General features: G+C 56.7%; 50 protein-coding genes, 4 tRNA genes, 1 pseudogene and 1 riboswitch (1 of these 56 only partly in view). Of the genes and pseudogenes, 37 read left to right on the top strand and 18 right to left on the bottom strand.

Annotated elements, in window-relative coordinates; genetic code table 11:
• A protein-coding gene (locus PMI31_RS26845; protein WP_008022812.1) for an MBL fold metallo-hydrolase crosses the window boundary here: on the top strand, positions 1–987 show its 3' portion. 72 nt of this gene lie to the left of the window's left edge; the window shows 987 of its 1,059 coding nt (coding positions 73–1,059); its start codon lies off the left edge, out of view; its stop codon occupies positions 985–987.
• 144 nt (positions 988–1,131) lie between these two features.
• Here PMI31_RS26845 and PMI31_RS26840 read toward each other — a convergent pair whose 3' ends face one another.
• Entirely contained in the window at positions 1,132–1,449 is a 318-nt protein-coding gene (locus tag PMI31_RS26840; protein WP_008022810.1) for a helix-turn-helix transcriptional regulator, read from the bottom strand.
• Positions 1,450–1,569: 120 nt separating this feature from the next.
• Positions 1,570–2,535 carry a hypothetical protein gene (locus tag PMI31_RS26835; RefSeq protein ID WP_008022808.1) on the bottom strand — a complete coding sequence of 322 codons (966 nt, stop codon included), beginning with the start codon at positions 2,533–2,535 and terminating at the stop codon, positions 1,570–1,572.
• A gap of 119 nt (positions 2,536–2,654) precedes the next feature.
• Between PMI31_RS26835 and PMI31_RS26830 the strand changes: the two genes are divergently transcribed.
• The 3 genes and pseudogenes from PMI31_RS26830 to PMI31_RS26820 all read left to right on the top strand — a co-directional run bounded on the left by PMI31_RS26830 (position 2,655) and on the right by PMI31_RS26820 (position 9,121).
• Complete coding sequence (locus PMI31_RS26830; RefSeq protein ID WP_008022805.1) at positions 2,655–4,421, top strand: SulP family inorganic anion transporter; 1,767 nt, start codon at positions 2,655–2,657, stop codon at positions 4,419–4,421.
• Between the two features lie 173 nt (positions 4,422–4,594).
• Entirely contained in the window at positions 4,595–8,098 is a 3,504-nt protein-coding gene (locus PMI31_RS26825) for an alkaline phosphatase family protein (protein WP_008022803.1), read from the top strand.
• A gap of 217 nt (positions 8,099–8,315) precedes the next feature.
• Positions 8,316–9,121 (top strand): annotated as a pseudogene (locus tag PMI31_RS26820) (HNH endonuclease).
• A gap of 123 nt (positions 9,122–9,244) precedes the next feature.
• Here PMI31_RS26820 and PMI31_RS26815 read toward each other — a convergent pair.
• The 3 genes from PMI31_RS26815 to PMI31_RS26805 all read right to left on the bottom strand — a co-directional run bounded on the left by PMI31_RS26815 (position 9,245) and on the right by PMI31_RS26805 (position 11,748).
• Positions 9,245–10,492 carry a ribonucleotide-diphosphate reductase subunit beta gene (locus PMI31_RS26815; RefSeq protein WP_008022799.1) on the bottom strand — a complete coding sequence of 416 codons (1,248 nt, stop codon included), beginning with the start codon at positions 10,490–10,492 and terminating at the stop codon, positions 9,245–9,247.
• Between the two features lie 528 nt (positions 10,493–11,020).
• Positions 11,021–11,296: a hypothetical protein gene (locus PMI31_RS26810; RefSeq protein ID WP_008022798.1), complete on the bottom strand. Its 276-nt coding sequence runs from the start codon at positions 11,294–11,296 to the stop codon at positions 11,021–11,023.
• Positions 11,297–11,484: 188 nt separating this feature from the next.
• On the bottom strand, positions 11,485–11,748 hold the full coding sequence (locus tag PMI31_RS26805; protein WP_008022797.1) for a DUF2790 domain-containing protein: 264 nt from the start codon (positions 11,746–11,748) through the stop codon (positions 11,485–11,487).
• A gap of 471 nt (positions 11,749–12,219) precedes the next feature.
• Between PMI31_RS26805 and acs the strand changes: the two genes are divergently transcribed.
• From acs to astE, 14 genes are all read left to right on the top strand, one after another.
• A complete protein-coding gene (gene acs, locus PMI31_RS26800; RefSeq protein WP_008022795.1) occupies positions 12,220–14,175 on the top strand; it encodes an acetate--CoA ligase in 1,956 nt (651 codons plus the stop codon).
• Positions 14,176–14,876: 701 nt separating this feature from the next.
• Positions 14,877–15,653, top strand: coding sequence for an ABC transporter substrate-binding protein (locus PMI31_RS26795; protein ID WP_008022793.1), 777 nt, complete (start codon positions 14,877–14,879; stop codon positions 15,651–15,653).
• A 91-nt stretch (positions 15,654–15,744) separates the two neighbouring features.
• Positions 15,745–16,434 carry an ABC transporter permease gene (locus tag PMI31_RS26790; protein WP_008022791.1) on the top strand — a complete coding sequence of 230 codons (690 nt, stop codon included), beginning with the start codon at positions 15,745–15,747 and terminating at the stop codon, positions 16,432–16,434.
• On the top strand, positions 16,431–17,129 hold the full coding sequence (locus tag PMI31_RS26785; RefSeq protein ID WP_008022790.1) for an ABC transporter permease: 699 nt from the start codon (positions 16,431–16,433) through the stop codon (positions 17,127–17,129). The genes PMI31_RS26790 and PMI31_RS26785 overlap by 4 nt, the downstream gene beginning before the upstream one ends.
• Before the next feature lies 1 nt (position 17,130).
• Entirely contained in the window at positions 17,131–18,243 is a 1,113-nt protein-coding gene (locus PMI31_RS26780; protein ID WP_008022788.1) for a M14 family metallopeptidase, read from the top strand.
• A 27-nt stretch (positions 18,244–18,270) separates the two neighbouring features.
• Positions 18,271–19,035, top strand: a complete 765-nt coding sequence (locus PMI31_RS26775) for an ABC transporter ATP-binding protein (protein ID WP_008022787.1) — start codon at positions 18,271–18,273, stop codon at positions 19,033–19,035.
• Positions 19,036–19,279: 244 nt separating this feature from the next.
• The gene (argR, locus tag PMI31_RS26770) at positions 19,280–20,260 is read left to right on the top strand and encodes a transcriptional regulator ArgR (protein WP_008022785.1); all 981 of its coding nucleotides are present in this window, start codon (positions 19,280–19,282) and stop codon (positions 20,258–20,260) included.
• Between the two features lie 387 nt (positions 20,261–20,647).
• Positions 20,648–21,868, top strand: a complete 1,221-nt coding sequence (locus tag PMI31_RS26765; protein WP_008022782.1) for an aspartate aminotransferase family protein — start codon at positions 20,648–20,650, stop codon at positions 21,866–21,868.
• A 255-nt stretch (positions 21,869–22,123) separates the two neighbouring features.
• Positions 22,124–23,143 carry an arginine/ornithine succinyltransferase subunit alpha gene (aruF, locus tag PMI31_RS26760; protein ID WP_008022780.1) on the top strand — a complete coding sequence of 340 codons (1,020 nt, stop codon included), beginning with the start codon at positions 22,124–22,126 and terminating at the stop codon, positions 23,141–23,143.
• Positions 23,144–23,227: 84 nt separating this feature from the next.
• On the top strand, positions 23,228–24,253 hold the full coding sequence (gene astA, locus PMI31_RS26755; protein WP_008022778.1) for an arginine N-succinyltransferase: 1,026 nt from the start codon (positions 23,228–23,230) through the stop codon (positions 24,251–24,253).
• Positions 24,250–25,719, top strand: coding sequence for a succinylglutamate-semialdehyde dehydrogenase (astD, locus tag PMI31_RS26750; protein WP_177323583.1), 1,470 nt, complete (start codon positions 24,250–24,252; stop codon positions 25,717–25,719). The genes astA and astD overlap by 4 nt, the downstream gene beginning before the upstream one ends.
• A 155-nt stretch (positions 25,720–25,874) precedes the next feature.
• Complete coding sequence (gene astB / locus PMI31_RS26745; RefSeq protein ID WP_008022774.1) at positions 25,875–27,221, top strand: N-succinylarginine dihydrolase; 1,347 nt, start codon at positions 25,875–25,877, stop codon at positions 27,219–27,221.
• Positions 27,222–27,282: 61 nt separating this feature from the next.
• Positions 27,283–27,573 (top strand): hypothetical protein, encoded by a 291-nt coding sequence (locus tag PMI31_RS26740; protein ID WP_008022771.1) that lies wholly within the window; start codon positions 27,283–27,285, stop codon positions 27,571–27,573.
• Between the two features lie 12 nt (positions 27,574–27,585).
• Entirely contained in the window at positions 27,586–28,596 is a 1,011-nt protein-coding gene (gene astE / locus PMI31_RS26735; RefSeq protein ID WP_008022770.1) for a succinylglutamate desuccinylase, read from the top strand.
• Positions 28,597–28,727: 131 nt separating this feature from the next.
• On the opposite strand, the gene PMI31_RS26730 is transcribed toward astE, so the two are convergent.
• Positions 28,728–29,237, bottom strand: a complete 510-nt coding sequence (locus PMI31_RS26730) for a 6,7-dimethyl-8-ribityllumazine synthase (RefSeq protein ID WP_008022768.1) — start codon at positions 29,235–29,237, stop codon at positions 28,728–28,730.
• Between the two features lie 103 nt (positions 29,238–29,340).
• Positions 29,341–29,511, bottom strand: a riboswitch (FMN riboswitch).
• A gap of 196 nt (positions 29,512–29,707) precedes the next feature.
• Between PMI31_RS26730 and ltaE the strand changes: the two genes are divergently transcribed.
• The 7 genes from ltaE to PMI31_RS26695 all read left to right on the top strand — a co-directional run bounded on the left by ltaE (position 29,708) and on the right by PMI31_RS26695 (position 35,677).
• A complete protein-coding gene (gene ltaE, locus PMI31_RS26725) occupies positions 29,708–30,712 on the top strand; it encodes a low-specificity L-threonine aldolase (RefSeq protein WP_008022766.1) in 1,005 nt (334 codons plus the stop codon).
• Positions 30,713–30,858: 146 nt separating this feature from the next.
• Positions 30,859–33,480 carry an alanine--tRNA ligase gene (alaS, locus tag PMI31_RS26720; protein WP_008022763.1) on the top strand — a complete coding sequence of 874 codons (2,622 nt, stop codon included), beginning with the start codon at positions 30,859–30,861 and terminating at the stop codon, positions 33,478–33,480.
• A 91-nt stretch (positions 33,481–33,571) separates the two neighbouring features.
• Positions 33,572–34,813: an aspartate kinase gene (locus tag PMI31_RS26715; protein ID WP_007971040.1), complete on the top strand. Its 1,242-nt coding sequence runs from the start codon at positions 33,572–33,574 to the stop codon at positions 34,811–34,813.
• A gap of 189 nt (positions 34,814–35,002) precedes the next feature.
• Positions 35,003–35,191: a carbon storage regulator CsrA gene (gene csrA / locus PMI31_RS26710; protein ID WP_002554426.1), complete on the top strand. Its 189-nt coding sequence runs from the start codon at positions 35,003–35,005 to the stop codon at positions 35,189–35,191.
• A gap of 62 nt (positions 35,192–35,253) precedes the next feature.
• Positions 35,254–35,344 (top strand) — tRNA-Ser (locus PMI31_RS26705).
• Positions 35,345–35,451: 107 nt separating this feature from the next.
• A tRNA-Arg gene (locus tag PMI31_RS26700) sits at positions 35,452–35,528 on the top strand.
• A 72-nt stretch (positions 35,529–35,600) separates the two neighbouring features.
• Positions 35,601–35,677 (top strand) — tRNA-Arg (locus tag PMI31_RS26695).
• A gap of 20 nt (positions 35,678–35,697) precedes the next feature.
• Here PMI31_RS26695 and PMI31_RS26690 read toward each other — a convergent pair.
• Positions 35,698–36,216 carry a hypothetical protein gene (locus tag PMI31_RS26690; protein ID WP_008022761.1) on the bottom strand — a complete coding sequence of 173 codons (519 nt, stop codon included), beginning with the start codon at positions 36,214–36,216 and terminating at the stop codon, positions 35,698–35,700.
• A gap of 321 nt (positions 36,217–36,537) precedes the next feature.
• Here PMI31_RS26690 and mgtE point away from each other — a divergent pair, with 321 nt between their 5' ends.
• A complete protein-coding gene (gene mgtE, locus PMI31_RS26685; RefSeq protein ID WP_008022760.1) occupies positions 36,538–37,980 on the top strand; it encodes a magnesium transporter in 1,443 nt (480 codons plus the stop codon).
• Positions 37,981–38,204: 224 nt separating this feature from the next.
• Here mgtE and PMI31_RS26680 read toward each other — a convergent pair whose 3' ends face one another.
• Positions 38,205–38,531, bottom strand: coding sequence for an Arc family DNA-binding protein (locus tag PMI31_RS26680; RefSeq protein ID WP_003178899.1), 327 nt, complete (start codon positions 38,529–38,531; stop codon positions 38,205–38,207).
• Between the two features lie 110 nt (positions 38,532–38,641).
• Here PMI31_RS26680 and PMI31_RS31130 point away from each other — a divergent pair, with 110 nt between their 5' ends.
• Positions 38,642–38,788 carry a hypothetical protein gene (locus PMI31_RS31130; RefSeq protein ID WP_008022758.1) on the top strand — a complete coding sequence of 49 codons (147 nt, stop codon included), beginning with the start codon at positions 38,642–38,644 and terminating at the stop codon, positions 38,786–38,788.
• Between the two features lie 155 nt (positions 38,789–38,943).
• Here PMI31_RS31130 and PMI31_RS26675 read toward each other — a convergent pair whose 3' ends face one another.
• Together PMI31_RS26675 and PMI31_RS30420 are read right to left on the bottom strand one after the other, a co-directional pair.
• Positions 38,944–39,123, bottom strand: a complete 180-nt coding sequence (locus PMI31_RS26675; RefSeq protein ID WP_008022757.1) for a PA3371 family protein — start codon at positions 39,121–39,123, stop codon at positions 38,944–38,946.
• Between the two features lie 21 nt (positions 39,124–39,144).
• Positions 39,145–39,378: a hypothetical protein gene (locus PMI31_RS30420; RefSeq protein WP_008022755.1), complete on the bottom strand. Its 234-nt coding sequence runs from the start codon at positions 39,376–39,378 to the stop codon at positions 39,145–39,147.
• A 498-nt stretch (positions 39,379–39,876) separates the two neighbouring features.
• Between PMI31_RS30420 and PMI31_RS26665 the strand changes: the two genes are divergently transcribed.
• Positions 39,877–39,948, top strand: a tRNA-Arg gene (locus PMI31_RS26665).
• A 314-nt stretch (positions 39,949–40,262) separates the two neighbouring features.
• On the opposite strand, the gene PMI31_RS26660 is transcribed toward PMI31_RS26665, so the two are convergent.
• Positions 40,263–40,733 carry a helix-turn-helix domain-containing protein gene (locus tag PMI31_RS26660; protein WP_008022751.1) on the bottom strand — a complete coding sequence of 157 codons (471 nt, stop codon included), beginning with the start codon at positions 40,731–40,733 and terminating at the stop codon, positions 40,263–40,265.
• Between the two features lie 295 nt (positions 40,734–41,028).
• On the opposite strand from PMI31_RS26660, the gene PMI31_RS26655 reads away from it, so the two are divergent.
• From PMI31_RS26655 to PMI31_RS30415, 4 genes are all read left to right on the top strand, one after another.
• Entirely contained in the window at positions 41,029–41,496 is a 468-nt protein-coding gene (locus PMI31_RS26655; protein WP_052037670.1) for a hypothetical protein, read from the top strand.
• A gap of 18 nt (positions 41,497–41,514) precedes the next feature.
• Complete coding sequence (locus PMI31_RS26650; protein ID WP_008022749.1) at positions 41,515–42,243, top strand: metallophosphoesterase family protein; 729 nt, start codon at positions 41,515–41,517, stop codon at positions 42,241–42,243.
• Between the two features lie 66 nt (positions 42,244–42,309).
• A complete protein-coding gene (locus PMI31_RS26645) occupies positions 42,310–42,714 on the top strand; it encodes a DUF6957 family protein (RefSeq protein WP_008022748.1) in 405 nt (134 codons plus the stop codon).
• A gap of 49 nt (positions 42,715–42,763) precedes the next feature.
• Complete coding sequence (locus tag PMI31_RS30415) at positions 42,764–43,120, top strand: hypothetical protein (RefSeq protein WP_081500358.1); 357 nt, start codon at positions 42,764–42,766, stop codon at positions 43,118–43,120.
• Between the two features lie 532 nt (positions 43,121–43,652).
• Here PMI31_RS30415 and PMI31_RS31520 read toward each other — a convergent pair.
• Entirely contained in the window at positions 43,653–43,922 is a 270-nt protein-coding gene (locus tag PMI31_RS31520) for a type II toxin-antitoxin system CcdA family antitoxin (RefSeq protein WP_008022744.1), read from the bottom strand.
• A gap of 303 nt (positions 43,923–44,225) precedes the next feature.
• On the opposite strand from PMI31_RS31520, the gene PMI31_RS26630 reads away from it, so the two are divergent.
• The gene (locus PMI31_RS26630; RefSeq protein ID WP_008022740.1) at positions 44,226–44,828 is read left to right on the top strand and encodes a hypothetical protein; all 603 of its coding nucleotides are present in this window, start codon (positions 44,226–44,228) and stop codon (positions 44,826–44,828) included.
• A gap of 258 nt (positions 44,829–45,086) precedes the next feature.
• On the top strand, positions 45,087–45,452 hold the full coding sequence (locus PMI31_RS26625) for a histone-like nucleoid-structuring protein, MvaT/MvaU family (RefSeq protein ID WP_008022738.1): 366 nt from the start codon (positions 45,087–45,089) through the stop codon (positions 45,450–45,452).
• Positions 45,453–45,606: 154 nt separating this feature from the next.
• Here PMI31_RS26625 and PMI31_RS26620 read toward each other — a convergent pair whose 3' ends face one another.
• From PMI31_RS26620 to PMI31_RS26600, 5 genes are all read right to left on the bottom strand, one after another.
• Positions 45,607–45,999, bottom strand: coding sequence for an ACT domain-containing protein (locus tag PMI31_RS26620; RefSeq protein WP_008022736.1), 393 nt, complete (start codon positions 45,997–45,999; stop codon positions 45,607–45,609).
• Positions 46,000–46,074: 75 nt separating this feature from the next.
• Positions 46,075–46,905: a DMT family transporter gene (locus tag PMI31_RS26615; RefSeq protein ID WP_443217038.1), complete on the bottom strand. Its 831-nt coding sequence runs from the start codon at positions 46,903–46,905 to the stop codon at positions 46,075–46,077.
• A gap of 410 nt (positions 46,906–47,315) precedes the next feature.
• Positions 47,316–48,140 (bottom strand): sulfite exporter TauE/SafE family protein, encoded by an 825-nt coding sequence (locus tag PMI31_RS26610; protein WP_008022733.1) that lies wholly within the window; start codon positions 48,138–48,140, stop codon positions 47,316–47,318.
• Between the two features lie 3 nt (positions 48,141–48,143).
• Positions 48,144–49,820, bottom strand: coding sequence for a bifunctional protein tyrosine phosphatase family protein/NAD(P)/FAD-dependent oxidoreductase (locus tag PMI31_RS26605; protein ID WP_008022730.1), 1,677 nt, complete (start codon positions 49,818–49,820; stop codon positions 48,144–48,146).
• A 36-nt stretch (positions 49,821–49,856) separates the two neighbouring features.
• Positions 49,857–50,741 carry an MBL fold metallo-hydrolase gene (locus PMI31_RS26600; RefSeq protein WP_008022727.1) on the bottom strand — a complete coding sequence of 295 codons (885 nt, stop codon included), beginning with the start codon at positions 50,739–50,741 and terminating at the stop codon, positions 49,857–49,859.
• Positions 50,742–50,948: 207 nt separating this feature from the next.
• On the opposite strand from PMI31_RS26600, the gene PMI31_RS26595 reads away from it, so the two are divergent.
• Complete coding sequence (locus PMI31_RS26595; protein WP_008022726.1) at positions 50,949–52,262, top strand: sigma-54 interaction domain-containing protein; 1,314 nt, start codon at positions 50,949–50,951, stop codon at positions 52,260–52,262.
• A gap of 110 nt (positions 52,263–52,372) precedes the next feature.
• Here PMI31_RS26595 and metC read toward each other — a convergent pair whose 3' ends face one another.
• Complete coding sequence (metC, locus tag PMI31_RS26590; protein WP_008022724.1) at positions 52,373–53,542, bottom strand: cystathionine beta-lyase; 1,170 nt, start codon at positions 53,540–53,542, stop codon at positions 52,373–52,375.
• A 391-nt stretch (positions 53,543–53,933) separates the two neighbouring features.
• Here metC and PMI31_RS26585 point away from each other — a divergent pair, with 391 nt between their 5' ends.
• Positions 53,934–55,418 (top strand): amino acid permease, encoded by a 1,485-nt coding sequence (locus PMI31_RS26585; RefSeq protein WP_008022723.1) that lies wholly within the window; start codon positions 53,934–53,936, stop codon positions 55,416–55,418.
• Between the two features lie 106 nt (positions 55,419–55,524).
• Positions 55,525–56,088, top strand: coding sequence for a TetR/AcrR family transcriptional regulator (locus PMI31_RS26580; protein ID WP_008022721.1), 564 nt, complete (start codon positions 55,525–55,527; stop codon positions 56,086–56,088).
• The last annotated feature ends 612 nt before the right edge of the window (positions 56,089–56,700 follow it).

Here is a 56,700-nt window from a genome sequence, read left to right as displayed (position 1 = left end):
CAAAACTTCACGCCGATTCAACGTTTAAGCTTTGGCAAAACCATGGGCATCCTGTGGAACGCGCTGTTCCACAAACCGCAAAACACCCGCCCGAGCGCGCCCGTCCCGGTGCAAGCCCTGACTCAAGCCGCGCTGATCGCAGCGCCCAACCACAGCGTCTATCGCCTGGGCCACTCCACCGTGTTGCTCAAGTTGCGCGACAAGTTCTGGATCACCGACCCGGTCTTCGCCGAGCGGGCCTCGCCCGTGCAATGGGCCGGCCCCAAGCGTTTTCACCAGCCACCCATCAGCCTGGAACAATTGCCACCGATTGAAGCGGTGATCCTGTCCCACGACCACTATGACCACCTGGATCACGCGGCTGTGTTGAAGCTCGCGGACAAGACCAAACACTTCCTGACCCCGCTGGGCGTAGGCGACACCCTGATCAAGTGGGGCATCGACGCCAGCAAAGTCCGCCAACTGGATTGGTGGCAAGGCACGGAAGTCGATGGCATCCAGTTCATCGCCACCCCATCGCAGCATTTCTCCGGCCGTGGCCTGTTCGACAGCAACAGCACCCTCTGGGCTTCGTGGGTGATGATCGACGGCGACACACGCCTCTTCTTCAGCGGCGACAGCGGCTACTTCGACGGCTTCAAACGCATCGGCGAACAGTACGGCCCATTCGACCTGACCCTGATGGAAACCGGCGCCTACAACGTCGACTGGCCGCACGTGCACATGCAACCCGAACAAACCCTGCAAGCCCACATCGACCTCAAGGGCCGCTGGCTACTGCCGATCCACAACGGCACGTTCGACCTGTCGATGCACGCCTGGTACGAACCCTTCGACCGCATCCTGGCCCTGGCCTGGGAGCGCAACGTATCGATCACCACACCGCAGATGGGAGAAGCGTTCAACCTGATGCATCCGCAGCGCGGTGGGGCGTGGTGGCTGGCGGTGGAAGGGGAGAGTGATCGGGTGGTGGCGCAGAACGCGTAGAGTGATGGGCCCTGTAGGAGCGAGCTTGCTCGCGAAAAACATCTGGACAACGCGATCATTCAGACAGCACGCGTTATCGTTAACGTCCATCGCGAGCATGCTCGCTCCTACAGGGGGGCATTTATCGTCAGTCAAAGAGTTGTCTCACTCAACCATCGCAAAATCCGCCCGCCCAACCGGATTCGGCGTAGTCCCTTTCACATTCATCCCTCGTCCCGGCGCAAACCCCGGGAAGAACACCAACCCTTCGGCTTCAAGCCGATAGGCCAGCGCCAGGCGCGTGACATCCAGCACTTCCTGGCGCGCCTCGAAGCGTTGAATGGCATCCACCGAGACTCGGGACTCCCGCGACAGCTCTTCCACACTCCAGCCCAGCATCGCTCGGGCCTGGGCGCAGTGGGCCGGGGTGAATTGGAAGAGGGCGATACGTTCCAGGGTGATTTTCATCGCTTGAGAGGCCATGGTGTTCTCCGGGCTCGAGAGTGTTGGTTCAAAATATACTGTGTTTTTGTACAGTTGTTTTGAGCCCGGATCAAACGCATTTTTTGATTTGTCTTTTCAGGCAGACGAACGGCGCTGCGCTTACTTGTCCGCCAACCCCGGCGCTTCCCGCACGATAAAGTGATCCAGATTCTCGATGTTGGCGCTGAACACTCCGAACGTCTGCTCGGGATTTTTCTTGCTCGGCACCTGCTTCAATTCCGGCGTCACCCCATAAAAGAAGCAGTACAACTCCCGCCCGCTCTCAATGGCGTGCTTGATCTCCTCCAGGAACGCCTTGCGCTTGCGGTAGCTGTCGATCAGCTTTTTGCTCAGGTAGACATTGACCGAGTAAGGCTTCTTCTCGAACCAGACCTTCTTCTCGAAATCGATGCGAAAACTCTGGGTGTAGTCCTTGATCTCCTTGACCTTGCCCCAGTAGATCAGCCCCTTGTTGTCTTGCAGGTACTCGATCTTCTTGAAAAACGACCCGTAGGGCGCGGTGTGCTCGCCAATCTTCAGCGGCACACGCTTGAGCAAATCCTTGTCGTCGAAGTTCGACACAAAGCACTCCACCGGGTGGGCGAAGATGCTGGTCTTGTCCGGTGCTGACTCTCTGCCCGGTTGCTCGACGTTGCTTGGCGCCGAAGGCGTCAACGACTCATCCCGCACCCCGTCCGCTGCGACCTTCGGACTGGACGGCTTGCGCACATACTCGCGCCTGGTCAGTAACAATTCCGACGGGAAATGCTCCTCGCGACTGTCATCCGTTTCTGCATCCTCCACACCCGATGCTGGTGTCTTCAGGCTTGCATAGGGACACCCCTCGACATGCCGCGTACTCGGCAGGTTCTTGAAGTGCGGTGTGCGCACGTAATTCACATTCCTGGCGTTGAAGGTGCCCAGCTCATTGGTCGCATCGAACGCCAAACGACAGGCATCGTTGGGGCACTGGAAATGCTCCTTGGCCGAATCGAACGCCATCGTCTCGTCAAAATTCAGATCCCGAACGTCATAGATCGACAACTTGTCGTTGAGGCTGAGGCAGTAGGCGAGGTCGAATTTCATGTCGGGTTCCAAATCCTTTATGCGAACAGCTTCCAGTGATGGCGCATTCGAAGCAATAGCTACACTGAGATCACTTCGATATCGCCGGGTCTGCACAGTCCATCAATGAGGGCGGTTTCATGAGCCATTCAGATGCATCGCCCCCCCTCCCGGAGCCGGGCCGGATAGCACGTCGGGATGAACCGACCGGTTGGCGCCGCTGGCTGCCAGGGCTGGGCATGCTGCGCGACTACCAATCGGCATGGTTGCGTTACGATATCGTGGCCGGCCTGGTGCTGACCACGATGCTGGTGCCGGTCGGTATTGCTTATGCGGTGGCCTCGGGCGTGCCCGGCATTTATGGCCTGTACGCGACTATCGTTCCGCTGCTGTTCTATGCCGTGTTCGGCCCCAGCCGGATTCTGGTGATGGGACCGGATTCGTCCCTGGTGGCTGTCATCCTTGCGGTCATCATTCCTCTCTCCGGCGGCGATCCGCAGCGAGCCGTCGCCCTGGCGGGGATGATGGCGATCGTCTCGGGAGCGGTGTGTATCCTGGCCGGTCTCGCGCGCCTGGGTTTTGTGACCGAGCTGCTGTCCACGCCGATCCGCTACGGCTACATGAACGGCATCGCACTGACCGTATTGATCAGCCAACTGCCCAAGCTGTTCGGCTTTTCGATTGAGTCTGGCGGTCCATTGAGAAACCTGGGGGCCATCGCCTCAGCGGTGATGGAGGGAAAGGTCAACTGGACCACATTCATGGTCGGCGGGCTCACCCTGGCAGTGATCCTGTTGCTCAAAAGAAGACCGCAATGGCCGGGCATCCTGATCGCCGTGGCAGGCGCGACGGTCGCCGTAGGTGTATTCGACCTTGCGACACGCGCCGGTGTGTCGGTCCTCGGTTCGCTCCCGCAAGGTTTGCCCGGCTTCGCCATCCCCTGGATCACCAGCGCCGACATCGTCCCGGTTCTGATCGGTGGTTGCGCCGTCGCACTCGTCTCGTTCGCCGACACCAGCGTGCTCTCCCGTGTCTACGCGGCGCGAACCCGTACTTACGTCAACCCGAACCAGGAAATGGTGGGCCTCGGTATCGCCAACCTGGCGGCCGGTTTTTTCCAGGGTTTCCCGATCAGCAGCAGCTCGTCACGGACTCCCGTGGCCGAGGCCGCCGGAGCCAAAACCCAACTGACCGGCGTCGTCGGCGCGCTGGCGGTGGCCTTGCTGCTGGTGGTGGCACCGGACCTGCTGCAACATTTACCGTCCAGCGCACTGGCGGCGGTCGTAATCGCCTCGGCCATTGGCCTGATCGAGATCAGCGACCTGCGACGGATCTATCGCATCCAGCGCTGGGAATGCTGGCTATCGATTGTCTGTACGGTCGGCGTGGCCGTGTTCGGCGCGATCGAGGGCATCGGCCTGGCCATCGTGATTGCGATCATTGAATTCCTCTGGGATGCCTGGCGCCCTTACTCCGCGGTATTGGGGCGCGCCGACGGGGTCAAGGGCTACCACGACATCAAACGCTACCCCGACGCGCGCCTGATACCCGGCCTGGTCCTGTTTCGCTGGGATGCGCCTTTGTTTTTTGCCAACGCCGAGCTGTTCCATGACCGCGTGCTGGACGCCGTGGCGGCATCGCCCACCCCCGTGCGCTGGCTGGTGGTTGCCGCAGAGCCGGTCACCAGCGTCGACGTGACCTCCGCCGACATGCTGGCCGAACTGGACGACACCCTGCACGCGACGGGTATCGAGTTGTGCATTGCCGAAATGAAAGACCCGGTCAAGGACAAGCTCAAGCGCTTCGGGTTGTTTGCGCGGTTGGGGGAGACGGCGTTTTTTCCGACGGTTGGGGCGGCTGTGGATAGCTATGTGGCGACGTATTCGGTGGATTGGGTGAAAGGATAGGTGCTCCCGCCATTGGACAAGCCCCTATCGCCTGACTAGCGTTGTCTGGCAGATCGAATCGCCGCCTGCCTCATGCTCAAGCGCCGGGCCAGGCGGATTGACCAGCCATCCTGGCCTTGATTGCCGTGAAACCCGAGAGGCCGAAATCGAGACTTCACATCAGGGAGCGCTCCATGCCCAATAACTGGCCCGCCGGAATTGAGCACGTCGTCGTGCTGATGATGGAAAACCGTTCGTTCGACCATTTGCTGGGGGATTACACAAGCATCAATGCCGCGTGTGACGGTATCAACCGCAAGGCGCCCAGCACCAACCCGCTGAAGCTGGCCAATGGCAATTCGACGGTGATCACCCAGGCATCGGAGTTCCCGGAAAACTACAGCTTGTGGGCGCCGCCGCCCCCTCTGCCTCCGGCACTACCGCCGAGCAACAGCGAGGGTTTCGACCTCGGCCACGAGTTCGTCAACGTGGAAAAACAACTGGGCGTCTCCTTCAAGACCAGCCCGGCCAACCCTACGCTCGCCGGGTTTGCCCAGGACGCCTACGACAAGGCCCGCAGCGACCTGAAAGTGTACAAGACCTGGTCGCAGTCCATGGCCCAACGGGCGATGAACTACATCCCGTTCGGCGCCACGCCAGCGAAGGATACGTTGCCGGCCATCCACGGACTGGCGCGCAATTTCACCGTGTGTGATCGCTGGTTTTCCTCAGTTCCGGGCCCCACCTGGCCGAACCGTTTTTTTGCCATGCTCGGCAGTTGCAATGGTCACTTGCTGATGCCTTCCACTGGCACAGTGCTGGCCGGTATCAAAAGCCTGATCGCACAGTTCGGTGGCGAGAGTATTTTTTCGCTGCTGCGCAACAACGGCCACGACGCGCGGATTTATTCCGATGGCGCGATTCCGCTGGCGGCACTGGTCAAGGGTGGTTTGCAGCACCTGAGCATCGACGACTTCAAGTCGGACGTCGCCGGCAACAAACTCCCTGAACTGTCCTGGATCGAGCCGAGCTATGGCCTGCTCAACGGCAAACTCGGGCCCAATGTGTCGCATCATCCGCCCGAAGATTTGCGCTTCGGCGATCAGTTTGTCGGTGAGGTGTTCAATGCCTTGTCGGCCAATACCGCTGTCTGGAACAAAACCCTGTTTGTGCTGCTGTACGACGAACATGGCGGCTTCCATGACCACGTGGTGCCGCCGACTTGCGTGGCGACCGGTTCAACGGTCGATGTCCCATGGAAAAATCCCTTCACCCGCCTCGGTGTGCGTGTTCCGGCGATCCTGGCCTCGCCGTGGCTCAAGCCAGGCTTGATTCCCTGGACGGGTAACGTCCAGGCCCAGCATTACGATCACACCAGCCTGCTGGCGTTTCTTTGTGATCACTTCAAATTACCGCGCAGTGCCCTTGGCCCACGAGTGGTCGCGGCGCAGCACTTTGGCAATGCACCCATCTGGCGTACTGCACCAGGCGTAACGGCTGCGCCAAAACTGGCGGCCACCGTGGTGCCCAGTCGCGTCGGGTTGCCATTGATCGAGTCGGAACTGGCGACCCAGAGTCGGCAAGTGGTGGACAGCGCCACCGGTTACCTCGACGGCCTCGACCCAGAGCAGATCTGGAAGAGCAGCGCCCAATGGGTCAGCGGTTTTCTCGGCAACCGCAGCCGCGCCCTGGCTGATCCGGCTCAGGCCGCGCTCACGCCTGCCGCGCCCAGTGCCGACAGCCTGGAGGCGAAACTGCGGCGCCTGCAGGATTTGATGGTCACCGCCCAGGGTCAAGCCGTTCGCCCCGTTGCAGTGCCTGCCAGCAAAGCCTTGGCAGAACCGGGAGCGGAAGTCGCGCCAACACGGCTGCGCGTCCTGTGCCTGCCAGGTGTCGGGTTCACGCCAGCCGGCCAGGGGCAGGGCGGCATCGATGCGAACTGGCAGGACCAGTGGCGCACATTGATCCGTACTCAACTGGCACAGAACGGCCGCCCCATCGATGACCAGGACATCGACTTCCTGTCCTTCGATGAGCAACTCAAGGACGGGCCGGACTTCGCCCAGATCACCCGAGGCCTGGCGATGCTGAGCGCCGACGCCAGGGGCAAGGCCGACGAGAACTTCGGCAGTTGGGGCCTGCCGGTCAATCAGATGTTGCGCACCACAGTTGGCGCCATCGTGCAATGGATCGAAGACGCCGAGTTGCGTACTGAACTGACGCAACATCTGTTGGAGAAGATCGAGGCCTTCAATCCGCAGATCATCTTCGCCCAAGGCCTGGGCAGCCTGATCGGCTATGACGCCCTGCGCCGCTCGGTGGCAAAAAAAGGCTCGGCACTCAAACGCATCGATGGCCGAGTGTTCGTCAGCTTCGGCTCGCCGATCGCACTGCCGCTGGTGATGCGCGAAGTGTGGGGCGGGCGGGTGCTGCGCCTGAGCGAAAACGGCCGAGGCATCCGCCGCTGGTTCCACCTCCACAACCCCAACGACGGCTTGCTGACCCGGCCGATCACCTCGCCGGATTCAGCGCGGGTCGACCTGCAAACCGAGTTCAGCGTGCCGCTGCGCGATGACCTGCTCGACCTCAATCACGCCGCCCAGGCCTACTTGTCCTCACCCACCAGCCAGACCGGCCTGTGGCCGCAACTGGCCCGCGATGTGGTGGCGGCGCGAGCGCTGGAAGTGCCGGCGTTCCTGTCCCGCAGCGGCCAACGCAAACGTCGCGCATTGGTGGTCGGCATCAACGACTACCTCGACCCGAGCGCACGCCTCGAGGGCTGCATCAACGACACCTACCTGATCAGCCGCATGCTTCAGGAAAGCGGCTACGACGCCGGCGACATCCGATTGCTGCACGACGCCCGAGCGACCCGGGCCAACTTCGTCGAACGCCTCGAATGGCTGGTGGAAGGCGCCCGTGCCGGCGACGAGCGCGTACTGTTCTACTCCGGCCACGGCACCCAGTTGCCGGTCTACAGCAGCAGCGGCGAAGCCGACTGCATGGACGAAACCCTGGTGCTCCACGACTTCGACTGGGACGACGAAAGCACCCACTTCACCGACAAACTGTTCCGCCAGTTCTACAGCCACCTGCCATTCGACCCGGACGGCCACGGCGCCAGACTCACCGTCATGTTCGACTGCTGCTACGCTGGCGGCATGACCCGCGGCAACGGCCGCGTGCGCGGCATCACCCCACCCAGCGACATCCGCCACCGCATGCTGCGCTGGGACCCCTACGCCGGCGACTGGGACCGCCGCGTCTACGCCACCGACGCCGACCGCCGCGACTTCAGCGAACAAGACAACAAAACCCGCGGCCTCACCCGCACCCGCACCACCCAAGGCGCCGCCACCGGCCTGCGCCCGGAGAAAAAAGCCCAACTGCTGCGCCAAACCAGACTCTACGGCCACCACGGGCCCTACATGCCGCTGATGCTCTACGCTGCGCGGGAGAACGAAAAGGCCAATGAGTATGAGGTGGGGTCGAACAGCTACGGCGCGTTCACCTATGCCCTGGTTGAACAACTGCGCAAGTTGCATCAGGAGGATGCGACGTTGGGGTTTGATCAGTTGATTGAGCGGGTGGGGAGTGTGTTGAGCGCGAGATCGTTGGGGCAGACGCCGGAGATTGTTGGGCCTAGTGGGGTTAGGGCGGCGGTGTGTCCTTGGCGGATTAGTGGGTTGGGGAGGTGAGGTGCCTGCTCCAATGCCATACCGCGAAAGATCGCAGCTTGTGGCAGCTCCTACGGATTTGCATAGAGCCTCGATTCCACGGGGGGATCCGGTCGGTGTAGGTGCTGCCGAAGGCTGCGATCTCGCCAGATCGCCCGTGCATAGGATTCTTTCGCTGGTCGTGTAGGAATTTTCTCTTAATTTGGTAGGCTTCATCCTCCGCTAAGAGGATGAATGGATGCCAGCAGTCATTGTCGAAAATGATGAATCGAAGTGGGCCGATGAAACAGGTGACCTTTACCACTTTCCGAAGCAGTACAGAGCGATTCTTACCGAAGGAACCGCGGTGCTGTATTACAAAGGCAAAATGAGAAATAAGGCCTTTTCGGATCGGCGCCTTAGCGCCCAACCTCATTATTTTGGAGTTGCTCGAATTGGGAAGGTGCATGCAGACAAGAACAGCACAAAAGGTGACTTGTTTGCAGTCATTGATGGCTTTGAACCCTTTGAATTTGCAGTCCCGAACAAAGTTGGTGAAAAGTATCTGGAACAGATTCCTCCAAAGCTCAAGGATAATTACTGGCGTAACGGTGTCCGGGCGATTGATCAAACCGTGTTTGACAGCATCTATGCCCATGCGGTGCTGAAGTCGGATCAAGTCGACAATCCCAGCCTAGCCGGTGGTGCGCAGGACTTTGAAACTAGGGTCATCGGTACCGAAGGGAAAAAAATCTCATATTTCGGTGTGAAATATGAGCGCCGTCCAAAACTTCGGCGTCAGGCAATAGCTATTCATGGACTCAGTTGCAAAGCCTGTGATTTTGATTTCGAGAAAGCGTACGGCGAGCACGCAAGAGGCTTCATCCATGTGCACCATGTGAAGCCAATTTCTGAATATGAGGAGAATCAGTTATAGACCCTACGACGGACCTGATTACTCTCTGCGCAAACTGCCACGCGGTTGTTCATCGAAAACCCGGAACGCTGCTGAGTGTTGAGGAACTGAAAAGCATGAAGCGTGGTCGATGGGTTTTCGACGATTGATCTAAAGTAGTCGCTAGCGGATTACCCCTGTCAAGAAAAGCATTTTAAGGTGGATAATTCGCTTTTTTTAAAAAAAAGGCCGCCATTTGGCGACCTTTTTCAAGCAAGTAACTCAAGCCAGAATCAATCCCAGCTCAACGCCCCACCAGTCTGATACTCAATAACCCGAGTCTCAAAGAAATTCTTCTCTTTCTTCAAGTCCATGATCTCGCTCATCCAAGGGAACGGGTTAGTCGTCCCTGGATACTCTTCCTTCAAACCAATCTGGCTCAGACGACGGTTAGCGATGAACTTCAGATAGTCCTCCATCATCGCCGCATTCATGCCCAACACACCACGAGGCATGGTGTCACGAGCGTATTCGATCTCCAGCTGAGTGCCCTGCAGAATCATCTGCGAAGCTTCTTCCTTCATTTCAGCATCCCACAAATGCGGGTTTTCGATTTTGATCTGGTTGATCACGTCGATGCCGAAGTTCAGGTGCATGGATTCGTCGCGCAGGATGTATTGGAACTGCTCGGCGACGCCGGTCATTTTGTTGCGGCGGCCCATGGAGAGGATCTGGGTGAAGCCGCAGTAGAAGAAGATGCCTTCCAGGACGCAGTAGTAGGCGATCAGGTTGCGCAGCAGTTCTTTGTCGGTTTCGACGGTGCCGGTTTCGAACTTCGGATCGGAGATCGAGCGGGTGTATTTCAGGCCCCAGGTGGCTTTTTTCGCGACCGATGGGATCTCGTGGTACATGTTGAAGATTTCGCCTTCATCCATGGCCAGCGATTCGATGCAGTACTGGTAGGCGTGGGTGTGGATCGCTTCTTCGAAAGCCTGGCGCAGGATGTACTGGCGGCATTCCGGGTTGGTGATCAGGCGGTACACGGCCAGGACCAGGTTGTTGGCAACCAGGGAGTCGGCGGTGGAGAAGAAGCCGAGGTTGCGCATCACGATGCGGCGCTCGTCGTCGGTCAGGCCTTCCGGGTTTTTCCAGAGGGCGATGTCGGCGGTCATGTTGACTTCTTGCGGCATCCAGTGGTTTGCGCAGCCGTCCAGGTACTTCTGCCAGGCCCAGTCGTACTTGAAGGGTACGAGTTGGTTGAGGTCGGCGCGGCAGTTGATCATGCGCTTTTCGTCAACGGCGACACGGGCGGAGGCGCCTTCGAGTTCGGCGAGGCCTTCGGCCACGTCCAGCGAATCCAGGGCGGCTTTGGCGCGGGCAACTGCGGCGGAGTCAGCGGCGGTCACGGCACGGGCTTCCAGGGCGGCGGCACCGCCAGCGCTGTCGAGACGGTCCATGTTGGCTTCGGCGGCGTGGCCGGCGTTGGCGCTCTTGACTGCTACTTCCGTGTCTTCTTTGTCGAATTCGTCCCAGCTCAGCATGACGTGTCGTCTCCTGCGTGAGGGCCAGTGTGCCCGTGTGAAATTGGATAGGTCGGTTTTTCACACGGCCTTACTGGCCGCGTTGGATCTAAAGGAATCGTTTTTTGCAGCAGCTATACGCAGGCATCAAACAGAATTTTGTACGGGGTTCCGAGAGCCACTGATGGGCGCAGCAAGCTTTGATGGCTTGTGCGGGGCTTCAGACTGGCTTTTCATTCCTGTAAGGGAATATTGCAGGCCCGTTTAACCCCCGCATTATAGGGAAGTTTTGCGTGCTGTGGTGCGACGAAATGGCTCACGGATCGGTCGACGGCGACCGTTTTTCGGTCAGAGCGAGGGTTTACAGGGCTTTGAACGATGTTGGCGGGGGAAGATTTTTTTTCCTGGGTTTTTGCCCTGGATTATTTTTGCTCAAGAAATAACCAAAAAAGGCTTTTTTCACTACATCTTGTGTTTCGGTGGGGTTTTCTCGGGCTCCAGACACAACCAGGCCCGACCGAAGTCGGGCCATGAAGTCGTGCTGGCGGCTCAGCTCAGGCGAGCGGCACCGACGTGATCGGCACCATCGGCGGCGAGGCGGGCGGCGCCGGTGTGATCAGAACCGTCGGAAGCGAGTTTGCCTGCGCCAATGTGGTCTGCGCCATCGGCTGCGAAGAACGCTGAACCGGTGTGGTCGTAACCGTCGGAAGCGACAGAGGCTTCGCTGGTGTAAGCAGCCGAGCCAGTGCGGTCGTAACCATCGGCAGCGAAGGTGTTGGCAGCCAGTACGGAGAGGGTGAGGGCGAGGATCAGTTGGGTTTTCATGGTCAGTGCTCCAGATTCTTGGGCGTCGTTTGTCTTGGGTTGCAATTGATACTACGCCGACTATTTCGATTAAAAAGCGCAAATAAATGCTTACAATAATCGATTTAATCGATCATTAAGGTTCGGCGCTTCATCTGCCTGATTGCGGCGGGTGGGTCGAACCTTTTCGGGGGAGGGGTGAAGCAGGATCAGCCGTTAGAGCAACCGTTGCCCATCGCGCTGTAACGCAGGATATGCCGTTGACCGTTGGAATCTTCGTATTCCATTTTCATTGGCACAACTTCACAAACATTCGGGGCTTCGCTCATGGAGATCACTTTGGCGATGTCCAGGTTCATCGAGTAAGTGTATTCCTCAATGGGCGGTTGTTGCTGCGCGACATCAGCCGGGACCTCGCCTGCCATGGCGGTTACGCACACGCTGCTGAGGGCCAGAACCAATAAAGCTTTCATTTGAATTTTACCTTTCTAAGGTCGAGTGGGTTCACGCAACCTTTTTGGGGTTGCGTGTGGAGCTGAACTACTGGGTTTGGGTTAACTGCCTTCGTGGGGGCTGTAACTTGGTTAACTCAGGTTGCCGGGTTGGCGTGGCAGATTTTAGGGGTGGCGGATAAGTTCATATAGCCGTGGTTTTGATAAACACCTTTGACAGATCCTGTAACAATCCCCGAATAACCTCTTCTTTTTTGTAGGAGCGAGCTTGCTCGCGATGAACCTGAGGGCACCGCGGGGTATCAGGTTGGGCGCGTTATCGTTGACGACCATCGCGAGCAGGGCTCGCTCCTACAGGGAACTGTGGGCGGAGTAGGGGTATTCACGACATTTTGTAGGGGCTTGTTACTACCATCGTCGAATGGTTCTATAGGCCCGGCCCGGGCTACAACAGGGCCATACAAAAACAACTATTCCACCGAGGTAAGAAAGATGAGTGCGGCTTCCCTGTATCCCGTTCGTCCCGAGGTTCTGGCTAACACGCTGACCGACGAGGCGACCTACAAGGCCATGTACCAGCAGTCGGTCGTCAACCCGGACGGCTTCTGGCGCGAGCAAGCCAAGCGCCTCGACTGGATCAAGCCTTTCACCACGGTGAAGCAGACTTCCTTCGACGATCACCATGTCGACATCAAATGGTTCGCCGACGGCACCCTGAACGTTTCCTACAACTGCCTCGACCGTCATCTGGCCGAGCGCGGCGATCAAGTGGCGATCATCTGGGAGGGCGATGACCCTGCCGAAAGCCGCAACATCACTTACCGTGAACTGCACGAGCAAGTCTGCAAGTTCGCCAACGCCCTGCGTGGTCAGGACGTGCACCGCGGCGACGTGGTGACTATCTATATGCCGATGATCCCCGAAGCCGTGGTCGCCATGCTGGCCTGTACCCGGATCGGCGCGATTCACTCGGTGGTGTTTGGCGGGTTCTCGCCGGAAGCCCTTGCCGGTCGCATCATCGACTGCCGCTCGAAAGTGGTGATCACTGCCGACGAAGGCATTCGTGCCGGCAAGAAAATCCCGCTCAAGGCCAATGTCGACGACGCGCTGACCAACCCGGAAACCAGCAGCATCCAGAAAGTCATCGTGTGCAAGCGCACCGGTGGCGACATCAAGTGGAACCAGCATCGCGACATCTGGTTCGAGGACCTGATGAAAGTGGCCGGCACCGTTAGTGCGCCGAAAGAGATGGGCGCCGAAGAAGCGCTGTTCATCCTTTACACCTCCGGCTCTACTGGCAAGCCGAAGGGCGTGCAGCACACCACGGGCGGCTACTTGCTGTACGCGGCCATGACCCACGAGCGCGTGTTCGACTATCGCCCGGGTGAAATCTACTGGTGCACCGCCGACGTCGGCTGGGTCACCGGCCACAGTTATATAGTCTACGGCCCTCTGGCCAACGGCGCGACCACGCTGCTGTTCGAAGGCGTGCCGAACTACCCGGACATCACCCGGGTGGCGAAGATCGTCGACAAGCACAAGGTCAACATCCTCTACACCGCACCGACCGCGATCCGCGCCATGATGGCCTCGGGCACGGCCGCTGTTGAAGGCGCTGACGGCAGCAGCCTGCGCCTGCTGGGTTCGGTCGGCGAGCCGATCAACCCGGAAGCCTGGGACTGGTACTACAAGAATGTCGGCAAGTCCCGTTGCCCGATCGTCGATACGTGGTGGCAGACCGAAACCGGCGGCAACATGATGAGCCCGCTGCCGGGCGCTCACGCCCTCAAGCCGGGCTCTGCGGCGCGTCCGTTCTTCGGCGTGGTGCCGGCACTGGTGGATAACCTGGGCAACATCGTCGAAGGCGAGGCCGAGGGTAACCTGGTGATTCTCGATTCGTGGCCAGGCCAGGCGCGTACGCTGTATGGCGACCACGACCGCTTCGTCGACACTTACTTCAAGACGTTCCGCGGCATGTACTTCACCGGTGACGGCGCCCGTCGCGATGCCGATGGTTACTACTGGATCACTGGTCGCGTGGACGACGTGCTCAACGTGTCCGGCCACCGCATGGGCACCGCCGAGATCGAAAGCGCGATGGTCGCTCACCCGAAAGTCGCTGAAGCCGCTGTGGTTGGTGTGCCGCACGACATCAAGGGGCAGGGCATTTATGTGTATGTCACCCTGAAAAATGGCGAAGAGCCAAGCGAGCAACTGCGCCTGGAGCTGAAAAACTGGGTGCGCAAAGAGATCGGCCCGATTGCTTCACCCGATGTCATCCAGTGGGCGCCGGGCCTGCCAAAGACTCGCTCGGGCAAGATCATGCGCCGGATTCTGCGCAAGATTGCGACGGCTGAGTATGAGGGGTTGGGGGATATTTCGACCCTGGCTGATCCGGGTGTGGTGCAGCATTTGATTGATACGCACAAGATGATGAATGTTGCGTAAGCGGCGATTCTGAGTCACTTGAAGCCCCGCCTGGCATTGCGCCGGGTGGGGCTTTTTTCTGGGCTTGAGTTTTGTGTTGTTTGGGTTGGCCTCATCGCGGGCAAGCCCGCTCCCACAGGGATTCGCGGTGTAAATGCGATCCGAACCACACCACAAAAACCTGTGGGAGCGGGCTTGCCCGCGAAGGCGATCTGTCAGGCAATACAGCAACATCTACCAATAATTATCGGGTTCCTCTGTCGGCATTTTCCTACTGTTACCCGCGATCTTTCAGGTTACTGAATGTGTAACCGCATCGCGCCAGTACGGGGCATTGGGAAACGCCCGCCCTGTATCGGGGCCTCAAAACCACTGATGAAAAATAAGACCCTACGCTGTGCTTGCCGGATTAGAAGGGTTTGCCAATAATAGGCCCGCAATTTGCAATATAGATCGGTTCAATGTCTTTTGCCTTTGCATGATTTTGCAGGGCTGTCAACGTGCCGAAACGGCATTCTCAGTGCTTCTGTAATTAGTTGTCGCATTGAAGAAATATCGGCTTCGGGCCTGTCGTTAGAATGCCGATCACTCGCTCGTCGTTGCCCGTGTTGAATTTCAACGCCCGCTTCCCAGGACGCAGCAACGCTTTCCGGTTCCACTCATTCGCATATTGGGCTGTCGCTCACTCTGCCGTTTTAGCCCTTTACCGATGGAGTCCCAAGATGAAGAAACTCGTGCTGCTTGGCGCCCTGGCACTGTCCGTGCTGTCCCTGCCAACCTTCGCCGATGAAAAACCTCTGAAAATCGGTATTGAAGCGGCTTACCCTCCGTTCGCGTCGAAAGCGCCGGACGGCAGCATCGTGGGTTTCGACTACGACATCGGCAACGCCCTGTGCGAAGAGATGAAGGTCAAGTGCGTGTGGGTCGAGCAAGAGTTCGACGGTCTGATCCCGGCGCTGAAAGTGCGCAAGATCGACGCGATCCTGTCGTCCATGTCGATCACTGAAGATCGAAAGAAGTCCGTGGACTTCACCAACAAGTACTACAACACCCCGGCTCGCCTGGTCATGAAGGCCGGCACTCAGGTCAGCGAAGGCCTGACCGAGCTCAAGGGCAAGAACATCGGCGTGCAACGTGGTTCGATCCACGAGCGTTTCGCCCGCGAAGTCCTGGCCCCGCTGGGTGCCGAGATCAAGCCATACGGTTCGCAGAACGAAATTTACCTCGACGTGGCCGCCGGCCGCCTCGACGGCACCGTGGCAGACGCTACGCTGCTGGATGACGGTTTCCTGAAAACCGACGCCGGTAAAGGCTTCGCGTTTGTCGGCCCTGCGTTCACCGACGTCAAATACTTCGGCGACGGCGTAGGTATTGCGGTTCGCAAGGGCGACAAGGCTGAGCTGGACAAGCTCAACGCCGCCATCGCGTCGATTCGCGAGAACGGCAAATACAAGCAAATCCAGGACAAGTACTTCGCCTTCGATATCTACGGCAAGTAATACGTCCAAGCGACAAGTCCGAAATGGCGCAAGCAACAGGATCTCTGAGGTTTGCGCCATTTTTTCATCCCAACTTTCGAGGACCTGAATCATGTTGAAAGGCTACGGGGCTGTCATCCTCGATGGCGTTTGGCTGACGCTTCAGCTCGCCTTGTCGTCCATGGCCCTGGCCATTGTTCTGGGTCTGATCGGCGTGGCACTGCGTCTTTCGCCAGTGCGCTGGCTGGCCTGGCTGGGCGATCTGTATTCCACGGTGATCCGCGGTATTCCCGACCTGGTGCTGATCCTGCTGATTTTCTACGGCGGCCAGGACCTGCTCAATCGTGTCGCTCCAATGCTTGGCTATGACGAGTACATCGACCTGAACCCGTTGGCGGCCGGTATCGGCACCCTGGGCTTCATCTTCGGTGCGTATCTGTCGGAAACCTTCCGTGGCGCCTTCATGGCGATCCCCAAGGGTCAGGCCGAAGCCGGCATGGCCTACGGCATGAGCAGTTTCCAGGTGTTCTTCCGGGTGTTGGTGCCACAGATGATTCGTCTGGCGATTCCGGGTTTCACCAACAACTGGCTGGTATTGACCAAGGCCACCGCGCTGATTTCGGTGGTGGGTCTGCAAGACATGATGTTCAAGGCCAAGCAGGCGGCCGATGCCACCCGCGAGCCTTTCACCTTCTTCCTCGCAGTGGCGGCGTTGTACCTGGTGATCACCAGTGTCTCGTTGCTGGCATTGCGTCACCTTGAGAAGCGCTACTCGGTAGGCGTAAGGGCGGCTGAGCTATGATCTTCGACTACAACGTCATTTGGGAGGCCTTGCCGCTGTACCTTGGCGGCCTGGTGACCACCCTCAAACTGCTCGCGCTGTCGCTGTTCTTCGGCCTGCTGTGTGCATTGCCGCTGGGCCTGATGCGCGTCTCGAAGAGCCCGGTCGTCAACATGTCGGCCTGGCTCTACACCTACGTGATCCGCGGCACGCCGATGCTGGTGCAGCTGTTTTTGATCTACTACGGTCTGGCGCAGTTCGAAGCGGTGCGTGAAAGCTTCTTCTGGCCGTGGCTGTCCAGCGCAACCTTCTGTGCGTGCCTGGCATTCGCAATCAACACCAGCGCCTACACCGCCGAAATCATCGCCGGCAGCCTGCGTGCCACGCCGAACGGCGAGATCGAAGCGGCCAAGGCCATGGGCATGTCGCGGATCAAGATGTACAAGCGCATCCTGCTGCCGTCGGCCCTGCGCCGCGCGCTGCCGCAGTACAGCAACGAAGTGATCATGATGCTGCAGACCACCAGTCTGGCGTCCATCGTGACCCTGATCGATATCACCGGTGCCGCGCGCACGGTCAACGCCCAGTTCTACCTGCCGTTCGAGGCGTACATCACCGCCGGCGTGTTCTACCTGTGCCTGACCTTCATGCTGGTGAAGCTGTTCAAGATGGCCGAGCGCCGCTGGCTGGGCTACCTGGCCCCGCGGAAGCACTGATATGGAGCGCATCGATCATGCTTTGCCGTGGAGCCACCTGGGCAGCGAACGCCGGATTTCGGTGTTCCGCTTCGGTAGTGGTGAGCGCAAGGCCTACATCCAGGCCAGCCTCCACGCCGATGAACTGCCGGGCATGCGCACCGCGTTCGAGCTGAAAAAGCGTCTGGCCGAACTCGAAGCTCAGGGCCTGCTCAATGGTGTGATCGAGCTGGTGCCGGTGGCCAATCCACTGGGCCTCGGTCAACTGCTTCAGGGCAATCACCAGGGGCGTTTCGAGGCGGGCAGCGGCAAGAACTTCAACCGCGACTTCGTTGAGTTGAGCGCGCCGGTTGCGGCTGCGCTGGCCGAGAGCCTCGGTGATGATCCGCACGCCAACATTCGCCTGATCCGTCAGGCGATGGCCGATCATCTGGCCGCATTGCCAGAGGCGAGCAGCCAGTTGCAAGGCATGCAGCGCGTGCTGCTCAGCCACGCCTGCACCGCCGATGTCGTGCTGGACCTGCATTGCGATGCCGAAGCGGCGCTGCACATGTATGCCTTGCCGCAGCACTGGCCGCAGTGGCGTTCGCTGGCTGCGCACCTGAATGTGCGGGTCGGTCTGCTGGCGGAAGATTCCGGTGGCAGTTCGTTCGACGAAGCCTGCTCGTTGCCGTGGTTGCGTCTGTCGCGTCTGTTCCCGGATGCAAAGATTCCGCTGGCCTGTCTGGCAACTACCATTGAATTAGGCGGGCAGGCCGACACCGGTCGCGTGGAAGCCAGCGCCCACGCCGAGGGCATTCTGGCGTTTCTCGCCGAGCAAGGCCTGATCGGTGGTGAATGGCCGCAACCTGCGCAGGAGCCTTGCGAAGGCATGCCGTTCGAAGGCACTGAGCTGTTGTTGGCACCACACCCCGGTGTGGTGAGTTTCCTGCGCAAACCCGGTGAGTGGGTTGAAGCAGGTGACGAGATTTTTGAGGTGATCGATCCGTTGGCGGATCGGGTCAGCACGGTGTGTGCTGGTACGTCCGGGGTGCTGTTTGCCATTGAACGGCTGCGTTATGCCCAACCCGGTTTCTGGCTGGCCAAGGTGGCGGGGCGCGAAGCGCTGCGTCACGGGCGCTTGCTCAACGACTGACTGACTGTTTTTGTGAGAACCGACCGCATGTACAAGCTTGAAGTCCAAGACCTGCATAAACGCTATGGCAGTCACGAAGTGCTCAAGGGCGTGTCCCTGAAAGCGGCAGCCGGCGATGTGATCAGCATCATCGGCTCCAGTGGCTCCGGCAAAAGTACCTTCCTGCGTTGCATCAACCTGCTGGAGCAGCCGCACGCGGGCAAGATCCTGCTCAACAACGAAGAGTTGAAGCTGGTGGCGAACAAGGAAGGCGCGCTGAAGGCCGCCGACCCGAAGCAGCTGCAACGCATGCGTTCGCGCCTGTCGATGGTGTTCCAGCATTTCAACCTGTGGTCGCACATGACCGCGCTGGAAAACATCATGGAGGCGCCGGTGCACGTGCTGGGCGTGTCCAAGGCTGAAGCTCGCGAGAAAGCCGAACACTACCTGAACAAGGTGGGCGTGGCGCATCGCAAGGACGCCTACCCTGGCCACATGTCCGGCGGCGAGCAACAGCGCGTGGCGATTGCCCGTGCGCTGGCGATGGAGCCGGAAGTGATGCTGTTCGACGAACCGACCTCGGCACTGGACCCGGAGCTGGTGGGCGACGTGTTGAAAGTCATGCAGGCCCTGGCCCAGGAAGGCCGGACCATGGTGGTGGTGACTCACGAAATGGGCTTCGCCCGTGAAGTGTCGAACCAGTTGGTGTTCCTGCACAAAGGTCTGGTGGAAGAAAGCGGCAACCCGCGCGAAGTGCTGGTGAACCCGCAATCCGAGCGTTTGCAGCAATTCCTCTCGGGTAGCCTGAAGTAATCAGAACTGCCGTTGTGCACCGCGATAGTGCATGCTTCACAAATTAGAGGCCGGCCCCGATTTGTAGGGGCCGGTTTGCTGGCGATAGCGGTATGTCTGTGACAGGTATTTAAACTGATCCACCGCTATCGCCAGCAAGCCGGCTCCTACAGGGTATCGTTACCGGTTTTGCGATTTGTGTTCATTTACGGGCTAGCATTGGCCCATGCCTTCATCACTGTTCTTCGCTTCGGATCGCTCGCCCATGACTGCCCATCGAATTGGTTTCCTGATTTGGCCCAGCACTAAAGCACTGACGCTTGCGCTGGCTGAGGAGGCCTTGCGTGTTGCCCAGCGTGTGCATCCGGACGTTGTTTATGAACTGTCGTTCCTGCAGGCCGAACTGCCAGCCGAAGGTGCCTGGCAGCTGCCCGGCGAACCCTGGAGCGGCAAGCTCGAGAATCTACAGAAACTGTTCCTGCTCGCCGACGAGCCGCCGACCGCTCTTGCGCCGGCGCTCAGCAGTGCGCTCAAGCAACTGGTGCGTTCCGGTTGTGTGATCGGTGGTCTGTCGGCCGGTGTCTATCCGTTGGCGCAGCTTGGTTTGCTCGACGGTTATCGCGCAGCCGTGCACTGGCGCTGGCAGGACGATTTCGCCGAGCGTTTCCCGAAAGTCATCGCCACCAGTCACCTGTTCGACTGGGATCGCGATCGCCTGACCGCGTGTGGCGGCATGTCGGTGCTCGATCTGCTGCTGGCGGTGCTGGCCCGTGATCACGGTGCGGAGCTGGCCGGTGCGGTGTCGGAAGAGCTGGTGGTCGAACGTATCCGCGAAGGCGGCGAACGCCAGCGCATTCCGTTGCAGAACCGCCTCGGTTCCAGTCATCCGAAGCTCACTCAAGCCGTGCTGTTGATGGAAGCCAACATCGAAGAGCCGCTGACCACCGACGAAATCGCCCAGCACGTGTGCGTGTCCCGTCGACAACTGGAGCGGATCTTCAAGCAATACCTCAACCGTGTGCCGAGCCAGTACTACCTGGAGCTGCGCCTGAACAAGGCCCGGCAGATGTTGATGCAAACCAGCAAGTCGATCATCCAGATCGGCCTGTCCTGTGGCTTTTCCTCGGGGCCGCATTTCTCCAGCGCCTATCGCAATTTCTTCGGTGCCACGCCGCGGGAAGATCGCAACCAGCGGCGCAGCAGTAGCCCGTTCGAATTGTCGTCGGTGCCGCCGGAGCGCGGTTAACCCTCGGCTGACAAGGGGCATGGGCTGAACGCCCATGACCTGCGCGAGGGTTTGTTCAATTTCTATCTTTATACATTGGCATCGTGCCAATCCTTGGGCGCAGAACAATGCCCAGGCAAATCCGCGTGCGATGATAAAGGTGCGGCGCTGGGTCAGAGTGCGAGCCGGTTCGGCAAATCTAATCCTGGCAACCCTGCCGTTAACCTTGTCGGACAGTTAAACTGCGCCTTTGCGACCCTATATGTCGCATTGCCGTAAACCCGGGAAAATCCGGGGTTTGCGCTATAAGAAGTTGTCGCTTGGCGGCAAGGCCGGGCTGAAAACTGTCCTTACAATCCCCCCATCGCTCGCCAGTTTCAGGCGGGTGTTCCTCTTCAGGAGACTCCGATGTCCGTTGATCACGCTGCGGTAGAACGCGCCGATTTCGACCAGGTAATGGTTCCCAACTACGCGCCTGCCGCTTTCATTCCAGTGCGTGGCGCCGGTTCCCGCGTTTGGGACCAGTCCGGTCGCGAGCTGATCGACTTCGCCGGCGGGATTGCCGTTAACGTATTGGGCCACGCGCATCCGGCGCTGGTCGGTGCCTTGACCGAGCAGGCGAACAAGCTGTGGCACGTGTCCAACGTATTCACCAACGAGCCGGCCCTGCGCCTGGCGCATAAGTTGGTCGACGCCACCTTTGCCGACCGCGCCTTCTTCTGCAACTCCGGCGCCGAAGCCAACGAGGCCGCCTTCAAACTGGCCCGTCGTGTCGGTTTCGACCGTTTCGGCAGCGAGAAGTACGAAATTATCGCCGCGCTCAACAGCTTTCACGGCCGTACCCTGTTCACCGTGAACGTCGGTGGCCAGTCGAAGTACTCCGACGGATTCGGTCCGAAGATCACCGGCATCAGCCACGTGCCGTACAACGATCTGGCTGCCCTGAAAGCCGCCATTTCCGACAAGACCTGCGCTGTCGTACTGGAACCGATCCAGGGCGAAAGCGGTGTGATCCCGGCTGAACTCGAGTACCTGCAAGGCGCCCGCGAACTGTGCACCGCGCACAACGCGCTGCTGATCTTCGACGAAGTGCAAACCGGCATGGGCCGTACTGGCCATCTGTTTGCCTACCAGCATTACGGCGTGATCCCGGACATCCTGACCAGCGCCAAGAGCCTGGGCGGCGGTTTCCCGATCGCAGCCATGCTGACCACCGAAGACCTGGCCAAGCACCTGGTCGTCGGCACTCACGGCACCACCTACGGCGGCAACCCGCTGGCGTGTGCTGTTGCAGGCGCGGTGATCGACGTGATCAACACCCCTGAAGTGCTGGCTGGCGTCAACGCCAAGCACGACAAGTTCAAGGCGCGCCTGGAGCAGATCGGCGAAAAATACGGCTTGTTCACCCAGGTCCGTGGCATGGGCCTGTTGATCGGTTGCGTCTTGAGCGATGCCTGGAAAGGCAAGGCCAAGGACATCTTCAACGCCGCTGAAAAAGAAGGCCTGATGGTGCTGCAAGCCGGCCCGGACGTGGTGCGTTTCGCGCCGAGCCTGGTGGTTGAAGACGCGGACATCGACGAAGGCCTGGACCGTTTCGAACGTGCCGCGGCAAAACTGACACAAGCCTGAATTCAGGTAGCGTGACGCTCGGCGCCTATTCTCAAGGGTGGGCGCCGAGACCATTTTTCAGTGCCGGGCCTGCCCGACGCATTACCCCTGTAGGAGCTGGCTTGCCAGCGAAGAGGCCCGAGAGCCTTGCGGTGATCAAACGGCCGCCATCGCTGGCAAGCCAGCGCCTACAGAGTGCGATGTGTTGAGCAACCCCGGTATTTTTTTCCCCGTCGGCCAATCGGGTCGACCTGTTCTTGATTAAGGAGTGACACCATGCTGGTGATGCGCCCCGCGCAAATGGCTGATCTGGGCGAGGTACAGCGTCTGGCTGCGGACAGTCCGATTGGTGTCACTTCCTTGCCGGATGACGTTGAGCGCCTGAGCGACAAGATCGCGGCAAGCGAAGCCTCGTTCGCCGCCGAAGTGAGCTTCAACGGAGAAGAAAGCTATTTCTTCGTCCTTGAAGACACCGCCACCGGCAAACTGGTCGGTTGCTCGGCCATCGTGGCGTCGGCCGGTTACTCCGAGCCGTTCTACAGCTTCCGCAACGAAACGTTCGTGCACGCTTCCCGCGAGCTGAAGATTCACAACAAGATCCACGTGCTCTCCCAGTGCCACGACCTGACCGGCAACAGCTTGCTGACCAGTTTCTACGTGCAGCGCGATCTGGTGGGTTCGCCGTGGTCGGAACTCAACTCCCGTGGCCGTTTGCTGTTCGTGGCCAGCCATCCGGAGCGTTTTGCCGATTCCGTGGTGACCGAGATCGTCGGTTACAGCGATGAAAACGGCGACTCGCCATTCTGGGACGCCATCGGCCGCAACTTTTTCGACCTCAACTACGCTGAAGCCGAGCGTCTGTGCGGCCTGAAGAGCCGTACGTTCCTCGCCGAACTGATGCCGCACTACCCGATCTACGTGCCCCTGCTGCCGGACTCCGCGCAGGAAGCGATGGGCCAGGTGCACCCGCGGGCGCAGATCACCTTCGACATCCTGATGCGCGAAGGCTTCGAGACCGATCACTACATCGACATCTTCGATGGCGGCCCGACCCTGCATGCGCGTGTCTCGGGGATCCGTTCGATCGCCCAGAGCCGTGTGGTGCCGGTGAAGATCGGCGAGCCGGTCAAAGGTGTCGGTCGCCAGTATCTGGTCGCCAATGCCCAGTTGCAGGACTACCGCGCCGTCATGCTCGAGCTTGACTACGCGCCGGGTAAACCGGTGACCCTGGACCTGGAAGCGGCCGAAGCCCTGGGCGTCGGTGAAGGTGCCAGCGTGCGCCTGGTAGCGGTTTGACGCCTGCTCTGATCGCCAGAGAGTTTTGCCTAGAAAGCAGCGAAGTTTCACGGGTGGCGCAAGCGGCCCGTTTGAGGAGATAGCATGATCGTTCGTCCCGTACGCAGCAGCGATTTACCCGCTCTGATCGACCTGGCCCGCAGCACCGGCACCGGCCTGACTACTTTGCCGGCCAACGAAGAACGGCTGGCCCATCGGGTCGGCTGGGCCGAGAAGACCTTTCGCGGCGAAGCCGGGCGGGCAGATGCGGACTACCTGTTCGTCCTCGAAGACGACAACGCTCGCGTGGTGGGCATTTCCGCCATTGCCGGCGCCGTCGGCCTGCGTGAGCCCTGGTACAACTTCCGGGTCGGTTTGACGGTCAGCGCTTCGCAAGAGCTGAACATCTATCGTGAAATCCCGACGCTGTTCCTGGCCAACGACCTGACCGGCAACTCCGAGCTGTGCTCGCTGTTCCTGCACGCCGATTACCGCAGCGGCCTCAACGGCCGCATGCTGTCCAAGGCGCGGATGCTGTTCATCGCCGAGTTCCCGCAACTGTTCGGCAACAAGATCATCGCCGAAATGCGCGGGGTTTCCGACGAAGCCGGGCGTTCGCCGTTCTGGGAAAGCCTGGGCCGGCATTTCTTCAAGATGGAATTCAGCCAGGCCGACTACCTGACCGGCGTGGGCAACAAGGCATTCATCGCCGAACTGATGCCGAAATTCCCGCTGTACACCTGCTTCCTGTCGCCGGATGCGCGCAACGTCATCGGTCAGGTTCACCCGGACACCGAGCCGGCGCTGGCCATGCTCAAGAGCGAAGGTTTCAGCTACCAGGGCTACGTCGACATTTTCGACGCCGGCCCGGCCATCGAATGCGAAACCGGCAAGATCCGCGCCGTGCGTGACAGCCAGGCGCTGGTGCTGGCGGTTGGCACCCCGGGTGACGACGCCACGCCTTTCATCATTCACAACCGCAAGCGCGAAGACTGCCGCATCACTGCCGCTCCGGCACGTCTGGCCGCCGGCACCCTGGTGGTCGACCCGCTGACCGCCAAACGTCTTCAACTCAACGCTGGCGATCAAGTGCGCGCCGTGGCGTTGTCCGCAGCTCGGGAGTCGAAATAATGAAGTCGCTTTACATCGCAGGTGAATGGCTGGCCGGTCAGGGCGAAGCCTTCGAGTCGCTGAACCCGGTGACCCAACAGGTGCTGTGGTCTGGCGTCGGTGCCACCGCCGCTCAGGTCGAGTCGGCTGTGCAAGCGGCGCGTCAGGCGTTCCCGGGCTGGGCGCGACGTACCCTGGAAGAGCGTATCTCGGTGCTGGAAGCCTTTGCCGCTGCGCTGAAGAATCACGCTGACGAATTGGCCCGCACCATCGGTGAAGAAACCGGCAAGCCTTTGTGGGAAGCGGCGACCGAAGTGACCAGCATGGTCAACAAGATCGCCATTTCGGTGCAGAGCTACCGCGAGCGTACCGGCGAGAAGAGCGGCCCGCTGGGCGACGCCACCGCCGTGCTGCGCCACAAACCCCACGGTGTGGTGGCGGTGTTTGGTCCTTACAACTTCCCGGGCCACTTGCCGAACGGCCACATCGTGCCGGCATTGCTGGCGGGTAACAGCGTGCTGTTCAAGCCGAGCGAGCTGACGCCGAAAGTGGCCGAACTGACGGTCAAGTGCTGGATCGAGGCCGGTCTGCCGGCCGGCGTATTGAACCTGTTGCAGGGCGCTCGCGAAACCGGTATCGCCCTGGCGGCGAACCCGGGCATCGACGGTCTGTTCTTCACCGGTTCCAGCCGTACCGGCAATCACCTGCACCAGCAGTTTGCCGGTCGTCCGGACAAGATCCTGGCGCTGGAAATGGGCGGCAACAACCCACTGGTGGTCGATCAGGTCGCCGACCTCGATGCCGCGGTGTACACCATTATTCAGTCGGCGTTCATCTCCGCCGGCCAGCGCTGCACCTGTGCCCGCCGCCTGCTGGTGCCGCAGGGTGCCTGGGGCGACTCGCTGCTGGCGCGCCTGGTGGCGGTCAGCGCGACGATTGAAGTCGGTGCCTTCGATCAGCAACCGGCGCCGTTCATGGGCTCGGTGGTCTCTCTTGGCGCTGCGAAAGCACTGTTGGATGCACAGGAACACCTGCTGGCCAATGGTGCCGTGGCACTGCTGGAAATGACCCAGCCACAGGCTCGATCGGCCCTGCTGACCCCGGGTATTCTGGACGTGACCGCCGTCGCCGATCGTCCTGACGAAGAGCTGTTCGGCCCGTTGCTGCAAGTGATCCGCTACGCTGATTTTGAGGCGGCGATCGCTGAAGCCAACGACACCGCCTACGGTCTGGCCGCCGGTCTGCTGTCGGACTCCGAAGCACGCTACCAGCAGTTCTGGCTGGAAAGCCGCGCCGGTATCGTCAACTGGAACAAGCAACTGACCGGTGCGGCAAGCAGTGCGCCATTCGGCGGCGTCGGCGCCTCGGGCAACCATCGCGCCAGCGCCTATTACGCGGCGGATTACTGCGCGTACCCGGTGGCCTCGCTGGAAACGCCGAGCCTGACGCTGCCAAGTGCGTTGACGCCGGGTGTACGGCTTTCGTAATAAGCGGTTATTGAATGCGTTGGAAGGTCCTGCGGACCTTATCGCTGGCAAGCCAGCTCCTACGTAGGAGCCGGCTTGCTGGCGAACGACCGCGAAGCGGTCGCCTGCGATCTTGCAGATGTCATTTATAAAAACAGATTCGTGGAGCCTCGCTGATGAAATCCTATGAAGTCAATTTTGACGGTCTAGTGGGGCCGACCCATAACTACGGCGGCCTGTCCTACGGCAACGTCGCGTCCCAGAGCAACAGCCAGCAGTCTTCCAACCCCAAGGAAGCGGCGCTGCAAGGCCTGGCAAAAATGAAAGCGCTGATGGAAATGGGTTTCCAGCAGGGCGTACTGGCACCGCAAGAGCGCCCGGATGTGGCCGCACTGCGTCGCCTGGGCTTTGGCGGCACCGACGCTGAAGTGATCGAACGCGCCGCCAAGGACGCGATGCCGCTGCTGGTAGCCAGTTGCTCGGCCTCGAGCATGTGGGTGGCCAACGCCGCCACCGTCAGCCCGAGCGCTGACACCGCTGATGGCCGTGTGCATTTCACCGCCGCCAACCTCAACTGCAAATATCACCGCAGCATCGAACATCCGACCACCAGCCGCGTGCTGGGGGCGATGTTCGCTGACCAGAAACACTTCGCCCACCACGCCGCCTTGCCGGCCGTGGCGCAGTTCGGTGACGAAGGCGCGGCCAACCACACGCGTTTCTGCCGCGAGTACGGCGAAGCCGGCGTTGAGTTCTTCGTGTTCGGCCGCAGCGCGTTCGACACCCGCTACCCGGCTCCGCAGAAGTACCCGGCGCGCCAGACCCTCGAAGCGTCGCAGGCCGTTGCCCGTTTGCACGGCTTGAGCGATGACGGCGTGGTCTACGCGCAGCAGAACCCGTCGGTGATCGATCAGGGTGTGTTCCACAACGACGTGATCGCCGTCGGCAACGGTGAAGTGCTGTTCTATCACGAGGATGCCTTCCTCGAGACCGAGCAGATGCTGGCCGAATTGCAGAGCAAACTCGCCAAAGCCGGTGGGAAATTTCAGTCTATCTGCGTACCGCGTTCTGCGGTAACCGTGGAAGACGCGGTTCGTTCCTACCTGTTCAACAGCCAACTGCTGTCACGTCCTGACGGCTCCATGCTGTTGATCGTGCCGGAAGAATGCCGTGGCAACGAGCGTGTCTGGCAGTACTTGCAGGGTTTGACCAGCTCCGGTGGCCTGATCCGCGAAGTGAAAGTCTTCGATCTCAAACAAAGCATGCAGAACGGCGGTGGCCCGGCTTGCCTGCGGTTGCGCGTCGCACTCAACGAAACCGAACTGGCGGCCGTCAATCCAGGGGTTATCATGACGGCACCGTTGTACGGCACACTGACCGAATGGGTCCAGAAGCACTACCGCGACCGCATGACCGAAAACGATCTGGCGGACCCGCAATTGCTGCTTGAGTGCCGGACGGCACTGGATGAACTGACGCAAATCCTTAAACTGGGCGCGGTTTATCCATTCCAGATCAATTGATCGACGGCGCGCTGCCCTGCATGGCAGCGCGTCGCTTCATCTCAAACGAGAGCGTAATTACATGAGCGACAAACTGCAGCTGATCCTTGAAGACACCGACGGCACGCAACTGGAGACCTCCTGCACCCGCGTCGCGGTCATGTGGCAAGGCAAAGAGCTGTGGATCCAGCACGATGGCCGTGGTCAGTTGCTGATCGGCGTGGACGTCGAAGAAGGCGATGCCGAATACGCCAACCTGCTGCTGCGCCCATTGGCGACTAATCTGGTAAGTCTGCAACTGGAGATGGAACCGGCTGACCTCACCGACGATGAGGATCACGTTCACGGCCCGGATTGCAACCACGATCACTAAGGAAACCGCTCTATGCTCGCCCTCGGCAAACTGCTTGAACTGACCCTCGCCGGCCGTGAACCGGCGGAGAAGACTCAACTGACTGTCGAAGGCGTGCGCATGCGCTGGCTGAGCGAGGGTGCGCTGGAAGTCCGGCCGCCCGAAGCGCGTGACAACGGCCTGGACCTGCTGCTGTCGGCGGGGATCCACGGCAACGAAACAGCGCCGATCGAGTTGCTCGATCGCCTGTTGCATGACATCGCCCGCGGTGACTTGAAGCCGCGCGCACGTATTCTGTTCCTGTTCGGCAACCCCGAAGCGATTCGCAAGGGCGAGCGTTTCATCGAACAGGACGTCAATCGACTGTTCAATGGCCGTCACGAACAAAGCAGCGGTTCCGAAGCCCTGCGCGCCTGTGAGCTGGAGCGCCTGGCCGCGAGTTTCTTCAGCCTGCCGGATCGCCAGCGTCTGCATTACGACCTGCATACCGCGATCCGTGGCTCGAAGATCGAGCAGTTCGCGTTGTACCCCTGGAAGGAGGGGCGCCAGCATTCGCGCCTGGAACTGGCTCGCTTGCGCGCCGCTGGTATGGAAGCGGTGTTGTTGCAGAACAAGCCGTCCATCGTGTTCAGCGCCTACACCTACGACAAGCTCGGCGCAGAGGCTTTCACCCTGGAGCTCGGCAAGGCGCGGCCGTTCGGACAAAACGCCGGGGTCAATGTCTCGCTGCTGGAGCAGCGCCTCAAGCTGATCATCGAAGGTGCCGAGCCGGAACTGACGGACGCGGCACTGGACGGTTTGCAGCTGTACAGCGTGGCACGGGAAATCATCAAGCACAGCGACAGCTTCCGCTTGAACCTGCCGGCTGACATCGAGAATTTTTCCGAGTTGGATGTGGGTTATCTGCTGGCTGAAGACATCGCCAATACCCGCTGGATCATCGAGGAAGAGGGCGCCCGGATCATCTTCCCGAACCCCAGGGTGAAGAATGGCCTGCGTGCCGGCATCCTGATCGTGCCGACCACCGACGAAAACCTGGCCTGAGCACGACATTTAACCTCTGTAGGAGCGAGCTTGCTCGCGATGAATCTGAAAACGCCGCGGGGTGCCAGGCTTCCCGCGTTATCGTTGACGACCATCGCGAGCAAGCTCGCTCCTACAGGGAGAGGCGGTGTTTAGACGGCTACGGCACGCGGTTCTGTGCGGCGCAACGCACGGATCTTCTGCAACGTATCCGCACACGTCTTCGCCGCTTCCTGGCCTTTATGCACGAAATGCTCGAAGAAGAACTTCTGGTGCTCTTCGCCGGCATGGAAGTGGTGCGGGGTCAGGGACACCGAGAACACCGGCACTTCGGTTTCCAGTTGCACCTGCATCAGGCCGCTGACCACCGACTGGGCGACGAACTCATGACGGTAGATCCCGCCGTCCACCACCAGGGCTGCCGCGACGATGCCGGCATAACGTCCGGTCTTGGCCAGCAACTTGGCGTGCAGGGGCATTTCAAAGGCACCGCCGACTTCGAAGAAGTCGATGTCGGACTCCTGATAGCCCTGGGCAATCATTTCGGCGAGGAAACCTTTACGGCTCTGATCGACAATTTCCTTGTGCCAGCAGGCCTGGATGAACGCGACGCGCTCGCCGTGGTGGTGTTTGCTTTTGCTGTCGATTGCGGTGGGTTGCATGTTCTGACTCCTGTTTGTGTGAAAAACAGGGCGTTATGAATCGAAGGGGATTCAAGGGGACGCACGCTCGCACGAATGCCGGCGGACGGCCCTTTGCTGTCAATCCCGTTCTCTCTTCATCCGGACTATGACCGTCGGCCCCGGGATCACACCGGGTCTGCTGACCTTGCTGTCAGGCACCGCCGAAGCCGTGCTGTCACCAAGCGCTCGCGGGCTATGCGCATTGCGCGCAATTACCGCCGGTGGGGAGTTGCACCCCGCCCTGAGAACGTTTTTGCCGCCGGAATGTTTGGCGGCGCAGCGTTTTTATCACATATTTGCGGTATGCGCATGGCCCCTTTTGGATGATTGTCATCGACTTTTCCGTTGGTTTAATCGTCCTTTTCCTATGCAAGGGTTGATTAATCGTCGTCATGCCCGCAGTAATTCTTTCCTGAAAGGGATTTCCCCTGCTTACCGAGGCCAGATTCATGAGCGTTATCGATCTTCGCAGCGACACCGTCACCCAACCTAGCGCCGGCATGCTCGACGCGATGGCCAACGCCGCCACCGGCGATGACGTGTATGGCGAAGATCCGACGGTCAACCGCCTGGAAGCCGAACTGGCCAGGCGCCTGGGATTTGCCGCGGCACTGTTCGTGCCGACCGGCACCATGAGCAACCTGCTCGGGCTGATGGCCCATTGCGAGCGCGGTGACGAGTACATCGTCGGCCAGCAGGCCCACACGTATAAATACGAAGGGGGCGGCGCAGCGGTGCTTGGCTCGATCCAGCCGCAACCCTTGGAAGTGCAGGCCGATGGTTCGCTGGACCTGGCCCACGTCGCGGCGGCGATCAAGCCGGATGACTTCCACTTCGCTCGCACCCGGTTGCTGGCGCTGGAAAACACCATGCAGGGCAAAGTCCTGCCGCTGGAATACCTGGCGCGGGCGCGCAGTTTTACCCGCGAGCATGGCTTGCAGTTGCATCTGGACGGCGCACGTTTGTATAACGCGGCAGTGAAGCTGGGTGTGGATGCCCGGGAAATCACCCAATATTTCGATTCTGTCTCGGTGTGCCTGTCCAAAGGGCTGGGCGCACCGGTCGGTTCGGTGTTGTGCGGCTCGGCCGAGCTGATCGGCAAGGCCCGGCGCCTGCGCAAGATGGTCGGTGGCGGCATGCGCCAGGCCGGGATTCTGGCGGCGGCGGGCCTGTATGCACTGGATCACAACGTAGAGCGCCTGACCGACGACCACGCCAACGCACGATTGCTGGCAGAAGGCCTGCGTGCGGCGGGCTTCGAGGTCGAACCGGTGCAGACCAACATGGTTTACGTGCAGATGGGTGACAAGGCCGAGGCGCTCAAGGCGTTTGCCGCCGAACGCGGGATCAAGCTCAGTGCCGCCGCGCGTCTGCGCATGGTCACGCACATGGACGTCAGCCGTGCGCAAATCGAGCAAGTCGTCGCGGCATTCGTCGACTTTTCGCGCAAGTGATAGCGTTAGCGTTCCAATTGACCGTTTCTATCGTATAAACACGCTGTACCCCGCGCGCAGGGCCGATATAATGCGGCCCTTTGCCGTCGCTTCGTCTGTTGACGTTTCGAACAGGCCTTTGGCCGCAGCCTCCGTGGAAGAACCTAATGAAAAGCGCAGAAATCCGTGAAGCCTTCCTTCGCTTCTTCGAAGAGCAAGGCCACACCCGTGTAGCCTCCAGCTCTTTGATTCCGGGCAACGACCCAACCCTGCTGTTCACTAACGCGGGGATGAACCAGTTCAAGGACTGCTTCCTGGGCCAGGAAAAACGCGCGTATACCCGCGCGGTCAGCAGCCAGAAATGCGTGCGCGCCGGCGGCAAGCACAACGACCTGGAAAACGTCGGTTATACCGCTCGTCACCACACCTTCTTTGAAATGCTGGGTAACTTCAGCTTCGGCGATTACTTCAAGCGTGATGCCATCAGCTACGCCTGGAACTTCCTGACTTCCGACAAGTGGCTGAACCTGCCGAAGGAAAAGCTCTGGGTCACCGTCTACGCCAGCGATGACGAGGCGTATGACATCTGGACCAAGGAAATCGGGGTTCCGGCCGAGCGTATGGTGCGCATCGGCGACAACAAGGGCGCGCCGTACGCCTCCGACAACTTCTGGACCATGGGCGATACCGGCCCGTGCGGTCCTTGCACCGAGATTTTCTACGATCACGGCGCCGACATCTGGGGCGGCCCACCGGGCTCGCCGGAAGAAGACGGCGACCGTTACATCGAGATCTGGAACAACGTCTTCATGCAGTTCAACCGCACCGCCGATGGCGTGTTGCACCCGTTGCCAGCGCCGTCGGTCGACACCGGCATGGGCCTGGAGCGGATCAGTGCCGTGCTGCAGCACGTTCACTCGAACTATGAAATCGACCTGTTCCAGAGCCTGCTGAGCGCATCGGCCAAGGCCATCGGCTGCACCAACGACAATCAGGCTTCCCTGAAAGTCGTGGCTGACCACATCCGTTCCTGCGGATTCCTGATTGCCGACGGCGTGCTGCCGTCCAACGAAGGTCGCGGCTACGTGCTGCGCCGGATCATTCGTCGCGCCTGCCGTCACGGTAACAAGCTGGGCGCCAAGGGCAGCTTCTTCTACCAGATCGTCGCGGCCCTGGTCGCCGAGATGGGCGAAGCCTTCCCGGAACTGAAATCCCAGCAGGCGCACATCGAACGCGTGCTGAAGGCCGAAGAAGAGCAATTCGCCAAGACCCTGGAGCAGGGCCTGAAGATCCTCGAGCAGGATCTGGCCGAGCTCAAGGGCGACGTGGTGCCGGGCGACGTGGTGTTCAAACTCTACGACACCTACGGTTTCCCGATGGACCTCACCGGCGACATCGCTCGCGAGCGCAGCCTGACCATTGACGAAGCAGGTTTTGAACGTGAGATGGAAGCCCAGCGCGTCCGTGCCCGTTCCGCCAGTTCCTTCGGCATGGACTACAACAGCCTGGTCAAGGTCGATGTGGACACCGAGTTCACCGGTTACACCGCTCACAGCGGTTCGGCAAAGATCGTTGCTCTCTATAAGGACGGGCAATCGGTCGACGTGCTGAATGAAGGCGAAGAGGGCGTGGTCGTTCTGAACCAGACGCCGTTCTATGCCGAATCCGGTGGTCAGATCGGTGATTGCGGCTTCCTCCAGGCTGGCGCTGCGCGTTTCGACGTGCGCGACACCACCAAGACCGGCGGTGCGTTCCTGCACCACGGTGTGCTGGATTCGGGCAGCCTGATTGTAGGTGCTCCGGTAGAGACTCATGTTGATGCCGAAGTGCGTCACGCCACTTCGCTGAATCACTCGGCGACTCACTTGCTGCACGCCGCATTGCGTCAGGTGCTGGGCGATCACGTTCAGCAGAAAGGCTCGCTGGTCGACAGTCAGCGCCTGCGCTTCGACTTCAGCCACTTCGAAGCCATCAAGCCTGAACAGCTGAAAGCCCTGGAAGACATCGTCAACGCCGAGATTCGCAAGAACTCCGAAGTTGAAACCGAAGAAACCGATATCGAAACCGCCAAGCAGAAAGGCGCCATGGCGCTGTTCGGCGAGAAGTACGGCGACAACGTGCGCGTACTGAGCATGGGCGATTTCTCCGTCGAGCTGTGCGGCGGTATCCACGCCAACCGTACCGGCGACATCGGCCTGCTGAAAATCATCAGCGAAGGCGGTGTGGCATCGGGTGTGCGTCGTATCGAAGCTGTCACCGGTGCGCAAGCACTGGCCTACTTGAATGCGGCGGAAGAACAACTCAAGGAAGCGGCCAGCCTGGTCAGGGGCAGCCGCGATAACCTGATCGACAAGCTGTCGGCTGTGCTGGAGCGCAACCGTCTGCTGGAAAAGCAACTCGAGCAGTTGCAAGCCAAGGCCGCCAGTGCCGCGGGCGACGATCTGTCGGCCCAGGCGCTGGACGTCAAGGACGTGAAAGTGCTGGCCGTGCGTCTGGACGGTCAGGATGGCAAGGCGCTGCTGGCGCTGGTCGATCAACTGAAAAACAAACTCGGCCGCGCAGTGATCCTGCTCGGCGGTGTCCATGAGGATAAGGTCGTTCTGGTTGCAGGCGTAACCAAAGACCTGACTGGCCAACTCAAAGCCGGTGATTTGATGAAGCAAGCCGCTGCGGCAGTGGGCGGGAAGGGTGGTGGTCGTCCAGACATGGCGCAAGGCGGCGGTACCGACGCTGGCGCACTGGATGCGGCACTGGCCCTGACCGTTCCGTTTGTAGAGCAGGGTCTATAAGGCAGTACTTGCGGCTCGCAGTCTAGTGGCGGGCCGCAACGCTGTTTGAGTGATTATTTGGGCGCCCTTCATGGGCAGAGGCGGCTTTGAAATGGCTTTGATCGTACAGAAATTTGGAGGCACCTCGGTCGGCACTGTCGAGAGAATCGAGCAGGTCGCCGACAAGGTTAAGAAATTCCGCGATGCCGGCGATGACCTGGTGGTTGTGCTGTCTGCAATGAGCGGCGAAACCAACCGTCTGATCGATCTGGCCAAGCAAATCAGTGGCGACGGTCAACCGGTTCCGCGCGAGCTGGACGTGATCGTCTCCACCGGTGAGCAGGTGACGATTGCCCTGTTGGCCATGGCACTGATCAAGCGTGGCGTGCCGGCGGTGTCCTACACCGGTAACCAGGTGCGGATTCTGACGGATAGCGCACACAATAAAGCGCGTATCCTGCAGATTGATGACCAGAAGATTCGCGGTGATCTGAAGGCGGGTCGTGTGGTAGTGGTCGCGGGTTTCCAGGGCGTCGACGAGCACGGCAATATCACCACCCTCGGTCGTGGCGGTTCCGACACCACCGGCGTGGCGCTGGCAGCGGCCCTGAAGGCTGACGAATGCCAGATCTACACCGACGTCGACGGCGTCTACACCACCGACCCGCGCGTGGTGTCCGTGGCTCAGCGCCTGGACAAGATCACCTTCGAAGAGATGCTGGAAATGGCCAGCCTCGGTTCCAAGGTGTTGCAGATCCGCGCGGTCGAGTTCGCCGGCAAGTACAACGTTCCGCTGCGCGTACTGCACAGCTTCAAGGAGGGTCCGGGCACCCTCATTACTATTGATGAAGAGGAAACCATGGAACAGCCGATCATTTCCGGTATCGCTTTCAACCGCGATGAAGCCAAGCTGACCATCCGTGGCGTGCCAGACATCCCGGGCGTTGCATTCAAGATTCTCGGCCCGATCAGTGCCGCGAACATCGAAGTCGACATGATCGTGCAGAACGTCGCGCACGATAACACCACCGACTTCACCTTCACCGTGCACCGCAACGACTACCAGGCGGCGCAAGCCGTGCTGGAAAAGACCGCTGGCGAGCTGGGTGCCCGTGAAGTCGTGGGCGACACGAAGATCGCCAAGGTATCGATCGTCGGCGTTGGCATGCGTTCTCACGCAGGCGTCGCCAGCCGCATGTTCGAATCCCTGGCCAAGGAAAGCATCAACATCCAGATGATCTCGACTTCGGAAATCAAAGTCTCCGTAGTGATCGAAGAGAAGTATCTGGAACTGGCTGTGCGCGCTCTGCACACGGCTTTCGAACTGGACGCACCGGCCCGTCAGGGCGAGTGATGCGTTTGCCAAAAGGCGCGGTCTGACCGCGCCTTTTGTTTTTTTGAATGGCGTGCCCCCCCGAGCCTGTTCTTTTGCTCGCGCTAGTCAATACTCAGGCATGTAGGGCTGCGACCGCTCCGGTTGTGGGTCGAGTGCCTTTTTTTTGCAGACTGTGGTCCCTGAAATGAAATGCGTGAGGAGAAAGGTATGCTGATTCTGACTCGTCGGTGCGCAGAAAGCCTGATTATCGGTGATGGCGAAATCACCGTGACCGTGCTCGGCGTCAAAGGAAATCAAGTGCGCATCGGTGTTAATGCTCCCAAAGAGGTGGCTGTTCACCGGGAGGAAATTTACCTGCGTATCAAGAAAGAGAAGGACGAAGAACCAAGCCATTAATTTTTATCGTTTTTTATGTTTGCAAACGGGGAAGAAGCTGGTTAATATACGCCCCGTGTTGCGGAGAGCTGGCCGAGTGGCCGAAGGCGCTCCCCTGCTAAGGGAGTACACCTCAAAAGGGTGTCGGGGGTTCGAATCCCCCGTTCTCCGCCATTATTTGCTTAGTACGTTGTAATCTGGCTTCTTCGGTAAGTTGTTGAAATTACTAGAAAAAGTGTTTGACATAGAGATTAGACGGCCTATAATGCGCGGCAACAAATGCACTCGTAGCTCAGCTGGATAGAGTACTCGGCTACGAACCGAGCGGTCACAGGTTCGAATCCTGTCGAGTGCACCATTTAAGAGTTGTTTGCAGTGATGTAAATGACTTGGCTTCAACCAGTTGTGATCTGGTCTAAAAACACAAATTGCACTCGTAGCTCAGCTGGATAGAGTACTCGGCTACGAACCGAGCGGTCACAGGTTCGAATCCTGTCGAGTGCACCATACAAACAAAAAGCCCGCCTTTAAAGCGGGCTTTTTGCCGTCCGGGATTTGGCTTTTTCTTTCGTGCATCCCCTCTCGTCGAACTCCACCTGTGCGCTGCGACCTTTGCGGGTGTCGTAACGGTAGGTCGTGGACGAATTGCGAATACTGATCCTGTCTGGCTTGCCGAGCGCGCTTTCGACGTCTTGCTGGCTCATGCCCGCGACCACTCGCTGATTGATGATCGCCTCTCGGCGCTCTCTTGGGCTGATCAGGTTTCCACACTTGTCCTGCGTCTGACCGACCACATTTGGCTCTTTCCTTTTGATGTTCATTGCTGATGTTTCGCGGGGTTCGGCCGGCGGCATAAGTGCCACCGTGCTGCCAGGGGTAAAGGCGCGGACGTCCTGAAGTGAAACACGTTCTCCCGCGGCGCAGCTCAGCGTGGTGAAGGTGATGTGTCCATCGGCTGCTTCGCAGCGTTGAACGGTGGTGGCGAGCGCCAGGGGCAGGGGGCCGAGCAGGCTGAGCAGTAAAAGGAATTGCGAAATCGATGGCATCAGGCGTCCTCCATGACGTTCTTTTTCAAGGGTAGCGGCTACAATTTTCGGGCGGAGGTGTGTTTTCTTTTCAGAATACGTCGTCGCATTTTGATGGATCAGGACGATGCTCAAGATTGTTGTGCAAGCGCTTGTTTCAGCCACGATTTTTTAACGTTTAAAACCGTCAGGCGGTGTATCATTGCGCCCGTCAGCCCCGCCGGGGCTTGTGGAATATCTCCATGGACTTACCCAGTAGTTACTCAGTACCCCGTTTCACCAATCATGAATTGACTGATTGATCCTTCCGGCGTGCCCCGCTGCTGGGAGTGGAGTTCGCCTATGTCCGAAGTTGAAGTAAAGAAAACGCAGGAAAGCTTGCAGGATCGCCTGGCTCAGGTGGTTGAGTTGCTGCAGCGCCAGCGTGTGGTAGAAGACCTGACTCACCGCCAGGAAGGCCCGCATCATGACCGGGTCGAGAACCTGGTCCACCGGCAGAACCTTGTCGAGTTGCAACGCAAGCTCGATGACCTGCACTCCGCCGACGTCGCCTACATCCTTGAAGCCTTGCCGCTGGACGACCGTCTGACGCTCTGGCAATTGGTCAAGGCCGATCGTGACGGCGATATCCTTCTCGAAGTATCCGATTCGGTTCGTGAATCGCTGATCGCCGACATGGACGATCACGAGCTCCTGGCGGCAGCCAAGGACATGGATGCCGACGAACTCGCTGACCTGGCCTCCGAGCTGCCACGAGACGTCGTCCATGAGCTCATGGAGACCCTCGACCAGCAACAACGCGAGCGCGTGCGTTCGGCACTGTCCTACGACGAGGAACAGGTCGGTGCGTTGATGGACTTCGAGATGGTGACCATCCGTGAGGATGTCAGCCTTGAAGTGGTCTTGCGTTATCTGCGCCGTCTCAAGGAGTTGCCGGGCCATACCGATAAACTCTTCGTGGTCGATTACGACGGCGTCCTCAAGGGCGTGTTGCCGATCAAGCGTTTGCTGGTCAACGATCCGGACAAACAGGTTTCCGAGGTGATGGCCAGCGATCCGGTGAGTTTTCACCCGGACGAAGACGCTTACGATGCTGCCCAGGCATTCGAGCGTTATGACTTGATCTCCGCGCCCGTGGTCGACAAGAACGGCAAGCTGATCGGTCGTCTGACCATCGATGAAATGGTTGACCTGATCCGTGAAGAGAGCGAAAGCGAAGTTCTCAACATGGCGGGTCTGCGTGAAGAAGAAGATATTTTTGCGTCGGTCTGGAAATCCCTGCGTAACCGTTGGGCCTGGCTGGCGATCAACCTGATTACCGCGTTCGTGGCTTCTCGGGTCATCGGTTTGTTTGAAGGCTCGATCGAGAAGCTCGTGGCGCTTGCGGCGTTGATGCCGATCGTGGCGGGGATCGGTGGTAACTCGGGCAACCAGACCATCACCATGATTGTTCGGGCCATGGCGCTGGACCAGGTGAGCACCGGTAATACCTCGCGCCTGATGCGCAAGGAATTGGCCGTCGCGTTGATCAACGGCGTGATCTGGGGCGGGGTGATTGGTGCGGTTGCCTACCTGCTCTATGGCAGTTGGTCATTGGGCGTGGTGATGACCGCCGCGATGACGCTCAACTTGCTACTGGCGGCGTTGATGGGGGTCTTGATCCCCATGACCCTGGCGAAGATGGGGCGCGATCCGGCAATGGGCGCCAGTGTGATGATTACGGCCATGACCGACAGCGGAGGCTTTTTCATCTTCCTCGGGCTGGCGACAATCTTCCTGCTCTGAAGCCCCGTACATCGAAAACCCGCCTTTGGCGTAATGCTGTAGGAGCGAGCTTGCTCGCGATGGTCGTTAACGATGCCGCGTGTTTACTGACTAAACGCGGCGTTCTTGAGTCCATCGCGAGCAAGCTCGCTCCTACACCATCACGTCTTTGGCGGGTTTTTTTGAGCCTGAATTTCAGGCAAAAAAAAGCCAGCGATCAAGCTGGCTTGAGCTTTCTGCTTGAATCAGGACGCGTCGGCGGCCATTTCAGCATCATGCGCGATCAGCGAAACCAGGGCGTTCTGCTGCCGATGGGAGAGTTGGCGGAAGCGCTGCAGCAGCTCCCGTTCGTGCAAGGAAAGCTCCGGGCTGTCCAGGCGCATGCTCAACTCTTCTCCCAGTGCGCCTTCCTGAATGAGACTCTGCTCAAGGCGCGCAATGATTTCAGAGTTCATGCTGCGATGATGATTGCGAGCCACCTCGGCAATGCGTTCACGCATTCCGTCTGGCAGACGTACGACGAACTTGTCAGCCGTACGGCTGGAATAAATTGCCTGTTTCAATGGGCGCATATATTTAACCGGTTAGTTCAGGGGAGCGGTTTTCGGGATTGGCCGCAGGATGTCTGATAGGACAAGCGCTCTGACCAAATGTTCAACCTGAATTGATAGAGGCGCGCATCATGCCTCAAACCAGCCAGATCCTTGGCGTCAATTCTGTGACAAATATTGAACTGTATAAAGGCGTTCTGCCAGCACCAATTATCAGAAATGCGGACTGGTTTGAAAAGTTCGACCGGGCCGTAATGCTTAATGCGGCCTCCGCCTGACGAAAGGTTTCGAACAGGAGGAACAAGCGGACTCGATCCCCGCTCCTTGCCTTTACAGAATAGTGGCAAATGGCCGATTTACTAGGGGCAGTCGTATGGCGGGGGAGAATTCGGGATGGATGGCAGGTCCTTGCACCGGATCTGCCTGGCCGGGATTAACGCAGTACCGGATCAAACTTGATCTTGCGTCCGGCAATCAGCGCGAGCACGAACAGACCGGTGAAGACAGCACAGGCGATCAGGGGGAGGGTGACGACCATGTCCTGGGTCAATGACAGATGAAAAATGCCACTCAACAAGGCGAGGATGAAAAAACTCGCGGCTGATCTGGACATGCTGTGCTCCTGGTGGGGGATTCAAAATACCAAACGTTCAGATGATGGCGCCGGTAGCAGGACGTTTTCCTGGCTCGTTTGCTGGCTGACAAATCCGTGCCGATCACTCAATTCCGCCAGTTGCGGCGCCTTCTGCAACTGAAGGTAATGCGGCATTCGTTGGGCAACCTGCGTAACGCTGCTCTCGGGAATAAAATGAAATCCCGGTAAAACTGCCAGTGCGATTGCGGTCGAGAGTAAAAGAACGCTGTTCATGGCGCAGGCCTCGGTTGCTCTGTGAGACCAGTGGAAGCAGCGCGCATGCCAGAGTCTATCGGCAATTAAAGCCTTTAAAAACAATGAATTAAGTTATTTTTGGTAAAGCGCTATATTGCATTTTGCAAGGGTGGATTTTTGCAGTGATGCAATTTGCACGGTAAACAAGTCCGCGCCTGGCAGAGGCGTCTGCCTACACTTAAAAAGCCTACGGACGACATGACAAAAGCCGGCCCGGCCGTTAACATGCACGCCGTCCATCGCGCCGCGTTTCGTTGCGGCCGACTTGTGTCTCAGTAGCTCAATTGGATAGAGCATCCCCCTCCTAAGGGGAAGGTTGGCAGTTCTTATCCGACATTGATTTTACTGCGCATTAGGAAGTCGCCGATTTTTGGGGGATGCAGCGTAGAAGCACCGAATTCCACTGCACATTGAGACAGCTTCTTTAAGCTACTGATTTTGCGTAGAATGTAGGTGTAGATAAGCGGTAAATGTGATGTCCTCTTAGTTCAACGGATAGAACGAGCCCCTCCTAAGGGCTAGATGCAGGTTCGATTCCTGCAGGGGACACATCCTTTCAGCGGTTTTCCCTTCGTATTGGCACTTCACGGATGGATTTCAACCTCGGGCCTTTTCTGGCCTGCTCCTGGCAAGCTTCAGCCCCTACGCTTTCCTTGCTGCATTCGTTCAGCCGATCCACATTTTTCTGATAGCTACCGTAGCGCACGTTACTGCAGCATGGCTGACTTCTTTGATCGAGCCCCAGTCCTCAACTGAACATGCATTCGATCTTGTAGGCCAGCGCAAATCATAAGGCTTCAGATCTTCTGCAATTTATAATTCGCCCCCTCGACCTAAAGCCGTCGATATTGCCTTGATCGCCGCTAGTCCTTCTGCCAGTACCGATGCACCGTCGAGCTAGCCAATCCAAGCCTCTGCGCCACCTCCGTTTGACTCAATCCTAAAGCTTTCAGCTCTCTCACTGCATCGGCATTCTGGGTATTGCCAGGTTTTCCCGGGGCTCTTTTTTTCAGTTCTTTGCCCACAAACTGGCTTCGGAAGAGCTCTTCTCCTCCCTCTGCTCTAAATGAGTCCAGCTGAGCGTGTGCTCGCTTTAGGGTTGCGTCAGTAGGCTCACCGTTCCGGATGGCGATGCAGAGAGCAATCAAAGCGACTGGATCGAACTGGAGAGCTTCTGCCAGCTCGGTGAGCTTCGAAAGGGTGATATTGCTCTCTCCCCGCTCCAGTTTCCCGATGTTTGCTTTAGCACTGACATCAGCCAAGTCGCCGTAGTCGAAACCTCGAACCGTCCGGATTGCCCTGATCGCTCCGGCTATCTCATTTTTGAGCGACATGATCTGCCCTAAAAAGTGAGGATAGAGCCATAGCGCTGATGTTCCGATAAACCACGTTTGGTGGTAGTATTGGAAAAATGAGCTGCTGACTCCTCAGAACTGTGTCGCGCAGTCATAGGTTCAGAGCCTTTTTAGTAGATGGCAGGTGGCGATAGCGACCTGAGCACAGAACATATCACATGTATTGCCAGAGGCTTTTTGATCGGATCTCGAAGTAGTTGACAGAAAGCCGAGACATGAAAGTTCGCGATTGGATCGACTTGGGGTCGATCACTGCACGGGAAGGAAACGCACCATGTTTATTTCAGATGAGTCTTGTTTGGTTGGTTTTCCGGGCTTCCCCGGGCCTGGCCGAACGGCTTGGCGCATGGTCGAGCGTGACTCGGAAGAGCTTTGGTATCACGTCCGTTTCCGCGTTCGTGAAGGAGGCAGATCGCGGGCTAAAAAGTGTATGCCAGCTGACAGCTCTGTTCTGGCTCACCTGCTATCGCAGCGGAGTCCAGATCACACAATTGAAGAGGTACAGGTGGTGACCGCGCCTCATATGAATGGCAGCGCATCTGACCGTATGGAAAAGCTTGTCAGCCTGGTCATGGGATACGACCAAGCCGGGGAGTGCGTCTTGCTCCATAAGGTCGCTAGCGGAGCCGTTTATAGCAGCGCTTCGGATTGCCTCGATGCTGGCTCTCTCACCGGCATTCGGACGATCTACGAAGATACGAAAACTGCACCTTCAGCAGTCCCGGAATTTGCTGAAAACTGACCAACACGGCGACCCCCTATGAAGCTTCAAATCTATTCAGATCTGCACGCCGAGTTCGCTCCGTTCGAGCCCGCCTCAATCGACGCGGACGTAGTCATTCTCGCCGGCGACATTGATATCAAATCACGTGGCGTGAAGTGGGCGAATGAGGTGTTCCAGTGCCCTGTGGTCTACGTGTGCGGCAATCACGAGTACTACCGGGGCCACATCGATAACACGCTGCGCAAAATGAAGGACGCGGCGATGCCTCATGTCTACGTTCTGGAAAATGAAGCTCTGATCCTTGATCAAACCCGGTTTTTGGTCACAACGGCGTGGACGGAGTACTCGTCGACCGGAGATGTCGTTGCCGCGAAACGCGTCGCTTGGGAATGGATGAACGACTTCACCGTCATCAGAACAGATGAGAGTTACCGCCGCCTTCGTCCCGATGACTTGATTGCTAAATCAAATGCAGCTTATGCCTGGCTCACACAGGAACTGGACAAGCCATTCGATGGCAAGACCGTTGTAGTTACGCATCACGCACCGGTGTTGGATCACGTGGAGGATGATCTTCCCGTACACCTGATCGCAGCCTACGCCAACGATTGGCCGGAGCTTCTGGGTAAGACTGATCTTTGGGTCTATGGGCACACTCACGTAGCAGCAAACTTCACCAAATGTGGATGCCATGTGGTTTCAAATCCTAGGGGTTACCCAGGGCAGATCACCGGTTTTAATCCTGATTTATTGATTGAGCTTTGATGCCAGTGACTGGTCAATGGGCAAGCTCACGTGGATGGTCGCGGTCGACGAGATGGAGTGTTTTTGATGGTGACGTTGGAAGAAATCTCGCAGCTGTTTTACGGCACAGGGGAAGAGGTACCTGGCTGGGAAGGCTCACAAGAAGACCTGATCGCGTTGACAGCAAAAGCGTTCCCTGGCAAAGCATTCTGCGTTGTTCGGCAGTGGATCTTGATCGACCTCACCGTGACGCCGGATGAAAAGGAAAAGCTTACGAACCTCGGTCTGCTACCCATGACGCTATTCGCTCACGAGATAGTCTTAGACAGTAAAGGCCGTTTCCAGCCCGGCATGTGGGTACGCAGTAACTTCGGAAAATCCTTCACCGAAGGCTGTATTTTTGAAACCAAAAATACGGCGTACCTGCTCCTTGCAGCCGGTCAAAGAAAAGAAGCAAGTTTAGCTGCCGCGTTTTCGATGTCCGCCGGGTGAGCGTTGACGCGGCAAATCACATCTCGAATAGTCTTGGAGCTTTGGCCGGATGCCTGAAGAAATTGCAGTAGAGATCCACGGTAAGGATGTAAGTGACTTTCAGCTGACTCGCTTGGTGCGAGCGAGCCATCGAAAATACAGCGTGCCAATTACTGCTTTCATCAGTGGTGCTTTCATCGCTGAAGATATGTGTGCAGGTGTTTCTTTTGACCACGTAGAGAAACACGAGGGATACCGCAAAGCAGATGGCGCCATTCTTCGAACAGGAAAAATTCACACCGTACGGAAAGAAGGGCGTTTCTGGCTGCTTGAAGCACAAGACGGAAATTACGTCATAGGTAGCTTTCTGCGGGGTGTTGGGCGGGTGAGTTTTCTTAAGTTTTTGCGCACCGGCGAGCGTATCTGAGTATTCAGTCAAGGAGCTCCGAAACCGCAATTCGGAGCCCTTCATTTGGTCGGCTCCATCTTGTGATTCTCCTCAGCTATCACGCGCACACCAAAGCGCCTGTAACTGGTTGTTGTGTTGCTAACAGCAGCCTCGCGTCCGAGAGATAAAAACCTCGATATTCGTTTCAGCCAGGCAGATTCGCCCGCGCCACCGGGTGAGAGATGAAACCCCCAATATTCGTCTGAGACCCGGTGTTGCGCGTCGCAGCAGCCCTGGAGCTGAGAGACAAAACCCTCGATATTCGTATCGGCCAGTTGATTCCGCCCGCGTCTCCAGGTGGGAGGTGAAACCCCCGATATTCGTCTGAGGCCTGGTGTTGCGGGCCGCAGCAGCCAAGGAGCCGAGAGATAAAACCCTCGATATTCGCTTCAGCCAGCTGATTCGGCCCGCGTCTCCAGGTGGGAGATGAAACCCCCGATATTCATCTGAGGCCTGGTGTTGCGGGCCGCAGCAGCCTCGCGTCCGAGAGATAAAACCCTCGATATTTGTTTCAGCCAGCTGATTCGGCCCGCGTCTCCAGGTGGGAGATGAAACCCCCGATATTCATCTGAGGCCCGTTGTTGCAGGCCGAAAAACAGCCACGTAGCGAGAGATAGGCATCAGAAGCTCCGTACGTCGTCGCTAAAAAGCCGTGGGCTTCCACTTCTTCGTTGTAGGCATTTACGGCTTTGCTGTTCTCTGCCAGCCATTGCTCGCACTGCTTCCTCCTCAGTGCCTCGGCCAGAGCCAGCTCAAATTGAATTTCCTCCTCACTCTGCATGGTGTTGCGTCCTCAGCCGCGATCACCGAGCTTACACTTAAGCAAACACCCCATTTTATATGGCCATTAAGACCGTTCCTGATTGCAACATTCCAGCCCGCACGGCTAGCCGCTTACGCGAAGAAGCGATTGCTTTACTGCTGATGGCACATTGAAAGTAGTTTTTGGTTCAATCTCAGAAGAGCTTGGTCAATTTCGACTCATCCCTCAGGCTGACGTGCTCAATAAAATTTTTGGAGCCTGTTAAAGGTTCGTAGGAGTTGAGCCGATTGGCATTTAGTAAGCCAATTTTTCGAGAGTGCTATGAGCGACAACGACCGTTTGAAATCCCGCCTCAACTTCAAGTCCTCTGAATTTTTCAGTTTTCCGGGCACAGACGAGCATTATCGTGCGACAGTCAAACTTACCCAGTCTCGACTCATACGTGTAACCCTTCACGACTTCAAAGCTTGCTTCACCATACAGCAAGCTTATGAGATCGCATCTGGTCTAATCAGAGCAGTACTCAATTCGGTTGATCACAATCACTCAAAGCTGGATAAGTCTAATATCCAGAGTGCTCATGATCATTGGGCTGCTCTCATTGAGCGCCATGAGCCGTTTGGATCACAGGAGACATCTGATTTGCTCCAAGTTGTGATGACTGGTAGAAATTTCTTAATTACAGGAGCCCTGCTTGATCCCGAGCCGATGCGGGAATTTAAGGATGGTGAAGAGGCTATCTATGATTTTCAGATCAGACTAGATGGCCAATACGTCTTAATGTGTTTTGGATGGGTTGGGTGGAGTCTCAGCCGAAGTGAAGCACAGTGGCTAGCGGAACAGCTTTGGACTGCGGTGTTTTTAGCAACAAAGCCTAAGGCGCAGATTAATCAGGAGTGCGCAGATGGAGTAAACGCGACCTGATACTTGTTGAGGCCGTACCTACCTCCATCCCAACGCACCAGGCCTCGCTCCGCAAGCGCGGCCTTAGCCTCTTGATGCCGACTATTGCTCGGGATCGTTGGGGCTTTAACAGCGTTTACGGCACGACGCGTGGCCAAGAGATCGTTGACCAAGCGTCCTTTCCCATCGGCAGGCAGTCGCGGAAGTCTGTCAGAAACAGCTGATTCAACTGTTTATATTGGTGTACTGTTAGGCAACTAATCACCTTGAGATTTTCCAATGTCTAAACTCGCAGAATTCCGCCAACTCGAAAAACACCTGGCCGAGCAGCTCCAAGCGCTCGAAGCTTTGAAAGGCGATGCTGGCCTTAAAAAAGAAATTGAATTTGAGTCCAAACTGCGCGCGTTACTGGCTGAATACGGCTACAGCTTGAAGGATGTGATCAACCTACTTGACCCGCAGGCGGGCCGTCGCGCTCCAGTTGTTGAGTCCAAAGCCGGCAGCCGTAAACCACGCCAAGTGAAGGTCTATAAAAACCCTCATACCGGCGAAGTCGTCGAAACCAAAGGCGGCAATCACAAGACGCTGAAGGAGTGGAAAGCACAGCACGGCGCCGCGACCGTTGAGTCCTGGCTGACCAAGTGATATAGGTTTGAGTACAAAAAAGGGCCCAGTTGAGGCCCTTTTTTGGAGATTGCATTTATGGAGATCCGATACCTTAAGGGCCTCTCAGAGATTTGAGTGCTTGCCTGTAACCGTGGCTAATGATCAGGATTCCGAGGTATCGCAGCGTGCTGAGTTAACGGTAGATTTTGTGCCCAGCCTCAGTTAACACCAACAGTCCTTTCTCGAAGTCGGTCTCTTTGAGCAGCATGTAATCGCCGTCGAAGGTTGACACCACAAACACGCCGAAACCGGCTTCGGTAAGTGGGCGGATTACCGAGAGGATGATGCCTGTCTCATCGAAGGCGAACGGGCCCACGAACTGAAAGCATCGCCAGTCTCGATCAACCTTTATTCCTTCAGGTACCCGTGATTGCAAGCATACGATCGATAGCTCCTCAGGCGAACGTGAGATGCTGACGAATCCTGCGCCATCAGCCCAAGACGGAAGCTTTTCGTCCCCTTGCAGTCGGGAAATGCTGTAGGCGTCGGGCAATACTTTCAGATTGATGCTTTTTGCGAGTTGCATAAGGTTCCTTAAGATTGATGAAGCGATCGTGTAATCGTTGGTGATTGCCCACCTGTGGCTGTAGGAATCTTGAGATTAGCTAGCACCATTTGCTAAGCGCTTGTCGCTGAGCACCAAGCCAATTCCTCCTAGTACCGCTAACGATGTCAGTGCTAAGCGAACGGTAAGCTGTTCACCCAAGAGGAGTACCCCAGCGAGAGACGCTAAGACAGGAACACTCAGTTGGATGGTTGCTGCTCGAAATGATGACAGCGAACGTATCGCCGCGTACCAGATTGCATAACCAACGCCTGAGGCAATCGTCCCAGAAGCAATGGCGCAAAGAACGCCCAATAAATCTATTGAAAAGTCTTGTACGAAGGGGATCGATGCCAAAAGCATCATAGGGATGGCTCGCAAGAAATTTCCTGCAGTCGATGCGAGTGGGTCGTTCGATTGCTTGCCGATTAAGGAGTATCCGGCCCATGCAATGCCTGACAACAGCATAATTCCAGCGCTACCAAGCGCAGGCGCACTTGTCCCGGGTAATAACAAGGCCACAAGACCTCCGATAGCAAGGAGTAGCCCTGCAATTGCGACTCCTTGCATCCTCTCGCCTTTGCAGTACCCGTAACCAAGCATGGTGAGTTGTACTGCGCCGAATAAAAGTAGCGCGCCAGTTCCAGTTTCTAAGTTCAAATATGCGTATGAAAAAGCGAATGCATAGGTGAACAGGGTGAAAGCACCAAACCAGGTTCCTGAGGGGCGGGACGTAGCATTTTTAATCGATAGAAGCACCCAAAGCATGATAGCTCCGCTCACCAGGCGTATTAGTGTGAAGGAGGTAGGATCAATTTCTGTATGACGAAGAGCAAGTCGGCAAAGCACCGAGTTGGCTGCAAAAGCTAGCATTGCTAAAGTAGTCAACAGGACTACTTTTTTGGCGCCTTTGAATAGCGATATATTAAGTATGTGCTGTGACACTAGCTGTTCCCCACAGTACGTATAGGTTACTACAGACTTATAAAGTTACCTCGCGCTTGGGGCTTCCAGCTTCTGCGGTCAGTAGCAGTTGTTCAAGCCAAGCGAAATTCATAAAATATATTGTTGGTTGCTATGATTAAGGCTACCGTTCAGTTGGTAGGCTTGCAACATAATTATCTGTGATTGTGTGATGTCAGTCGAATCCGGAGCCGCAGTGGCTACACCCTGGCGATCAGATCCATGTATGGATTGACGGCCTGGGAGAGCAGCGGCAGAAGGTTATTCCAGCCAGGTCATCCGTACCTCGGCATATGAGCGTCTCCAAGTGGAGACGCTGAATGTGCCGAAAAATGCTATGAAGTGAAACCGAGTACGCTAGCTGCCAGCATGATGGCAGCGACAATACCGACGATCGAGAACGCCTGTTGTAAACGAGGAACGGCCAGCTTGTGCGCTAGCTGCCTTCCCGCGATCAACCCTAAAACCGCACCGGCGGCAAACGGTACCGCTGCTTGCCAATACATAACGCCGCTGATAGCGGCTGCAATCACTCCGCCGATTGAAACCGATGCGATCACCGCAAGAGAAGTTGCGACAATACTTTTCATTTCCAGATTGGTGTATCGCGTCAGGGCCGGAATGATGACGAAACCGCCTCCGACACCCAGCAAGCCTGACAGTAAGCCCGACGTGAAACCGGTAAACGCCAATACTCGAGCACAGGGCAGCGTCCAGCGTAACCGCCCCTTTACCGGATTAAGTACGCAGGGCAACACCTCGCGTCGTGTAGCGGCACCGCCATTACGGATTTCCCGACTTGCATTGCGCAACATGCGCACGCTTGCGTAGATCAGCACCAACGAAAACACGAGTGCGAGAGGCTTGTTGGGAATGCGCTGAGCCAGGTGTAAGCCTAGCGGCGCAGCCACGATTCCAATCGATGATATGAAGGCAGCTGCTTTATATCGAACGACGCCTTGCTTCAATCCGAGCACAGCTCCGACGCCGGAAGCTAAAGCCACTGCTAGCAGCCCGACAGGGGCTGCTTGGGTCATTGATAAACCTAGACCGAAAACCAATACAGGAATGGCGAGGATTCCCCCGCCTGCACCAGTCATGGCTAGAACACCTCCAATGACCGCGCCAAGAACGACGGCCAGCATACTGTGCTCATCCATATTTTAATGCTCCGCCTGACTTACTTCCGTGTCAGCGAACCATTCGCGCCCTTTCAGCATGCAGTGCCAGTAGAAAGACGGGAGAATTCTCTCTTTAAGAAACCAGCTCAAACGAGAGGGTTTGCGCCCATCCACAAACCAGGTAGCAAACGTCGGCGCTAACTTTCCGCCATAGAGAAACTCGGCCAAGACAACTTTCCCACGCTCAACCGTAAGAGGGCAGGAGCCATAGCCGTTATACGCAGCTTGATGCTGTTTCATCCCTAGGTTAACCAGGACATTGTTCGCTACGACCGGCGCTTGTTTACGTGCAGCCGCCATGGTTTTCGCATTTGTGGTATTCACCACATCTCCTAGCGCCCAAACATTGGAAAATTTGCGGTGAGCCAAGGTCTTCGGATCAACGTCGACCCATCCCGCCTCATCCACTAGCGGGCTTGAGCGAATAAAGTCAGGAGCAACCTGCGGAGGCACGACGTGGAGGAGGTCAAACGACTCAATCACGGTCTGGGTGTTTCCATCTTTATCGGTACGTTCGAAAGTCGCCTGTTTGTTGGGGCCATCCACGGCAACCAGCTTGTGGCTGAATTTCAAGTCGACCGCATATTTTTCCATGTACGACATGAGGGCAGGGACGTAGTCGGCGACGCCGAATAGCACACCGCCGGAATTAAAAAATTGCGTTTTTATCTGCGCCTGGCGATCGTTTTTCAACCAGTGATCGCATGAGAGATAGAGCGCTTTCTGAGGCGCACCCGCACACTTGATTGGCATTGGCGGCTGCGTAAAGAGGGCCTTGCCTGATTTGAGTTCCTGGACAAGCTTCCAGGTGTAAGGCGCAAGATCGTAGCGATAATTAGAGGTTACGCCATTGGAGCCTAATGTCTCAGTCAGTCCTTTGATAGCCGACCAATCGAGCTTCAAGCCAGGGCAGACGACAAGCTGGTCGTACTGAATAACTCTCCCTCCATCGAGGACGACTGCATTGGTCTGTGGGTCGAAAGCAGTTACCGCTGCTTTGATCCACGTCACACCTCGAGGCATGACAGATGCCATAGTCCTTACAGTAGATTCAGCCTCGAAGACGCCTCCGCCGACCATAGTCCACCCAGGTTGATAGTAGTGCGCGTCAGCAGGGTCGATTAGTGCGATATCCAGATTCGGTTCTCGTGACTTCAGGCTGGCTGCGGTGGCAATGCCTGCAGAGCCGGCACCAACAATGACGATCTGGTGATGAGTCGTAGCCATGGCGTTAACGGTGCGTCCGCCATTGCTGATTCTGCGTGCAAGTGAAGAAACATCCACCTGTGCGCTTTTGGTTTTTTCGAGAATGGCGGACAGACTCTGCTTGCCTGCCTCAGAGAGCGCCCACAGCATCGCTGACCGGGTGCCAGTTCTACAGTAGGCAACCACAGGTCTCGACGCCTCCTTTAAAATTGCAACGAAGGAATCTACCGTTTCATCAGCGATGGCCGATGCTTGGGTGGGCAGGTAGTGAAACGTTATGCCTTCTGCTTCAGCTGCTTGGCGGATCGTTACATGTGTTGGCTGGTCGGTTGCCTCGCCATCCGGCCTGTTGCAGATGAGAGTACGAATCCCGAGCTCAGCCAGTTGCTTCACATCGACCACGGTCAGTTGCGACGCAATAGAAAAATCCGAACTTAATTTATAAGTATTCATATTATTTTCCGTTGATAACTACGCAAGGTTAAAGCGTTAAAGCGTGTTGAGCGGTATTTTCAGATAGCGGATACCATTCGTTTCTGGCTCTGGCATGTTGCCGCCACGCATATTGATTTGGACGGATGGCAGTATCAGCATTGGCATGTCGAGAGTTGCATCACGTGTTTCTCGCATGTTCACAAACGTATCTTCGCTTGTACCTTCGCGGACATGGATGTTTTCATGCTTTTGTGCTTTTACACTGGTGATAAACGCGAGCGGTCGGCCATTCGGACGATAATCGTGGCACATGAAAATGTGGGTTGATTCAGGAAGCGCCAAAATCTTATGTATTGACCGAAAGAGTGTTCTGGCGTCCCCTCCAGGGAAGTCGCACCTTGCTGTGCCGTAATCGGGCATGAACAATGTATCGCCCACGAACGCGAGACCTGCTTGTTCATCCTGGATAAGATAGGTCATACAGGCAGGTGTATGACCAGGCGTATGCAACGCTTGGGCGGTTAAGCTGCCAATATGAAACGTATCGTTGTCATCAAACAAAATATCAAACTGATCGGAACCGCTTTTAAGTTCATCCTCTGTATGGAACAAGTGGCTAAAGACTTTTTGAACGTCTTTTATTCTGTTTCCGATGCCAATCTTGCCGCCTAGCCGTTGTTTCAAATATTGAGCAGCGGTCAGATGATCGGCATGTAAATGTGTCTCAAGGATCCATTCGACGGATGCGCCCAGTTCCGTCACGCGTGCAACGATTCTGTCGGCTGATTCAGTTTTTGTGCGGCCCGATTTCGGATCGTAGTCAAGCACGCTATCGATAAGCGCACACTGCATGGTAGAGCGGTCAAGCAACAGATAGCTGAACGTCGATGTCGCTTCGTCAAAGAATTCTTCGACCAATATTTTTTCGCCGAAATACATTAGATAGCTCCTGAATAGCTGCTATGTCAGCAGTCTCAAGATCCATGCCAGTGTTGATCTTTCCATTGAACGCTCTAAACAGCGTGTTTCCTGAGTTTCCAGGGCGAGGTATCCGTGTCTGCCATTATTTTTGGCAGTTAACTGGCAGTCTGTGGCAGTATTTGGCAGTATTTGGCAGTAGGAAACATACGTGTTCGGGAGAAGATTATGAGTAGTGGGCTAATCGCTACGAGCAATGTAGATGTTCAAGCGTTGATTTCTTACCTTGAGCATGACGATAGACCCACCATCGTCCTGGATGTCGAGTACAACGTCATCGCCTCCAACAAGGCCTATCAAAGGCATTTTGGTGTTGAGGGAAAACCGCACGTTGGCTCCAAATGCTTCAAGGTTTCGCATGGCTATGCCGTTCCCTGCGATCAGGCGGGTGAGCTTTGTCCAATGCGCAAGGCGTTTAATAGCCATGCTGCGGAAAGGGTGCTGCATATTCACCACACTCCCCGGGGGCCAGAACACGTTGATGTTGAGCTTCGTCCCATTTTGGATCGCCAGGGCCAGGTAGTTGCTTACGTTGAAAGATTGATCACCGTAGACATAGCGTCTGCGCAGCCGCAAAAGCAGGGGCTAGTGGGCGTGTCGCCGTCTTTTAAACAAGCGTTGAGCGCGCTGCAGCGAGCGGCGCCTTCCCCGATTCCCGTTCTTTTGCAGGGTGAGTCGGGAACCGGTAAAGAGCTGTTCGCTAGGGCGCTCCATATGGGTAGTCCGCGCTCAAAGGCACCTCTGGTTGTAGTCGACTGCACCGGCCTTTCAGAGTCACTGTTCGAGAGTGAATTATTTGGCCATGAAAAAGGAGCATTCACAGGCGCGCTCAGTAAGAAAATTGGGCTTGCAGAGGCTGCGCATGGCGGTACGCTTTTTCTGGACGAAATAGGCGATGTACCTCTCTCCATGCAAGTCAAATTGTTGCGTCTAATTGAGTCTGGCAGTTTTAGACCTGTTGGTAGTTTACGGACGATCCATTCCGATTTCCGTCTCGTTGTTGCAACTCATAAACCTTTAAAGGATATGGTTGAACTTGGCACTTTTCGCGAAGACCTCTACTACAGAATCAGTGCTTTTCCTATAACGCTTCCGCCATTGAGAGAGCGTTTAGACGATTTGCCGCTGCTTATAGAAAGTCATCTAAAACGAATTGCACCTGGCAGTCGGGCTGAAATTGACGAGGAAGCATTGAAGCGCCTTATGCTGTATTCATTTCCGGGGAATGTCAGGGAGCTAAAAAATATTCTTGAACGGGCGCGTCTGTTCAGTGACGATGGGATTGTACGGGAAAGAGATTTGCCTACGAATGTAACTGGCTACGTCTCCCAGTACAAAACTACAAATAGAAATAGCAAGTCCCTAAAAAACCTTGCCCAGGTACTTAATGGGTTCGAGGGGTCGCGAGCAGATTTAGCCAAAGAACTGGGGATTAGTGAACGAACGCTTTATCGTCGGATTCAGGTTTTAGAAGGGAAATAGATGAGTCTTATCGGCGAGCAGTGTTGAAGGTGTTGATCTTGAGATAAAGCATTCGGGCGGACAAGAAAGCACAGCCCAATTAAGGGCTGTGCATATAATTAGCTTGAAGATTAGCCGCGTAACATGTTGAATTTCGCAAAGCCTTGTTCGAGGTCTTCGATCAGATCAGATGGGTCTTCAAGACCAATATGCAGCCGCACAAGGTGCCCATCAATTTCCCAGGACGTCGCACTTCTAACGGGTTTAGGATCTGCGATCATCGCCAAGCTTTCAAAACCGCCCCAAGAGTAGCCAATTGAAAACAACGATAGGCTATCCAAGAGTGCATCTGCCGCTGCTTGCGTGGAAGGTTTTGTCACGAAGGACAGTAAACCTGATGCTCCTTTAAAATCCCTTTTCCATAATTGGTGCTGAGGGTGAGACTCTAATGCAGGATAATAAACTGCTTCCACTTCCTCGCGTGTCTCCAGCCACTTGGCGACAGTCGTCGCGTTTTTGTAATGACGTTCCAGTCGCACATCTAGCGTCCTCATCCCTCGGAGCGCCAGCGTCACGTCATCCGGACTCGCAAACAATCCCATGTTGAAATGGAATCGCTTGAGGCTATCCCACGCACGCTTGGAGGCTGATACGGTACCAAGAACGGCATCTGAGTGACCGACGATATATTTCGTGGCAGCCATGATGGATAGATCGACACCAAGTTCCAGTGATGGAAAGTAAAGCGGGGTACCCCAAGTGTTGTCTGTAATAACCAGGATGTCATGTTCATGGGCAACCTTGGCTATCGCAGGGATGTCTTGTAATTCCAGAGTCAAGGAGCCAGGAGATTCGGTATAGATGGCTTTAGTGTTTGGTTTGAGGAAATCTACGATGCCGGCACCTATTGTCGGGTCGTAAAACGTGACCTCGATTCCAAGGCGTTGACCCACCTGCTCACAAAAAGCCCTTATCGGCGAATACACGTTGTCGGCAATGAGCAGGTGATCCCCAGCTCCCACCACCGACAGTATGGCAGTCGTACATGCCGAGAGCCCCGAGGGGCAAAGAACCGTGCCTTCCGCTCCCTCCAGCTGCTGGAGGGCCTGAGTCAATGCTTCCGTCGAGGGGTTGTTCCACCGGCCATACGTATATTTTTGGCGGCCCTCACGCATCGACTCACACGTAGGGAACGCCACAGTGGAACCCCGGTAAACCGGTGTATTAACGAAGCCATGATGTTGATCAGGCTCGATAGAGGCGTGGGCGAGTAGGGTTTGCACGTTTTTATATTTTTTCATACCGGCTTCCAATTCTAGCGTTTGGTGAGATTTGGCTACGCACTAGTTACCGCAGGTTCAAGATTAAAATGCCATTTTCATTAAATGTCTACCACAAGGTTGGCATGTAGGTAAAACTCTTTAAAAAACAAGACATTAAAAATATTTAAAAAATAGAGTTTGCATGGCTACCATGTGAATGGTAGGTTTTTTGTGTCTTGGGATTTCGCTACCTGGTCGACCGAAAAGCGATGATCTGAGCGTGTTGTGGCATTGGGTGGGAGAGGTTTAGAGTCTTTGACGACATGGGAGCTCAAGGCTTCTCTCGCACTTCCCGTTTGGAATGGGAAGAAGAAAGTTAAGTTTGCAAGGGATAAGAACAAAAACTGCAAATTAATCGCTTGGGTGAAACATGAAAAAACAAAAAATACAATCTCTCTCAACAGTTCAGTGTGGCAGCGAACTAAAAGATAGATCGAACTGGCTTGATTCTCATGAAAGCGGATATTCAAAGCATTTAAAGAAACGTCATGTACAAATGATGGCGCTAGGTGGAGCCATCGGTACAGGTCTGTTCCTGGGGGCTGGGGCCAGACTGCAAATCGCGGGGCCTGCACTTGCGGTGATTTATTTGGTTTGTGGGATATTTGCCTTTTTCATTTTGAGGGCACTGGGTGAGCTAGTGATGCACCGTCCAAGCAGTGGAAGTTTTGTATCTTACACCAGGGAGTTTATGGGTGAGCGTGCCTCTTTCGTTGCAGGATGGATGTATTTTGTAGTTTGGGCGTTAACAGGTGTTGTTGATATAACCGCCATTGCTATTTATATGAAGTATTGGAGTATATTTTCGGATGTCCCTCAGTGGGTATTCGCGCTAAGTGCTTTGGGTGTAGTGACATTGATGAACATGGTCGGTGTCAAATGGTTTGGTGAAATGGAGTTCTGGTTCGCGGTGATAAAGGTCGCCGCTATCAGTATTTTTTTGGTGATCGGGTCGTTCTTTTTTGCTACTGGGCATGAGGTGGCAGGACATATTCCTGGCTTGCATTTGATCACGGATAACGGGGGGATATTTCCTCATGGGCTTTTGCCAGCAATCATCATCGTGCAAGGCGTCATCTTTGCTTATGCGAGCATAGAGTTGGTGGGGACTGCTGCTGGCGAGACGGCGGATGCAAGAAAAGTTATTCCCAAAGCCATTAATGGGGTGATCTGGAGAATAAGTTTGTTTTACGTGGGCTCCGTATTTCTGCTTGTTACTGTGCTCCCTTGGACAGCCTATAGCGCTAACGTCAGTCCTTTTGTAACTTTTTTTGAAGCACTTGGTGTACCTGGCATTGGCTCCGTAATGAACATTGTTGTAATGACAGCGGCGCTCTCAAGTCTCAATTCAGGTTTATACGCCACTGGGCGCGTGTTGAGGTCACTTGCGATGGGTGGGTCAGCGCCAAAAATGTTTAAACGCATGAGTAGTCAAGGGGTACCCTATATGGGGATCTTGGTCACCATGGGGATTAACGTATTTGGTGTTGTACTGAATTTCTTGATCCCCGCGCAATTATTTGAGCTCTTACTGAACTTAGTATCGCTGGGGATTCTTTCGACTTGGGCATTCATTGTTTTATCGCAAATAAATTACCGTCGTGCTGTAAAAAGAGGTGAGGTCGAAATGGTCTCATTTAGAATGCCTGGAGCGCCGTTCACCTCTTGGCTAACTCTTGTTTTCTTGCTTGTGGTATTGGTTCTCTTGGCGTTCGATTATCCCAACGGAACTTACACCGTTCTTTCTATACCGTTAGTCGCCGGTGCACTGATGCTGGGTTGGTCGAAGGCCGTCCGTTCCAAAGCTAAAGGTTCGGAAGAAATTAAAAGCGATCCTAGCCACGTAGGGGCCTAGCTTAATAGAGATGAGAGGTCGTTTTACAGCGTCCTCTCATCTCTAGAGTTGAACTGTTGCCTTAAGACAGCTAATATGCATTCATTAAAAACTCTAGGTAAGCTTTATGAGTACGCGTTCCGACCTTTTAACCACCGCCGAGTTATTGCTGCGCACCAAAGGCTACGCTGCATTTAGCTATGCCGATCTGGCTGATGAAATTGGCATAAAAAAGGCGAGCATTCATCATCACTTCCCTACAAAGGAAGGGCTCGGAATCGCTGTTATTGAGAGTTACCTATTCAGATTTTCCAAGAATTTAGAGTCAATAAACGAAGAGAGTCATGATGTAGTAGGTCGGCTAAAAGCATTTGCCGAGCTTTTTGTCGATAGCTCGGATAACGGCATGTTGCCACTTTGCGGTGCGCTTGCAGCTGAGCTGTCTGCGCTGCCAGAAAGCCTTAAGGAGTTGACTAAGAAGTTTTTTGAGATTCATATTTCTTGGTTAGAAAGTAATCTAGTCATAGGTCAATCCCAAAAAGTTATTAAGGCAGATCTCAACCCGAAAGAGGTTTCAAGAGCGATCTTGAGCTTGCTTGAAGGCAGCAGTTTTGTTTCCTGGGCACTTAGCGACAAGGTGGTTGATCAGTCTGGGTTTAATTTGATTTTGCAAAATATTATCGTTTCCTAACTCGCGCTCAGGATTTTATCTATAGTTCCACTCCTCCGTGGGACGCACTTTGCACGGACGGCAGTGTAGTTGAGTTGACGCAATGGCAGCCCCTGCATTTCCTGACGCAATGAGTACCACACCTAGCCAAGACGGATTATCCCGTTAACGCTTCGACGGCCCAGCTGATCGAGGTTTTCCGTTGGGCTGTACAGCATCGCAGGTGGGAGGGGGAGTATTCCAATTATCACGCGGCGACGGAAAACCTCATGCGTCTTGGCGGTTTCGGTCTCCGGCATGCCGCCTATGAAGGCAAGAAAGCCCCCAAAACCAGAAGTGCACATCCTTACTCAGGGGAACGCTTCGCGTCACTAAGGCGAGGAGCCGTATGCGATAGTTCCGCACGGATCTGCGGAGGAGATGGCAGCTAACTGCCATTTCCAGCGCGACCTTTAGAGATATAGATCCATAGGATTCACTACTACTCCTATAGATTGACCAGCTACCTAAGTGAAGCCACCGCATCGGAGCCAATACCACCGACCCGAATCTTAGTTTCTTTGGAAGCCACTTGATATTTACCCACGTGATCGGCGCCGTCAGCAGCCAAACCTTTTGCTCCGACATGATCGG

This window comes from Pseudomonas sp. GM55 (assembly GCF_000282395.1).
Lineage (GTDB): Bacteria > Pseudomonadota > Gammaproteobacteria > Pseudomonadales > Pseudomonadaceae > Aquipseudomonas > Aquipseudomonas fluorescens_CC.
This window is presented reverse-complemented; position numbering and strand designations above follow the sequence as displayed.

What these genes read in the sequence shown, in the direction of transcription:
- PMI31_RS26810 (WP_008022798.1), bottom strand. Translation starts at nt 11,296, where the DNA reads ATGAAAACCCAACTGATCCTCGCCCTCACCCTCTCCGTACTGGCTGCC.
- PMI31_RS31130 (WP_008022758.1), top strand. Translation starts at nt 38,642, where the DNA reads ATGCCTCAAACCAGCCAGATCCTTGGCGTCAATTCTGTGACAAATATT.
- PMI31_RS26660 (WP_008022751.1), bottom strand. Translation starts at nt 40,733, where the DNA reads ATGTCGCTCAAAAATGAGATAGCCGGAGCGATCAGGGCAATCCGGACG.
- PMI31_RS26650 (WP_008022749.1), top strand. Translation starts at nt 41,515, where the DNA reads ATGAAGCTTCAAATCTATTCAGATCTGCACGCCGAGTTCGCTCCGTTC.
- csrA (WP_002554426.1), top strand. Translation starts at nt 35,003, where the DNA reads ATGCTGATTCTGACTCGTCGGTGCGCAGAAAGCCTGATTATCGGTGAT.
- PMI31_RS26825 (WP_008022803.1), top strand. Translation starts at nt 4,595, where the DNA reads ATGCCCAATAACTGGCCCGCCGGAATTGAGCACGTCGTCGTGCTGATG.
- astA (WP_008022778.1), top strand. Translation starts at nt 23,228, where the DNA reads ATGATCGTTCGTCCCGTACGCAGCAGCGATTTACCCGCTCTGATCGAC.
- PMI31_RS26775 (WP_008022787.1), top strand. Translation starts at nt 18,271, where the DNA reads ATGTACAAGCTTGAAGTCCAAGACCTGCATAAACGCTATGGCAGTCAC.
- PMI31_RS26815 (WP_008022799.1), bottom strand. Translation starts at nt 10,492, where the DNA reads ATGCTGAGCTGGGACGAATTCGACAAAGAAGACACGGAAGTAGCAGTC.
- PMI31_RS26830 (WP_008022805.1), top strand. Translation starts at nt 2,655, where the DNA reads ATGAGCCATTCAGATGCATCGCCCCCCCTCCCGGAGCCGGGCCGGATA.
- PMI31_RS26690 (WP_008022761.1), bottom strand. Translation starts at nt 36,216, where the DNA reads ATGCCATCGATTTCGCAATTCCTTTTACTGCTCAGCCTGCTCGGCCCC.
- astB (WP_008022774.1), top strand. Translation starts at nt 25,875, where the DNA reads ATGAAATCCTATGAAGTCAATTTTGACGGTCTAGTGGGGCCGACCCAT.
- PMI31_RS26680 (WP_003178899.1), bottom strand. Translation starts at nt 38,531, where the DNA reads ATGCGCCCATTGAAACAGGCAATTTATTCCAGCCGTACGGCTGACAAG.
- PMI31_RS26620 (WP_008022736.1), bottom strand. Translation starts at nt 45,999, where the DNA reads ATGCAACTCGCAAAAAGCATCAATCTGAAAGTATTGCCCGACGCCTAC.
- PMI31_RS26780 (WP_008022788.1), top strand. Translation starts at nt 17,131, where the DNA reads ATGGAGCGCATCGATCATGCTTTGCCGTGGAGCCACCTGGGCAGCGAA.
- PMI31_RS26645 (WP_008022748.1), top strand. Translation starts at nt 42,310, where the DNA reads ATGGTGACGTTGGAAGAAATCTCGCAGCTGTTTTACGGCACAGGGGAA.
- aruF (WP_008022780.1), top strand. Translation starts at nt 22,124, where the DNA reads ATGCTGGTGATGCGCCCCGCGCAAATGGCTGATCTGGGCGAGGTACAG.
- alaS (WP_008022763.1), top strand. Translation starts at nt 30,859, where the DNA reads ATGAAAAGCGCAGAAATCCGTGAAGCCTTCCTTCGCTTCTTCGAAGAG.
- PMI31_RS26610 (WP_008022733.1), bottom strand. Translation starts at nt 48,140, where the DNA reads ATGGATGAGCACAGTATGCTGGCCGTCGTTCTTGGCGCGGTCATTGGA.
- PMI31_RS26715 (WP_007971040.1), top strand. Translation starts at nt 33,572, where the DNA reads ATGGCTTTGATCGTACAGAAATTTGGAGGCACCTCGGTCGGCACTGTC.
- acs (WP_008022795.1), top strand. Translation starts at nt 12,220, where the DNA reads ATGAGTGCGGCTTCCCTGTATCCCGTTCGTCCCGAGGTTCTGGCTAAC.
- PMI31_RS26835 (WP_008022808.1), bottom strand. Translation starts at nt 2,535, where the DNA reads ATGAAATTCGACCTCGCCTACTGCCTCAGCCTCAACGACAAGTTGTCG.
- PMI31_RS30420 (WP_008022755.1), bottom strand. Translation starts at nt 39,378, where the DNA reads ATGAACAGCGTTCTTTTACTCTCGACCGCAATCGCACTGGCAGTTTTA.
- PMI31_RS26795 (WP_008022793.1), top strand. Translation starts at nt 14,877, where the DNA reads ATGAAGAAACTCGTGCTGCTTGGCGCCCTGGCACTGTCCGTGCTGTCC.
- PMI31_RS26595 (WP_008022726.1), top strand. Translation starts at nt 50,949, where the DNA reads ATGAGTAGTGGGCTAATCGCTACGAGCAATGTAGATGTTCAAGCGTTG.
- PMI31_RS30415 (WP_081500358.1), top strand. Translation starts at nt 42,764, where the DNA reads ATGCCTGAAGAAATTGCAGTAGAGATCCACGGTAAGGATGTAAGTGAC.
- PMI31_RS26625 (WP_008022738.1), top strand. Translation starts at nt 45,087, where the DNA reads ATGTCTAAACTCGCAGAATTCCGCCAACTCGAAAAACACCTGGCCGAG.
- PMI31_RS26840 (WP_008022810.1), bottom strand. Translation starts at nt 1,449, where the DNA reads ATGGCCTCTCAAGCGATGAAAATCACCCTGGAACGTATCGCCCTCTTC.
- PMI31_RS26600 (WP_008022727.1), bottom strand. Translation starts at nt 50,741, where the DNA reads ATGTATTTCGGCGAAAAAATATTGGTCGAAGAATTCTTTGACGAAGCG.
- PMI31_RS26785 (WP_008022790.1), top strand. Translation starts at nt 16,431, where the DNA reads ATGATCTTCGACTACAACGTCATTTGGGAGGCCTTGCCGCTGTACCTT.
- astE (WP_008022770.1), top strand. Translation starts at nt 27,586, where the DNA reads ATGCTCGCCCTCGGCAAACTGCTTGAACTGACCCTCGCCGGCCGTGAA.
- PMI31_RS26675 (WP_008022757.1), bottom strand. Translation starts at nt 39,123, where the DNA reads ATGTCCAGATCAGCCGCGAGTTTTTTCATCCTCGCCTTGTTGAGTGGC.
- PMI31_RS26730 (WP_008022768.1), bottom strand. Translation starts at nt 29,237, where the DNA reads ATGCAACCCACCGCAATCGACAGCAAAAGCAAACACCACCACGGCGAG.
- PMI31_RS26790 (WP_008022791.1), top strand. Translation starts at nt 15,745, where the DNA reads ATGTTGAAAGGCTACGGGGCTGTCATCCTCGATGGCGTTTGGCTGACG.
- PMI31_RS26740 (WP_008022771.1), top strand. Translation starts at nt 27,283, where the DNA reads ATGAGCGACAAACTGCAGCTGATCCTTGAAGACACCGACGGCACGCAA.
- ltaE (WP_008022766.1), top strand. Translation starts at nt 29,708, where the DNA reads ATGAGCGTTATCGATCTTCGCAGCGACACCGTCACCCAACCTAGCGCC.
- PMI31_RS26805 (WP_008022797.1), bottom strand. Translation starts at nt 11,748, where the DNA reads ATGAAAGCTTTATTGGTTCTGGCCCTCAGCAGCGTGTGCGTAACCGCC.
- mgtE (WP_008022760.1), top strand. Translation starts at nt 36,538, where the DNA reads ATGTCCGAAGTTGAAGTAAAGAAAACGCAGGAAAGCTTGCAGGATCGC.
- argR (WP_008022785.1), top strand. Translation starts at nt 19,280, where the DNA reads ATGACTGCCCATCGAATTGGTTTCCTGATTTGGCCCAGCACTAAAGCA.
- PMI31_RS26605 (WP_008022730.1), bottom strand. Translation starts at nt 49,820, where the DNA reads ATGAATACTTATAAATTAAGTTCGGATTTTTCTATTGCGTCGCAACTG.
- PMI31_RS31520 (WP_008022744.1), bottom strand. Translation starts at nt 43,922, where the DNA reads ATGCAGAGTGAGGAGGAAATTCAATTTGAGCTGGCTCTGGCCGAGGCA.
- PMI31_RS26580 (WP_008022721.1), top strand. Translation starts at nt 55,525, where the DNA reads ATGAGTACGCGTTCCGACCTTTTAACCACCGCCGAGTTATTGCTGCGC.
- PMI31_RS26655 (WP_052037670.1), top strand. Translation starts at nt 41,029, where the DNA reads ATGTTTATTTCAGATGAGTCTTGTTTGGTTGGTTTTCCGGGCTTCCCC.
- PMI31_RS26585 (WP_008022723.1), top strand. Translation starts at nt 53,934, where the DNA reads ATGAAAAAACAAAAAATACAATCTCTCTCAACAGTTCAGTGTGGCAGC.
- metC (WP_008022724.1), bottom strand. Translation starts at nt 53,542, where the DNA reads ATGAAAAAATATAAAAACGTGCAAACCCTACTCGCCCACGCCTCTATC.
- PMI31_RS26630 (WP_008022740.1), top strand. Translation starts at nt 44,226, where the DNA reads ATGAGCGACAACGACCGTTTGAAATCCCGCCTCAACTTCAAGTCCTCT.
- PMI31_RS26765 (WP_008022782.1), top strand. Translation starts at nt 20,648, where the DNA reads ATGTCCGTTGATCACGCTGCGGTAGAACGCGCCGATTTCGACCAGGTA.